The following is a 57,671-nucleotide window of genomic DNA, read 5'->3' on the forward strand; positions in this document are numbered from 1 at the left end:
GCTGAAGTTGGTGTTGAGATGAACCAACTTCCAACAGTTGGTCAATTAAGTTCTTGGGCTGGGTTATGTCCAGGAAATCATGAGAGTGCTGGTAAAAAACGAAGTAACCGAATAAGACATGGTAATGCTTACCTAAAAAAGTGCCTTTGTCAAGCTGTCTTTGTGGCTAGACGACAAAAAGGCAGTCCTATAGCTGAACGGTTTAATCGATTAAAATCTAGAAGAGGCCCACAAAAAGCTAATATAGCTATTGCTCATTAGTTACTTAAACTAGCTTATATTCTTTTGTCTTATCAATTGACTTATTCTGAATTTTGCCAACAAAAAAGATTGTTAGAGACGAGCTAACAATCCAAAACTAAAAATTTTTCGCCTATATTGTAACATAGGGGAGGAAGTTTTGCACTTTTTTTGAAGTTTTCGTATAAAAATATCTCAACCTTTTCTTTTTGAGAGTAATAACAGATTGACGCAGTGGTTGATTGGAGGTCTGCAACTGGACACTTCTTCATTTTCAAGTGTCCACCTCAAATAGTCTACTGGACTATTTGGGTACCACACAATCGTTAGCGGCCATCCTATACAAATGTGATGAACATCGTTCATCTTATTTCCAACCTCCAAAGGTCTCCCAGACCTTAACGATTGAGACGAACTTCGTTCGCCTTATTCCCCACCTCAAAAGGTTCCCCAAACCTTTTGAGCTATACGGAGGTGGTGAAAGTGTTCAGTAGACAGTTTCAGCCTGAGCTTAGAAATCAGAGAGCGAGGGGAAGTCAAGACTTCGACATCATGACTTCTGTCCCACTATCGTTTTACGCCATGACCACTTCTGGTAATGTTTCACCAATCGCTTCTAAACGTGTTGCCCATTCCTCACGAGATAAGTTCTTTTCTGCTACATAGCGGTTGCGTTCATGAGCACGACACTCAGCAGAGCAACCACGAACATACTTGCTTTCCGTTTCTTCTGACATGAAAATTTGCTTGTTGCAGTATGGATTCGCACAGTTGACATAGCGCTCGCACTCCTCACCAGTAATGTAGTCACGTCCGATAACAGTTGGATTCACACGATTAACAGGGACTGAGATACGCTCGTCAAAAACATACATAGCACCATCCCAAAGTTCACCCATCACCTCTGGGTCTTTACCATAAGTGACAATACCACCGTGGAGCTGACCAACATCTTTGAAGCCTTCACGAACCATCCAACCAGAGAATTTCTCACAGCGGACACCACCCGTACAGTAAACTACCACACGTTTTTCCATAAATTTTTCTTTGTTATCACGGACCCATTGTGGTAACTCACGGAAGTTACGGATATCTGGACGAATTGCACCACGGAAGTGACCAAGATCATATTCATAATCGTTACGGGTATCAAGAACGACCGTATTCTCATCCAAAAGAGCTTCTTTGAATTGTTGTGGATTAAGGTATTCACCTGTTGTTTCCAATGGGTTAATATCACTGTCAAAATCGTTGTCTTCTAAACCAAGGTGAACGATTTCTTTTTTGTAACGTACAAACATTTTCTTGAAAGCATCTTGGGGTTCCTCGTCAATTTTAAACCAGAGATCTGCAAAACGCTCATCAGAGTGTACCCAGTCCATGTACTTCTGAGTTGTTTCATAGTCACCAGAAACAGTACCATTTATTCCTTCGTCAGCAATCAGAATGCGACCTTTCAGACCAATTGATTTACAGAAATCAAGGTGCGTTTGAGCGTATGCTTTCGCATTTTCAATTGGAACATATTTATAATAAAGTAATACACGGATGTTGTTCGACATGTTTTTCTCCTTTTTCTCATACGAGTTCATAGTAGGTTTCTATTATATCGTGCTTTGACCTCCTTCCAAAGGGTTTTGCTTGTGGTTTTTTTCACAAAGGTAAAGCAAATTATGCTACGGTATCCAATCGTTAATGCGATAATTTTTGGTTTTTTAGAAACGCAGAGCAGATAGTTTCACATTCCCCACCGCCTGTGGTATAGTGGAAGTAAGAAATTCCAAGGAGACATTCCCATGACCTATGAACTATGCCTAGAATACGGTACCTACCCATTAACCCCAAAGGATGCCTATGCTGACGAACGCAAGGCAATCCCTGATTTTATCCAAAATGACCATGAGCTCCTTGATAAGTTAGAAAGAATGAACGACCTCTTCCACCAACTATTCTTAACAATTGAGTGTCAATTCCACTATATCGGTTCAGACCAACCAGAAAAAATTGCTGAAGTTAAAGCCTTGTACGAAGAAATTGCTGACCACCTCCACAACAACTATTCTGACTACAATATCCATATCGAACATTTTGTCTTACATTAAAAAATCGAGCTATACGGCTCGATTTTTTGATTAGTCTATTCTCACGATTTCAAAAGTCTCACCACCCAATAACACTAGGTATTTGTCAACCTTAGCAATCCCATAAGATTGGCTAAGTGCCTGAGCGTAGAGTGCCATTTGATTTTGGTAGCGTTGGATGATACCATGACTGTTTGTGAATTTATCTGTCTTGTAATCAAAAAGGACAATATGGTCCTCATAAAGAAGATAACCATCAACAATTCCACGGACAACGAATTCTTCACCACTACTCTTATCCTTAGTGAGCATGGCAAAGGGGGCTTCACGATAGAGTTTATCGGTATTGGTCATTATTTCCTTACCTAAATCCGTTTCAAAAAAGGCTAAAATCTTATCTGTTTTCACCTGAGCTTTGACTGTTTTATCTCCTTGAACAGTTTGAAGCGCCTGTTTAATGGCTGATTCTGTTATAGGTTTAGTCATATCTAGGCGTTGCATGAGCTCATGGGTTGCTGAACCAACTGCAGTAGCCGTCTGAGAAGTGCCTGTTTCAAAATTAGGTAGGGCAAAAATTAATTTCTCCTGCTTACTCTCAGCAACTGCTTTTCCCATCACTTCAAGACCATCGGTATCCATAATCGGCTCATAAAACTGCTTGATTTCACTTGGAGTTCTTAGGGTTGGTAGGTTAATGGCAGAGCGGTATTTAGTGTTGATGTCATCCACTGATTTAAGAATAGTCAGTGCCCTTTCAATCTCTGCAGACTGACGATTTTGAGACAAATCATCAGGGTGAATTTCCTCGGTAATCTCTAGTCGCCCAATTTTATCAGAAACGAGCTCCGCTTGATCAATATAAACCACATCAAAAGCCAACTGTTCTGTTTTAAAAGCTGCTTCTACCGATAAGAACCAATCTTGAAAGGTCGTCATCTCTTCTCGTTGCCATGATGGAAGAAAACCGTTTTTGGAATCACCATTATATTTACTTGATAGTTTTTCTTGGCTCCCCTTTCCAATAAGGTACAGTCGTTTCTCTGCACGTGTCATACCGACATAGAGAAGCCTCATCAGTTCAGACAGAGCAGAAATTTTAGTCTCTTTTTGATTCCTTTGAAAGGGAATGGTATCCAATTTGACCTGAAGCTTAGGTAAGCGCGTATCCGAGAAATCTGCTGTCATATCTGCTAAATATCTAATACCAATCCCCTGGTCTCGACTGAGAATGACACCTTGATACTGGTCACTAGTTTGCGCATTGAAAAAGGATTTATCGGCACCTAGGATGAAGACATACTTAAACTCTAATCCTTTTGATTTATGAATCGTCATGAGTTGCACCGCATTTTTAGGGGGCGTCACTTCCACATCCGCTAAATCATGCTCGCTGGCTAAAATCCTATCAATCAAGGTGATAAAACGTGACAAACCTTTAAAACCAGATTTTTCATAGGCATGAGCTCGAAGAGCTAAAGCATAAAGATTAGCTTGTCTCTGCTCTGCGCGTGGTAAGGCTCCGACATAATCGTAGTAAAAACGATCATTATATATCGTCCAAATCAAATCATAAAGCGCCAATCTTTTTGCTAAAGACCGCCAAGAAAGGAAGGTCTCCATAAAAATATCCAACTTTTTCTTAAGGTCATCTGTCACCAAGTCTGCATGAGCACCGCGTCTCTCCTGAGCAAGCTCTAGTTTGTCATAAAAATCACCGTGCTTAGCTTGAACAGCTATCCTAGCGAGGTCATCCTCGTCAAATTGGAACATGGGTGAGCGCAATAGAGCAACCAAGGCGTAATCATCTAAAGGATTATTAATCGCACGCAGGGTATCCAACATAATCATGACTTCAAGAGATTGGAGATAGTTACTTTGACCGCCATCAGCTACCAGTGGAATCCCGTGCTTCTCAAATAAAGACAATAGCAAATCATTTCCTGTACGACTCCGAACAAGGAGGGTCATATCCTTAAATGGAACCTTTTCGTCGTTGTGAAGACGGATGATTTCTTTGAGGACAATAGCGATTTCACCTTGAGAAACCGTACTTTCATCAGTGGCTTCTGTTTCCTGGGAGTCACTACTATCTGTGTTATAGACAAGCAACTGCGTCTTATTTTCAAGTTTTTTTTCTTTTTGCCCATCGGAACCTGCTATCAATACATGTCGGTCATCATAGCGAATATCGCCCACTTTTTCATCCATGAGGTGACTAAAGAGATCGTTAGTAGCATCCAAAACTTCCGAGCTGGAACGGAAATTTTCCTTGAGCAAAATCAATTTACCGGCATCTGGATTTTCTTGAAACAGTCTAAATTTTTGATTGAAAATCTGAGGATCTGCCTGACGGAAACGGTAGATAGACTGTTTGATATCACCCACCATAAAACGATTTTTCCCATTTGACAAAAGTTCTAACATACGCTCTTGGATATGGCTATTATCTTGATACTCATCGACCATCACTTCGTGGAAACGATCTTGATAAGACCTAGCCACCTCTGGAAACTCTTCTAAAATCTCAATAGCAAAGTGCGCAATATCATGGAATTCAAAAGCATTTTCCTGTATTTTCGCTTGCAAATACTGACCAGAAAAATCCGCGACAAAATCCTTCAAAAGTTCTAGTAAAGGTAGGGTTTCTGGTTGATATTTTCTCAAAAATGCAGCCTCCATCAGAGCCCGCTTCGCTTCTAAAAAAGGCGACAAATATGTTGGACGCTCTTGGTTATACCCCTTAGCAAACAATTTGAGTTCTTCATCTTTGACATTTCCTACCCGCATAGTTATTTGGCTTGACAATGCAACTATTTTCTCCAACTGCTCAGCTACGTAGTCCTGACTAGCCAACACATCAAAATCAGTCAACAAAGCCAAGAGGTCTTCAACCGCTGTCAGGTATTTATAAGATTTTTGAAATTCCTTGGTCACCGTTTCATAATGGTGTTGGAAAAACGCTATCGCTTCAGAAATTGCTTGATCCAAAACACTCGGACTCAAAAAATCAGCAAGATAACTAGCCAATTGGTCTTCAATTGGCGTCTCATTAGCAACTAAAAACTGATCAGCTAACCAACTTTTGGGACTGGCTGTCGCCTGGCTAAAGTAGTAAATCTGATAAACCAAGTCACGAAATTTATTACTACTTTTACTATTGCCAGAAAAATTTTTCACTAAGCGTTTGAAAGTCTGAGCATCTTTTCCAGTCATGTAATCTGAAAAAAGATCCACATAGACATCCTGACGCAGTAGAGCTTGTTCAGAAGCGTCAGCCATGATCCTAAAAACAGGAGAAATCCCTAGCAGATAACCGTATTGACTCACCAATTTTTGGGTAAAGGCATCCATGGTTCCGATATCTGCAGTTGGCAATAGGGCTAATTGCTCTGACAAATAAGCCTTTGTCTCCTCGTCTCTTGTTTCTTGAAGAAGCTCCAGCAAACCAGCCTGCAATCGTTCTTTTAATTCCCCAGCAGCCTTAACGGTAAAGGTCGAGATAAAAAGTCTATCAACCGTTACACCGCGACTAATCATGTCCAAAATGCGTCGTACCATGATAAAGGTTTTTCCTGAGCCCGCTGAGGCGGAGACCAAGATATTTGTCCCGTTACTATAAATTGCTTCGATTTGCTCTGGGGTCAGTTTTCTAGGCTTATCAGAAGCCAGTTCCTCTACCACACGCGCAGCAATTTCCTCAGATGTTAAAAAGGGTTTAATTCTCATCATCCTCTCCCTCATCTGGTGCTTGACCTTTATGAGCCTGCCATTGGCAATCTAACAGGGCAAAGTCAGAGAAAACAGCCTCAAAGGACGATTCCTCTGGTGAGCAGGCATAGATTCCAAATTGAATAACTCCCTGCGCCTTTGCCATGTGACAAATTCTCATTTGATGAAATGTCACACCATCCAATGAATTTTCAATGCAAAAATCATCACCACGACGGCTAAAACGGTACCACATCACTCGTTGAGAGGTATCAATTTCAGTAGTCGCCCAATCTGAATACCCCCCATTGGTCACCACACTACCAAGATGCTGAAAAGCCTCATTTTCATACTCAACTGATGCTTTTAACCAATTCTCACTGTCTAAGTACATGACAATACCACACTGATCAAAGCGGTGTTGAGCTCCAGAAAAATCCGTTTTGACGACAAAGCTAAAAAACTGTTCCCCCGTCTCCATCTGAAACACAGGCGCATTATCATTACGGAAATGATAATAAGTCCGTTGCCACAAATCGGTATGTGGCTGTGTTGTTACAGTTATTTCATGTTCTGAAATACAATACATTTCTGGCTCTCTTGTCCAAGCCCAATCCTTAAAAATCATTTTCTTCTTCCTCTATTCCCATTAAAGACAATGCCTGTGTTCGATCAATCCCTCTTCCTTTTCGAGGAAGTTTTTTCAAACGTCGTGCATGAGTCAGCATATGCCTATCGGCTTCAAAATGTGTAATATTTTTCAACTGTTCTCCCTGTACTGACTTAAGATCCGATGTATAAGGGTTAATTGCAAAGCTACCTGAACGAATACCTGTTGTCGCCTCTTGGAAGAGTTGCTGATTATATGCCAACAGAGTTTCTATCTCCGCCTTGTCATACAACTGATTCGTCAGACTATAGGGTCCTTCTGCCAGATGAGCTTTTTCTCCCTTTGCAAATAACCCCTGATAAGTCAGACTAGTCAAATGTTGCGTCAGAATATCCTCAGGAGCTTTCAAGTCAGACATCTTAACCGACGGAGATTTCATATGAAGATACATAGCTCCAAATAACTGTTCTGTCTCAATGCCGTAACGCTCTTTCAAAGCCTGCAAATAGGTTACCAATTGGCTATTCAATCCATTGTAAAACCGTTCCAAATCAAATTTGATCTCACTCGACTTGTAATCTACAACTCCCAAACTACCGTCAGAAAGCCTATCCACACGGTCAATAATCCCATTGACCTTGACCTCACTCCCAATATCAAAACTAAAACGTTCTTCTTGAGATAAAATATCCAGCTGACGCTCATTCTTGAAAAGACTAGCTGTACTTCTAGCGACATCCTCTAGGATGCTTCTAGCCAGTTGGCTTTCTTGATCATCATCACTGTAGGTAAAGGCAAAGCTCGGCTCTTCATTTGTCTCTGCGATAGCTTTTTCCAAAGCCCCATCAAAATCCTCAGAAGCTGGCGCTTCGCTAAGTAGGCGCTCCATGACCCTATGCAAATACTGACCATGAATACTAGCGTCTGGATGAATAGATATCTTCTCCTCCAAGCCTAAAACGTAACGAATAAAATAAAGGTATTGATTATTATAATAAGTGGATAAACCAGAGATTGATAAATGAATGGGCTCTTCAAGAGGAAAACGCACTTCCATAACTTCAGGCGAAACTCGGGTCGTTTTAACCTCCTCTAACACCGTCGGAATAAGAAGGGCTTTCTCTTGTAATTTTTGACGTAAATAACGAACGGCAACTGACCAAAAGGTTTGCTCTTCTTTGGTTAACTTACGATCTAACTCGCCACGATTGATAGCAAGGGCTGTCGCCAAAACATCCTTGTAGTGCCCAATTTTCTCCCCTTTTGCCTCAAAATGTAACCCACGTTCCTCACTTGGTACACCCAATGCTTTTAATTCTTTCAGATAGGGAGACAAATCACTACTGCCATCACCAGACAATTCTGGACTGGATAACACCAAAGCCTTAGTGGCTGAATGATAAAGTGATAAGGCTGTAAAATGATTTTTCTTGAGATTTTCATGTGAAGCAATGTCAAATTTAGCGGAATCTCCAGTTACTTCATTCAAATGGCCTCGCTCCTCATCTGATAAGAGAGATTGATTCACGGTCAATTTTGGAAAATTAGCCTGCGTTAATCCTAAAGCAAACACATAAGGGGCTGAGTGTGGTTCAATCAAATCATAAGATTTCACCGTAACCACATCGACCGTTGCAGGCACTGTACGATACTGGGCTGCCATCATACCAGACGTTAATACTGACAAAAATTCCTCTACAGAGAGACTGTCTTCCCCAAAAATCTGATAGAACTGCTCTAACAGTTTAGAAAAAGTTCCCCAAACCTGCTCATGTTGATCACGTTCTTTAGCATCAACCTCTTCAGTCAAAACTGATAAATTAGACATCAGCTGAATGGTTTCAAAGAAATGGCTGAGCTTAGTCAGAAGATTTTTTCCTTTTTGCTTTTTAGCTGATAAAAGTCCTGTCAAAGCAGTCATCAACTGACGGCGCATGCTATTTATTTGCTCCAAATCATAACGATAAATCTTTGCTGTCGTCCCATCCTCATGTTCCTCTGTTCGAAGCAAGATATTTGCCGTGAAATCACGATTAAACTTGTTAAAACCAGTCACATCTGCATAGCGGACGTACTGTTCAAAACGGTCAATGCTTTTCTGTGAAAATGACCCAAACAGACCCGATTTAATCAGATTAAGTAAATCTTCTGCACGGTAATTATAGCGTTTCAGACGACACAGAGCATCTATGATGTTAACGAGAGGGTGTGTCGACATGCTCTCAGCCTTCCCAATATAAAAAGGAATATCAAACTTATCAAAAATTTTAGCGACCTGTAACTGATAGCTCTCGACATCGCCAAGTAAGACCCAGATATCCTTATAACGGACTCCCTTACTCAAGAGATAACGAATGCGCTTAGCTACCTGAGCGATTTCTTCACGCTGATTAACCACCTCCCAGATGGTAATAGCCGCCTTATCCTCTTCCAAAAAGACCTCGTCCGTCTCAGTAAAATCATGCTGACACTCCACCAGACGACTCAGACGAGAAAAAGCAGTCTCAGAGACATCCTCACTAGGGAGATAAATTGGCTTTGTAGCGTACGCCTTTGCTAAAGAACGGATAAAATCAATCGAAGCCTGATAGCTATTTCCTACCGAAAAATTGGCTGCATAAGCTTTCTGGCTCATGTAGGTACCAATAACTAGCTCTACCCCTTTTTGATGTAAGAGATTAACCAATTGCTCTTCCTCTGCTGAAAAACGAGAAAAGCCATCAATAATGACTACCATCTCAGACAAAGCCCCATCAAGAAGCCCAGACTTAATTTCTTGAGCAAAATGACTGAGATTGGTCTGATTATCAAAATCATGTTGGCGTAGTAAATCCTCAACCGCTATAAAAATCTTCAACAGATCTGACCGCTTAGCTTGATTATCCAACCCTTCCAAATCAATAGGAGACATGTTAGATGATTTCATTTCTTGATAAAGGTCCACTAATTGCTTGATAAACTGAATATCTTTTTTTAATTTGCCATAAATCTGCAAATCCCCTTCATCAAAACGAGACAAGGCTCGGTAAAAAATCATGGTCAAACCCATTTCATCAAGACTTTCCCTGGGTAGTGCCTTATTCAGTAAAAAATAGCGAGCCATTTGCCCAAAACGTGTCACCGTAATCCTAAAAGAAGCGCCTTGTGGTAAATTGGCTAAAACCTTTTTCTCCTTCTCAAACGACAACGAGTTGGGAGCAATATAAAACACACGCTTGCCAGCCTCCGCAAACTTCTGCGCCTCCCTCGTCAAAATAATCGTCAAATCTTGCTTAATATCCGTATATAGAAGTTTCATCTGATCCCCCATTCTGTCTCTCTATTATAACAAAAAACGCTTTGCTTTTCTGTTGTCAAATGTTGCACTTTACTAGGCGAAATCCGAAAATTCAAGTATAATAAAGATGATTAATATGAAGAAAGGAATGTTTTCGTTTCCCGTAAACAAAGCATGTCCTATAAGATTACGGTAGCTATAAAATAATTTAAAGTTTGCTCCCATTAATCCTTATAGGATTACACTCAACGCTATGAAAATTGATGATTTAAGAAAAAGTGATAATATCCGCGACCAACGTGGACAGGGGTCCTCTGGCGGCGGACTTAACATGGGCGGAGCTGGCAGCAACCTTCTTCTGCACCTCCTCTTCTCACGCACAGGATGGAAAACAAAAATTGTTCTTCTTGTCTTGCTCCTCTTTCTGGGTGGTGGCTCAGGTCTTGGCAATATCCTTGGCGGAACCTCAAGTAACTATCAATCTAGCCAAGTTAGGCATTCTGGTACGTCAACGGTTACCGATAAAGATGGCGAATTTATTTCAAAAGTTCTCGCCTCTACGGAAGATTACTGGCATCAAGAATTTAAACGTAACGGCCTTACCTACGAGGCACCAAAATTAGTTCTCTATACAGATAACACTACAACAGGCTGTGGTGCAGGTTCTGCTAAATCTGGTCCATTTTACTGCTCAGCTGATAATACCGTTTACCTCGATTTGAGCTTTTACGGAGATTTAAAAACCAAATACGGAGCCCCTGGCGATTTTGCCATGGCCTATGTCATTGCCCATGAAGTCGGACACCATGTTCAAAATCAACTTGGGACCATGAGTAAATACGCCAGTGCCCGTCGTGGGCTATCAGAAAAAGAAGCCAACAAACTAAATGTCCGCCTTGAACTCCAAGCTGACTATTATGCAGGTGCTTGGGCAAACTATGTTGACGGACAAGGATTGCTTGATATTGGTGATATTGAGGAAGCCATGACAGCCGCGCACTCAGTTGGTGATGACCACTTACAAGAACAAGCCTACGGACGTGCGATGCCAGATAGCTTTACTCACGGAACTTCAGAGCAACGTAAACGATGGTTTGACCGAGGTTATAACTACGGAGATCTCCAACACGGCGACACCTTCTCAGTCAATGAAAATAGTCTGTAACCTATCATTTTCTAAAAATGTTATTAATCCATTATTGCAATCTAAAAAGCCATCGGATACTTCACTGATGGCTTTTTATACTCAACTTATTGATGGGTTCCTACATTAATCCGATTAAGGGCACGCTGTAATGCGACTTTAGCACGACGCACTTGGTCTATATCCTTGGTAGATTGAGCTTCTTCTAGTTCACGTTCCGCACGGATTTTTGCACGCTCCGCACGACTAACATCAATATCTCGCTCACGTTCCGCAGAATTAGCTACAATCGTCACAAAATCATTTTTGACTTCGATGATACCACCATTAATAGCAACCCAGTCCACATGATTATCATCGTCAATACGACGAATCTTCATCTCGTGGACGTCTAGAGAGGCAATAATATTAAGGTGACCAGGCAAAATCCCCATCTCCCCATCTGTGGTTCTCACAGAAATATAGTTAGCATGGTGGTCGTATTTGATACCATCAGGTGTAACGACCTGAACTGTCATACACGTCATCCACAGACCTCCTTAATAACCCATTTTCTTAGCCTTTTCAATCACATCACCAATTGGTCCAACATTACGGAAAGCATCTTCAGGTAACATGTCGTGTTTTCCTTCAAGAATTTCTTTAAAGCCACGAACTGTTTCTACTACAGGTACATAAGAACCTGGCTGACCAGTGAATTGCTCCGCTACGTTAAAGTTTTGTGATAAGAAGAACTGAATACGGCGCGCACGACTAACAAGCACTTTTTCATCATCAGACAATTCATCCATACCAAGAATAGCAATGATATCTTGCAATTCACGGTAACGTTGCAAAATACGTTGAACTTCTGTAGCCACTTGATAGTGTTCCTCACCAACAATTTCTGGTGAAAGGGCACGTGATGAAGAGGCCAATGGATCAACCGCTGGGTAAATCCCCATTTGTGTCAATTTACGCTCCAGATTTGTCGTTGAATCCAAGTGAGCAAAGGCTGTCGCTGGTGCTGGGTCTGTGTAGTCATCGGCAGGGACATAAATCGCCTGAATTGATGTTACAGAACCTTTTTTCGTTGAAGTGATGCGTTCCTGTAATTGCCCCATTTCAGTCGCCAAAGTTGGTTGATAACCAACTGCAGATGGCATACGACCAAGAAGCGCTGAAACTTCTGAACCTGCTTGAGTAAAACGGAAAATGTTATCAATAAAGAGAAGGACATCCTGACCTTCGACATCACGGAAATATTCAGCTATTGTTAAACCAGTAAGAGCGACGCGCATACGTGCTCCAGGTGGTTCATTCATCTGACCAAAGACCATGGCTGTCTTTTCAATAACACCAGATTCTTTCATTTCCCAGTAGAGATCATTACCCTCACGGGTGCGTTCACCAACACCGGTAAATACCGAAATACCACCATGCTCTTGGGCAATGTTATGAATCAATTCTTGGATAAGAACTGTTTTACCAACCCCTGCTCCTCCAAAAAGACCAACCTTACCACCTTTTAGATATGGAGCAAGCAGGTCAATAACCTTAATACCAGTTTCTAAAATTTCAGATGAAGTTGATAATTCATCAAAAGCTGGCGCTTTTTTATGAATCGGTTCACGCTCTGCATTTTCCCCAAAAGGCTCCTCAAGGTCAATGGTATCTCCAAGGACATTGAAAACACGACCTAATGTTTCTTTACCAACTGGCACTGAAATTGGACGACCTGTATCCAAGACTTCAAGTCCTCGAGTTAAACCATCTGTAGATTCCATAGCAATAGTACGAACCATACCATCCCCCAATTCGAGGGCAACTTCAAGAACAATCTTTTGATTCTTATCCCCATTTTTATAAACAACAAGGGCGTTATTTATCTCAGGTAATTTATCACCAACTGCAAACTTAACGTCTACAACTGGGCCAACAACCTGAGCAATTTTTCCTGAACTCATAATTAAGATACAAAAGCCCCAAAGAAAGTGTTTTTAGAATACCTCTTAAATTCAGCTTATCCCACTTAATTTAAAGAGAATTTTCATACACCTTCAGGGCTTGTTCAATTTGTCTTGTCAAAACAGTGGCAAGTACAACTGAACCATCCTTTCTGTTAATTTTGTAAAAATCCATTCAATCGACACGAATTTTTAGATGATTTCTAACAAAAGAGAAATTATTCAAGGGCATTAGCTCCCGCAACAATCTCTGTAATTTCTTGCGTAATAGCTGTTTGGCGAGCTCTATTGTATTGAATCGTCAAATCACCAATCACTTTTTCTGCATTATCAGTCGCTGTCTGCATGGCGGTCATGCCCGCAGCATGCTCTGCTGTCTTTGCATCAACAATGGCACCATAAATCAAACTCTCTGTGTACTGTGGTAACAATTGCTCTAAAATCGCTTCACGGCTTGGCTCTAATTCAAAGCCTGTCACACCTTCATCCGTAGCTTCTTCTGCTACAAGATCTGAAAGAGGCAACATTTTCTGAACACGAACTTGACTGGTCAAACTATTAACATGGTGATTGTAGCAGACATACAACTCATCAAAAAATTCCTCTTTATACATTTCAACTGATTGAGAAATAATGCGACTCACCTGATCAAATGAGGGTTGGTCTTCAAGACCACGCATTTCAAAACAAACTGGCAAGCCTCGTGTTTTGAAAAAATCAGAACCGATTGATCCAATTGAAATAATAGCGTAATCTTCAGCCCCCTCTTCGTGATAATCAGCAATCAGCTCCAAAACGGCTTTAAGCAGTTTGGCATTATAACCACCAACAAGTCCCTTATCAGAGGTTATCACAATATAACCAGTCTTTTTAATAGGGCGTGAGGCTAGCATAGGATTATCAGAACCTGATGTCAATTCTGTTTTTAGAAAATCAGTTGTAATTTGACGAATTTTAGCTGCATAAATCTGATAATCTTTTGCTGCTTGCTCTGCTTTCACCAATTTAGCGGATGATACCATCCGCATAGCACTGGTAATCTTACTGGTCTTCTCTGTTGAAAGAATTCTCGCCTTGATTTCACTAAGAGATCCTGCCATTAGTCAGTCCTCCTTATACATTAAAAAATGAATGATCTTTGAAATCTTGAATAGCAGTATCCAGTACCCCATCTTCAGGCAAATCTTTTGTCATACGAATAGTATCAAAGATATAACTATAATGCATATCGAAATAATGATACAATTCCTCTTCAAACTTTAAGATGTCATTGACTGGAATATCATCGAGGAAACCATGAGTCAAAGCGTAGAGAATAACAACCTGTTTTTCCACTGGAAGTGGTTTGTGAATTGGTTGTTTAAGCACTTCTACCGTACGACGACCACGATTGAGTTTGGCCTGAGTCGCTGCATCAAGGTCAGAACCAAACTGCGTAAAGGCTTCAAGTTCACGATAAGACGCAAGGTCCAAACGAAGGGTACCAGCAACCTTTTTCATTGCTTTGATTTGAGCTGAACCACCAACACGTGAAACTGATGACCCTGCATCAATGGCAGGACGAATACCAGAGTTAAAGAGATTCTCTTGCAAGAAAATTTGACCATCTGTAATCGAAATCACATTGGTTGCAATATAGGCTGAGATATCTCCTGCTTGGGTTTCAATAAAAGGCAGAGCAGTGATTGAACCGCCTCCCAAGTCATCAGATACCTTAGCTGAACGTTCAAGCAAACGTGAGTGGAGATAGAAAACATCTCCCGGATAAGCCTCACGACCTGGTGGACGACGAAGAAGGAGAGAAAGTTCACGATAAGCGACAGCCTGTTTTGACAAGTCATCATAGACAATCAAAACGTGTTTCCCTTGATACATAAACTCCTCTGCCATTGCCACACCCGCATATGGAGCAATGTAAAGCAACGGTGAAGGTTGTGAAGCAGATGCCGTCACAACAATAGTATAATCAAGGGCACCGTACTTACGCAGGGTCTCAACCTGAGTACGAACCGTTGATTCTTTTTGACCAATAGCAACGTAGATACAGATAACATCGTTGTCTTTTTGGTTTAAAATAGCATCAACCGCAATAGAAGTTTTACCTGTCTGACGGTCACCGATAATCAACTCACGTTGACCACGGCCAATTGGAACTAGGGCATCAATTGCCTTTAAGCCTGTTTGCATTGGCTCAGAAACTGATTTCCGTTGCATTACACCCGGTGCTGGAGTCTCAACAGGTCTAAAGCCAGTTGTAACAATCTCACCAAGACCATCTACAGGTTGTCCCAAAGGATTAACGACACGCCCAATAAGCGCTTCTCCAACTGGAACTTCCATAATTTTCCCAGTACGTTTTACAATATCACCTTCACGGATATCTGAGAAATCACCGAGAATAATAATCCCAACATCCGTAGCTTCAAGGTTTTGTGCCATACCATAAGAACCGTTAGCAAATTCTAAAAGTTCCCCACTCATGGCAGCATTTAGACCACTGGCACGAGCAATTCCGTCACCAACGTAAGTTACGATACCGGTTTCTGTGATTTCAAAATTGGGTTGAAAGTTATCAATTTGTGCCTTAATAAGGGCACTGATTTCTTGTGCATTTATAGCCAAGCTTACACCACTTTCTATCTTTACAATTTTTGTTTAATTTCTTGAATTTGTGTCCGCACACTGGCATCAATAATTTGGTTATTGACTTTAATAATAAAGCCACCAATAATTCCATCATCTACTGTTTCAAACAGATGATGGGTTTTAATGGAAAATTTCGATTCCACAATTTGACGAATACGTTCTTTTTGAGCTAAGGTCAATGGCTGAGCAACCACCACTTCCATATCAAAAATCTGAGTCTCCTCACCAATCTTCACAAGAACTTCTTGTAAAACTGGCAAAATCATACCAAATTCTTTTTCTGCAACAGCAGTATCTAAATACGTATTTAAAAGAGGCGATTCGGGCCGACTCAATTTATGAAGAAGACCTGCTTTTTCAGTTGCATCAAACTTATCAGAGCCTAAAACAGAGTCCAATTTGGTCTCAGAAAAAATAGCAATAAGATCTGAAGTATTTTCATAAAGAACCGTCAGCTGATCACGAAATTTAGCGTTCTGAACCAATTCTTGAGCATACTTGTGCACTAAGGCTTCTTTCTTTAAGTCCATTAGTTTTCTCCTAGACGATCTAGATAACGGTCAACTAAAGTTTCTCTCTCAGTTTCATTCAGTTTATGTACCAAGATACGCTCTGCCAAATCAATTGCTAATGCAGCAATCTCCTCTTTTGCAGATTCAACTGCTTCCACTTTAATGGCTTCAGCATCTTCACGCGCCTTATCTTTGATAGACTGTGCTTCTTCTTTAGCTTGGGTTAAGATGGCTTCTTTATCGTGAGCAGCCCTAGCATTAGCTTGACCAATAATCTGACTTGCTTCAAGACGACTATCTTTTAGGACTTGTTCTTGTTCGCTAACATAACCTTCTGCTTTAACACGAGCTTCCTCTGCCTTTGCAAGGTCATCAGAAATCTGCTTAGCACGGTCATCAAAAATACCAGTAATTTTCGACCAAGCAAAAATACGAATCAAAATCATCAACGTTAGGAATGAGCCTGTCACAATGATGAAATTACCTAAAAGCGTTCCTACTGAAACACTATGCATTACTAACATGAAAAACTCCTTACACTTTTTTAATGTCCATGTCCATTAACCTTATTGCTGAGATATAATGATGTCAGCATGGTAAAGACATAAGCTTGTAAACAAGAGACAAATACTGAAAAGGCTATCCAAAGTATCGTTAAAAGAACTGATACCGGCTGCCAAAGAATGTGAGAATGACTTAATTGTACCAAAAGACCAATCAATACTTCCCCTGCAAAGATATTTCCATAAAGACGCAACGCCAAAGAAAGGAAATTTGCAAATTCTTCAATAATGTTCATCGGTGTCATGTATGCTGGAGTAACAAATGCTTTAAGATAGGCTTTAAAACCACGTTGACGAATTCCTTCAGCGTGACAAAACACCGTAACAATCAAAGATAAACCAAAGTCAAACATCATATTTGCCGTTGGTGACATCCAAAGATTCTCACCTGACGCAGATTCTAACTTCGTTACAAGACCAATATTATTTCCTATTAAAAGAAACATAAAGAGACTAAATAAAAAAAGAAGGTATTTCCGAGAGTAACTTTCTCCTAGATTTCCCTTAGCCACACCATAGACAAACTCATAGGCGTACTCTAAAACATTCTGTTTCCCAGAAGGTCTTAACGTCATCTTTCTACTGGCCCAAAATATAAAACCAAAAGTTAAGACTACCGTTAATAGAGACATGCTCAATATGGTGAGGTCAATGACAATTGGTCCTAAGTGGACACTTGGAGTTGAATGATCCATTGTCAATTCTCCTTATCTATTATAAACTGCCTTTGCTTTAACCCATTGCAAAAGCCATAGCAAGCGTGATAAAGAACATCCCTTCAATAAAGGCAATTCCCAAAAACATTGTTGTTTGGAATTTTCCGAACATCTCAGGCTGGCGAGCAGATGATTGCAAAACACTACTTACCAAGAGACCAATACCAACCGATCCCCCAAGAGCAGCTAAACCGAGCGCCAAAATACCAAGATTCATTAGAGTTTCTCCTTAAAAAATTTTTTACCTAGCCATTTTAGTCCTATTTCTTTCAAATGTCAATGAAATATCAGAATTGATGGCGCTTTCGTTTCGATTTAGTCTAGGTTCTTTGACCAACATTGACTAATATTATGCTCATTCAAAATTAAAATGAAACGGTGTTGACTAAAAAACTATTCCTCAGATGGTGAGGGACGAAAGCAACAGTCTTCCAGTCTCTGTAGTGGTTAAAGTCATGGTAGCTTTGTTGTTATGGCAGGGCAACTTGAAAACTCTAGACTTTAAAATTAGCCATGACATCAAAAGTTCGTACTAAATTTAAAATTGTGGACCTTATATTATAACAATTGGAGGGGGTTAGATATCTCTTACTGTAGAAATGCAACCAGATTTATAATTTATATTTGAGACTAACCTCCTGTTCAGAAATAGTATTCACCAGTTAACATTTTTATCGTCAGCTTAAAATGCGACTACAAGGTCGCTCAAAACAGACAGTTGCCACCGTGGTCAAAAGAGAACGGAGATTTTAGGCTTAAAAATAAGCAATGGAACTCCGTTAGAATGTCTTGATGCCAACTTTAGTTCCTACCTCAAAAGGTCTCCATACCTTTGGATCGTCCCTACCACATAAGACTAACTGTCCAGAAAATGGTGAATACAAGTTATCAGATTTTGATTTAAAATGAATATTACTAGCGCGCCAACCACATAAGGAGACTGGAGAAAAATGTTTTTATCTTTGCCTAATTTTGATTTTTATAGAGTATTAAACAAACATACTAAGATTAATAGTGAGGAAATCTCCAACGGTAAAGAGTACTCACTACTTTTTCTTTATGTTAAAGTAGAGGTGTCTTGTTAAATCGTACTCCCTTTAGGCGCTAGACGTCGCATAACAAACAAAAGAGAGGTTGAAATTCTTGTTCCACCTCTCAATCACTATAGTTATTTTTTCAAATCCCAAATATCTTCAGCATACTCAGTAATGGTGTCATCTGAAGTAAACTTGTGCGATTTTGCGATATTCATGAGACTAACACGAGACCAAGCTTTTGGATCACGATATAGCTTATCAATACGTTCTTGAGCCTCAACATAAGCGGTAAAATCTTCAAGCAAGAAGTATTCATCGTTGTGTGTGATGAGAGCCTCATAAATTTCTGTTCCTTCACTCTGAGCGTTTGGAATAGTGCCATTGACAAAACTATCAACGACACGGCGAATAACTGGGGTACTCTCATATAGACCGCGAGAGTAATAATCATGTGCTGCATAGTGACGATAAACGGCATCCTTATCCATACCGAAGATAACGATATTATCGTCTCCAACTTCATCCTTGATTTCAATATTGGCGCCATCAAGTGTGGCAAGTGTTACTGCACCTGTCATCATGAATTTCATATTAGATGTCCCAGAGGCTTCTTTAGAAGCAAGAGAGATTTGTTCTGAGACATCTGCTGCTGGGACAATAAGTTCAGCAAGGCTTACATTATAGTTTTCAAGGAAAACAATTTTGAGTTTATCCTGAAGTGAAACATCATGATTGACAAGATTAGCAATTTCATTGATTAATTTAATCACTGATTTGGCAAAATGGTAGCCTGGTGCAGCTTTAGCCCCAAAAATAAAGACGCGAGGAACCATATCTTTATCTGGATTATCTTTCAAATCATGGTAAAGTTTAAGGATATGAAGAACATTCAGCAACTGGCGCTTATAAGCGTGAAGTCGCTTAACTTGAACATCAAAGATAGCATTAGTAGAGACTTCGATACCCGTTGTCTCTTTAATGTAGGCTGCAAGACGCGCCTTAGCTTCTTTCTTCACTTGATAGAAAGTATTAAGCACTTGTTCGTCGTCAGCATAAGCAGTTAATTTTTCTAGTTCATGGATATCCTTGCGCCATCCTTTACCAATGGTTTGATCAATAGCTTGTGACAATTCTGGGGCCGCAATTTGCGTCCAACGGCGTTGAATAATACCATTGGTCTTATTATTAAATTTCTCTGGATAGAGCACATAGAAATCGTGAAGCGTGTCTTCTTTTAGAAGTTCCGTGTGCAATTTAGCAACACCATTGACGGAATGCCCACCAATAATGGCAAGATTGGCCATGTGAATTTGACCATTTTTCACAATACGAGTACGTTCAATCAAACCAGCATCAGTATGATTTTGTGCCAAATTTGTAACAAAACGATGATCAATTTCAAGAATAATTTGGTAAACGCGTGGTAAAACATGCTTGAAGAGGCCAGCATCCCATTTTTCCAATGCTTCTGACAAAATGGTATGGTTGGTATAACTCATGGTTTGAACAGTCGCATTCCAAGCTGCATCCCATTCTAATCCATAATCATCAAGCAAGAGGCGCATAAACTCTGCTGGTGCTACCGCAGGGTGGGTATCATTAATGTGAACAGACACTTTTTCGTGAATCTTTTCCAATGGCAATCCCATTTTAAGATAAGACTTGATAATTGTCTGAAGACCGGCACTTGTCATGAAGTATTCTTGAATCAGGCGAAGCTCTTTACCTTCATAGCTGGTATCATCAGGATACAAAATTGCTGTGATATCTTGCACACGACGCCTAGCTTCTAAGGTTGGATAATATAGCTCATACTCTTCTGGAATTTCAACATCCCAAAGTCGCAAATTGTTGATCACATTGTTTTCAAAGCCAATTTGTGGGACATCATAAGGAACTGCGCGAAGAACTTGAGCATTGTTATGAACCGGTACAATACGTCCTTCTTCATTAGATTGAAGATAGACATCACCAAACAGTTTGACATCAACAACATCGTGATCTTTGCGAACTTCCCAAACATTTCCAATTGACCCAAACCATGAATCTGGTAATTCGACTTGATAGCCATTAACAATGCGTTGTTTGAAGAGTCCGTATTGATAGCGCAAGCCATTTCCAAAGCCAGGGTAACCAGTTGTCGCCAATGAATCCATAAAGGCTGCTGCTAAACGACCAAGACCACCATTACCAAGCGCCATATCATGCTCTGCTTGTACCACTGCCTCAAAATCAACATCAAGGTCCGCAAAACCTTCTTTAACAAGGTCAAGAATCCCTAAGTTGAGAAGATTAGTTTCAAGCATACGACCTGGTAAAAATTCAATTGAAAAATAGTAGGCTATTTTTTCCTGCCTATCAGATAATTTATGATTACGGGCAATCCAAGTGTCTGTATAATATTTGCGAATCAATTTAGCTAAAGTTATGAAAAGTTCAGAAGGTGTTGCGCGTGGGACCTTAATTAGTTGCTCTTCATGTAATGTATCTTTAAAGTCACGAATAAATTGTTCTTTCGTTAAATGTTTGAGTTCCATAAAAACCTTTCTAGTTGGAAATTATTGACTTTTTATATGATCTATCTAATGATCTTAGAAATTGACTATATTTCCCCATTGTGCTAGTTATTTTCTTTTTAGCACTTATCCTTGTGTGATGCGGGGCGCTTCAAAGGTCTGGGAAGACCTTTGAAGCGCCGTGGTAAATGAAGCTGGCGAAGTCAGCATCAAAACCTCCTATGGAGTTCCATTCCTTTTTGGCAAGCCTAAGTCTTGCCAACCCTATCGAGAGTGAGACAGAATATCCCAACCTCTTAAATTTTAGTGCAGAGATTAATTTGACGCAGTGGTTGATTAGAAGTTTACAACTGGACACCTCTTCATTTTCAAGTGTCCACCTAAAATAGTCCACTGGACTATTTTAGTACCACGCAATCGTTAGCGGCCGTCCTATACGAATGTGATGAACGTCGTTCATCTTATTTCCAACCTCTAAAGGTGTCCCAGACCTTTGGAACTGTGCGGAGGTGGGAGTGAAACTGTCCAGTGGACAGTTTCAGCCTGAGCTTATAAACCAGAGAGCAAGGAAAATCGAAATCGTCATTTTGTGGCGATTTAACGATTTTTGTCTCACACACTCTCACCACTGCAGAAAGTGCTGGATGTGGCGACTTCGTCGCCCTTGATTACTGTATCTGCATATAGTTATACTGTTTAAGTGATATCTATGTAACTATGTAAAAAAGAAACTCAAACAATAGTGTTCGGTAGCTTCAGATACCTCTATTATTTGTAATGCAAGTCTGTTGAAATAAATTTAACTGGCACAATAGGTTATACTTATAAAAAATAGAAAGTCTCTTTCTCACTCATTATATCTAAAGAAACACCCCTTGTCTTTTGGAAAGGGATGTCCTTCTATCAACGTTCGTCATTAAAGCGTTTTATATAATTCCAGATAAGCTTCACATGCTGTGTCCCAAGAAAAATCTTTAGTCATCGCATTAAGTTGAAGTTGTTTCCAATCTTCTGGATTATCATAATAGATGTCTAAAGCTAATTCAATTGTCTTACACATCCAGTAACTTGAAAATTCTCCAAAGCTAAAACCTGTTCCTGTCTTATCATAAGCATTATAAGGTTGAACAGTATCACGAAGACCACCTACCTCTGATACAATTGGTAGTGTTCCATAACGCATCGACATCATTTGTGATAAACCACATGGTTCAAACGCTGAAGGCATGAGGAAGATATCTGAACTAGCATAAATTTGTTGCGCCAATTCTAAGTCAAAGGTGATATTAGCAGATACTTTATCTGGATAGGCATTACCAAACCATGAAAAGGCATTTTCATATTCCGCATAGCCTGTTCCTAAAAGAATGATTTGGACATCATTTTGCAAAATATTATGCAATTCATTGACGACTAAATCAAATCCTTTTTGATCTGTAAGACGAGAAACCATACCAATAACAGGGACATGTTCACGAATAGGTAATCCTAAGCGTTCCTGCAATGCTAGTTTATTCTTTGTTTTACCAGATAAGTCGTTGATTGAAAAATGATGTGGAATAAGTTTGTCCGTTTCTGGATCGAAGAGTTCCGTATCAATACCATTGACAATACCCGTTAATTTGCCTGATTCCATGCGCATGATTTGGTCAAGACCTTTACCGAAAGCTGAGGTTTTAATTTCCTCCGCATAACTTGGTGAAACCGTCGTGACACGATCACTATAAAGCACCGCAGCCTTCATCCAGTTGAGACAATTATTCCAACGCAATGTACCATCAACATAGCGTTCATCTCCAACACCAAAGAGATCTCCGAGCATACCAGAATCAAATTGACCTTGAAACTCGATGTTATGAATGGTAAAAACTGTTTTAATGTCCTTATAGGCATTAATCCAATGGTACTTCTCTTTTAAAAGATAGGGAATCATCGCTGTATGATAATCGTGGATGTGAAGAATATCTGGAATAAAGTCAACTTTTTCCATCATTTCTAGCGCAGCTAATTGGAAGAAAGCAAAGCGTTCACCATCATCCCATTCTCCGTAAACTTTTCCACGGTGGAAATACTGCTCATTGTCAATGAAATAAAAGGTGACCCCGTCCTGAATAATACGTTTAACACCAACATATTGACGGCGCCAACTAAGAGTGGTGTAAAAATAGAGAATATCCTCTACTTGATCCCCAAATTTATGAGCGACAAGATCGTAATAAGGTAAAACAACTGCGACTTCATGCCCTTTTTTAATAAGGGATTTTGGGAGTGCTCCAATAACATCTCCCAACCCACCTGTTTTGGCAAAAGGCGCTCCTTCTGCCGCTACAAACATGATTTTCATTGAATAATATCTCCTGTGATTTCAAGATTTTTTGCAATAACAAGCGGTTTTTCAGCTGAACCACGAAGCGTCACACCCGCTGGTACGGTAACATTCTTATCAATAATGGCATATTCAACTGTGGCTCCATCTCCAATTTTTACTTTAGGAAAAACTACAGAATGAGCTACTGTTGCTCCCTCTTCAACTCGACAAGAACGAGAAATAATGGAATGCTCAACCGTTCCTTTTATAATCGAACCAGATGCAAATTGCGAGTTCGTTACCGTTGACATGTCATCAAAGTAAGTAGATTCTTCATTTTTTACTTTTGTGTAAACTTTTTGATTGCCGTAGAAAAGGGTATAAAATTTCTGTGAATCAAGCATGTCCATATTGGCATCATAGTAAGATTTAACAGACGTAATGTTAGCGAGATAACCAGTGTGTTCAAATGCCAATGCACCAGCTTCTACAATTAAATCGCGGAGTACAAAACGAATTTTACGTGGATTCTCTTTTTGAGCTTCCTCTTCTAATTTTTTAATCAGATAAGGTGTGTTTACCACGTACATATCTGCCGACATTGGAACCGGCTCATCACTTTTCTCAACAGCAATTTTCCCAACAACAGTATCTTTTTCATCAATGGCAAGAAGCTCATTATCAGATGAGAGACTTGATTTTGCTACTTTTTTATAAATAACAGTCATTTCACGCTTATTCGCTGAATGCACATGAAGAACCTGTTTTAAATTGATATTGGCTAAGATATCACAAGACATGTAAACCGTTTGATCTGAACCAGAACGTTTCAAATAATTTAGAATTTGGTCATAGTAATCAGCATCTGCAGTCTTGCTCTCATCATCGGTATTATAAAAACCTAAGAAATAATGACTAAGAAGGGTATTGAGACCCCATTCACGTCCTGAGCGAATATGGTCAAAGATAGATCTAATATTTTGACCACGGAAAATACCGTAGACACTTCTGATACCAGCATTTGCAATACTAGACAACTGGAAGTCAATCAAACGATATTTCCCATCAAATGGCAAGTTAGCCAATGGTCGATTCGCTGTCAAGCTTTCCATATCTGGATAACCGATCGTATTTCCTAAAATAGCTGTGTATTTATCAATCTTCATTTGGCACCCCCACTACTTCATCGTAGCCTACTACTTGAACATCTTCTGTTCCATCAATTTCAACATTTTCACTAATAACTGCACCTTCGCCAATAATAGCACGTGTAATCTTGGCACCAGCTTTTATCGTTACACCACTCATGATGAAACTATCTTTAACCACTGCACCTTCTTCAACTTTAACATTCGTTGACAAGATAGAATGATCAACATCACCAGCGACAAAACAACCATCGACAACTAGACTGTCTTTGACATTTGCAGTATCAGTAATAAAGTTTGGTGGCGCAATATGGTTTTTAGAATAGATTTTCCAAGAACGGTCTCGACTATTGAGTTGATTGTCTTCACCGATGTATTCCATATTGGCTTCCCAAAGTGATTCAATGGTACCAACATCTTTCCAATAACCCGCAAAGTTGTAAGTATACACGGCCTCACCTTGATCAAGATAAGCCGGGATAACATTTTGACCAAAGTCTGACATGTCCACACCATTTTTTTCAGCATCTACCAACATTTTACGGAGTTTATCCCAATTGAAAATATAAATCCCCATAGAAGCTTTGGTTGATTTTGGATTAGCAGGTTTTTCTTCAAATTCAACGATACGGTCATTAGTATCTGTATTCATAATACCAAAACGACTAGCTTCCTTTAAAGGAACATCAATAACCGCAACAGTCAAGCTAGCTTGATGGTCTTTGTGGGTTTGGAGCATATCATCATAGTCCATTTTATAAATGTGGTCACCAGATAGGATTAAAACGTATTCTGGATTAATGCTATCAATATAGTCAATATTTTGATAAATGGCATGACTGGTGCCTAAAAACCAACGGTTACCTTCTGTAGCTGAGTAAGGTTGTAAGATTGTTGCTCCACTATCAATACCATCTAACCCCCATGAAGAACCATTTCCGATATGGCTATTGAGCGCAAGGGGTTGGTATTGGGTGATAACACCGACATTATTAATCCCTGAATTGGCACAATTTGACAAAGCAAAATCAATAATACGGTAGCGTCCACCAAATTGCACAGCTGGCTTAGCAATGCTTTGAGTCAACTTACCAAGACGAGTTCCTTGCCCACCGGCAAGGATTAGGGCTAACATTTCATTTTTCATATTGTTTCCTTCCTTCGATGAAAGTACATTGTGAGACTATTCTTAAGCTAGAGATTATCTTCTCTTTCCTAAAAAGTGTCTGCAAGCATGCTTTTGGATAAACATTAAAACTCATTTTTCTGTTTTCTCTTTAAGCGAAACGACAAAAGGGATATCTGAAATTAAGTAATCACTAAAAACAGATATAAGCTAAGAAAAACTATTTTTTCAACTTCCGTTTGATTTTCCAAACACTGGCTCCAAGGGCTGGTAAAGTAAAGCTCAGCGTGTGCTGGTAATCCTTCCATTGATTTTGCTGTGTGCGGGTCAGTGGGTTATGTTCCTTCCAAACACCTCCAAAATTTTCCATTTCCGTATTTAATACTTCCTCATAAATGCCTGAAATAGGGACACCTATGGTAAAATCCTTACGTTCTACTGGGGTCATATTAAAGACACAAACTAACAGGTCTCCCTTATCATCTTTACGAATAAAGCTGAGCACTGTTTCTGACTTATTATCTGCATCAATGATTTCAAGACCATCATAATTGTCATCATTTTGCCAAAGAGCTCTATGGTCCTTGTAAAAACGATTTAAATGACTGGTGAAATCTTGCATTTTTTGATTTAATTGGTCCTCTTCAGAAAGATTGTCCCATTCTACTTGATAGTCATACTTCCACTCTAAAAATTGACCAAATTCAGAACCCATGAAAAGTAATTTTTTCCCCGGATGACAGATTTGATAAGCGAGAAGATTTCGCAAGCCTGCCAATTGATTGTAACGATTACCCCACATTTTATGCATTAGAGATTTTTTACCATGCACCACTTCATCATGTGAAAATGGTAGAACAAATTGTTCATTAAAACAGTACATAAAGCTAAAGGTAACCAAGTTAAAATCATACTTCCGATAGATGGGATCACTTTCATAGAAACGTAGAATGTCATTCATCCATCCCATGTTCCACTTATAATCAAATCCAAGACCATCTTCTTCTAAACATTTTGTAATTGGCGTTGAAGCAGTTGATTCCTCAGCAATCATCATTACATCAGGATGCCTATCTTTCACGATACCATTCAGACGACGTAGGAAGTTATATCCCTCAAGGTTACGATTTCCTCCATAAATATTTGGTGTCCAAGGTCCCTCATCATAGTCTCTGTAAAGCATATTGGAAACAGCATCTACCCGTATTCCATCAATGTGATAATGTTCAATCCAAAATAGAGCAGATGATATTAAGAAAGACTGAACTTGATTTTTTCCTAAATCAAAATTTAAAGCTCCCCAACGTAAATTTTTTGCCCGATCAGGATCCTGATATTCAAAAGTAGGTGTTCCATCAAAATAGGCTAAGGCATCATCATTTTGAGTGAAATGCCCTGGCACCCAATCGACAATGACCCCGATATTATGTTGATGACAAGTATCAACAAATTCTTGAAAATCCTCTGGTGTACCGTAGGTATGCTCAAAAGCAAAGTACCCCATCAATTGATAACCCCATGAAGCTCCTAGTGGGTGAGCCATCAGCGGCATAAATTCCACATGAGTATAATTCATCTTAGTAAGATAAGGAATCAGTTCTTTTGTTAACTCTTTGAAGGTCATCCCTTTCTTCCAAGATGAAGCATGGACTTCATAGATATTGACGGGACGTTTTTTAAATCCAAACCGTTTGCGGCGTCCCATCCAAAGCCCATCTTTCCACTTGTATTCTGAAAATGGGCGTAATATTGCAGCAGTACTTGGACGTTCTTCTAGATAGTAGGCAAAAGGATCTAGTTTTTCAACCTGTTGACCATTATGTCGTGTCACCAGATATTTGTAAAGCTGACCTGTTTTTGCCTCTGCAACATGTCCCTCCCAAACCCCAGCTTCATTTTTTTCTAATGGAAAAGGCTGAGCCGTCCAGTTTGTAAAATCACCAATAACGGCTACTTCTTTGGCATTTGGAGCCCATACTCGAAACTGATATCCTTGTTCTTTAGGATGTGCTCCTAAATAGTTCTGAGCGTGAAAATTTTCTCCCATGCCAAACTGATAAATCCGATCTTTATCGTCCATACATCCCTCCTACTCTTTAAAACTAATCTCTTTAATAACAAATTCACTAGATAAAAAATGGGGATAATCTTATCATTCTAAGATTATCCCCAATTCAATGTTCCTGTTTTCTTTTTAGGAAAACGCTTTAAATTAAGTTTAACATATTTTTGTTTATTTGTCATGAAAATTCCAAAGTTTTTTCAATATTGTTCAGTTTTAAAGAATATTTCTGCCGTCCAGCATAGCGAACAACCAGTTCACCACTACCTGGTACCGCACACTCAACAAATACCATTTCACGAATCTTCGGAAATTCACTAATTGAAAAAATAGGATTTTCTTTCTTTTCTAGTATAAATTGACGAATTTCAGAGATTAAATCCGCATGTTCTGTTACTAGTTTCCAATCCACTTGATTCACTTCATCTGGAGAATTGTAAGAATTCATCGCTCTTTCCTTATCCTCTTGAGTCAATTCTCCATTTTCTCCTGTTGGATAAAGTTTCGTTCGCATAAATTCTTGACCTAACTGCATAAAACAAATACCTTGTAGTGTTAAATTCATCTTACTAGCAAGTGCAATACGCCTTTTATGGGCCTCCATGTCATCATTTGGGTGAAGGTGCCACATGAGGTCATTAAGATTATAATTATCGTGCGCTTCAACGTAATTGACCACCTGGCTAGGCGTGACATAGTGATTTAACTCATCACTACCTAAAAAAGCTTTCGCAAGGACATCCTCTGTCGCTTCGCCTGAAACAAAACCTTTTTCAAAGTAACCATAAACTTCTGCACCCTTAATGGCGTCACGTGAATCATCATTGAAAAAACCAATTCCAGGCATTTGTGCTGCATTGCCTTTTTTAGCCTTGTCCTCTGGCATCAATCCAACTCCCATATCCCAACCTTCTCCATAAAGAAGAATATTAGGGTCAATCTGGTCCATTGCAGAGCGGATAAGCTGCATCGTTGTCACATCATGCAAACCCATCAAGTCAAAACGAAAGCCATCAACGCCGTACTCTCGGACCCAAAATATTAATGAATCAATCATGTACTTACGGAACATTTCCTTTTCAGAAGCCGTTTCATTCCCACAACCAGAACCGTTTTGGAAAGATCCGTCTGCATTCATCCGATAATAATAGTCTGGAACCGTTAATTGAAAAGCAGAATCTTCTGTTGAGTAGGTATGATTGTAGACCACGTCTAAAATCACCCCAATACCCGCTTTATGGTATGCCTGAATCAGTTCTTTTAATTCTAAAATACGTGTTGCGGGCTCATCAGGATTTGACGTCAAACTAGCATCTGGAACATTGTAATTTTCAGGATCATAACCCCAGTTGTAAACATAAGTTCCATCCTCTAAAATCATTTGATGATGGTCAAATATTGGTTGTAGTTGGACATAGCTATAGCCCATTTGTTTGATATAATCAAATCCTGTGGCATCACCAAATACATTGGTTGTGCCTTTTTGAATTGCACCAAGAAACTTACCGCGTTTGTCATCATCAACGCCAGAAGTCTCAGACTTGGTAAAGTCACGGATATGCATTTCACAAATAACAGCTTGATTGGGATTAGATACTCTCCAAGGTGCTTGTTTACCATGCGTCACCGTGAAATCATGTGGTGTACGATCACGTTCAGAAACAATAATTGATCTCTTACTATCCGCTGTTGTCGCAATACTGTATGGATCGCGACTATCCTTAAAAGTCCGCTTACGGTAATGGATGCGGTAGCTGTAAGCCGTGAAATTGTAATCTCCCGAGAGGCTAATAGACCAGACACCGTGAGTATTTTCTTTATGGTTATCCGGGTTTCGATGCTTTCCTCTGAACATAGAATGAACTTCTGCCACACTCGCATCTTTATTGGTCGAAGAATATAGCACTAATTCAACCGCTTCTGCAGTAGGAGCCCAAAGCCTAAAATCAGTAGCATCCTGATGGTATTGAAACCCCAACCAACCGTCAAATCCCCACTCTCTATCAAAAGCTTTGCTATTGATTCCCATATCAAAGGCATGAGATTGGCGTCTCCCATAATAAGGGCTAGCTATTGCTGCTTGCCTTGAATAATAAACCGTTTCATCACCATCAACCAACCACACCTCTGTTTTATCAAGACCAACATGCCGATGAATATGATAATCTTTTGTTTTAGAAGACCAGTCTTTTTTTTTAATAAGTACCCCTACCTCATTAAGAAAATGCGGAGCAGGATAAGTCAATGTTGCCTTAACCCCAAAACTATCAAAAAGGCTAAAAAATGTCTCGTGTCCAAGGTCTCCTATTTGCCACTGCCATAAACTTAAATCAAAATAGTTTTCCCATTTACTATGGAAGTGAACAACTGTTGTATTAGATATCATTTAGTGACTGTTCTCCTTTTCCAAATCCTCCACTTCATGAGTAAATCGGTAAGCAAATTCTTCAAATTCTCGTTCATCATCTGAGACAAGAGCATCGTCTGAAATATCATCTGTATTGGCAAAAAAAGTGATGTGATTTTTAAGATTTTCTAAAACAATTGGGGCGTCTCCACCATACTCACCATCCAAATTAATCATCATGCGCTTATCGCTTTGAGGTTCAATTTTAATATAACTTGTTTTAAGATATTCGATACGTTTATCTGTTATGTGTTTTCCGCCATCTAAAACCAATCGAATCAAATGCAGGATTTCCATCAAATTAGCCGTTTTTACAAGAATGAGTGTAAAATTACCGTCATCTAATTTTGCATCTGGGGCAATCTGCTCAAAGCCACCTACAGAATTAGTGATAGCAGCAAAAATCATAGAAACCTCTCCTTTAAACACACCGTCATCATGCGTGATTTTGACAGGGACATTGCTAATTTGTGGCAACAATTCCACACCTTTAGCTAAGTAAGCTAAATAACCAAACATGGTTTTTAACTGACTAGGAACGCTATAAGTCAACTCACTAAGACTTCCCGCAGCTGCAATGTTAATAAAATAACGTTCACCGTAGGCACGACCGACGTCCATAGCAATAGTTTGATTCTTACCAATCATTTTGGCTGCCTCAACAGGATTACCACGTGGAATTTTTAAAGCACGGGCAAAATCATTAGTTGTTCCTGTTGGAATAATAGCCATAGCTGGACGTTTTTCGAGAGGGGCAATGCCATTAACCACTTCATTGATTGTTCCATCTCCACCTGCAGCAATCACAAGATCAAAACCCAAGAGCCCGGCGCGAGTAGCCTCATCCATGGCAGAATTTTTTTCTGCGGTTGTCTGAAAAGCAGACGTTTCATAGCCAAAACTTTCTAAAATATCAAGGACCTCAGCAACATTTTTTTTCATGATTTCTTGCCCTGATGTTGGGTTATAGATTAAACGGGCACGTTTGCGTTGTTTTTCCATATTATCACTTTTTCTATCTCTATAAGTCTAGCAACCAAGTCTCATTTTCTACTCTAATTCCTAACTCCTGAGCTTTGATTAGCTTACTTCCTGCATCGCTACCAGCAACTACTAAGTCTGTTTTTTTAGAAACAGAGCCCGTTACCTTAGCACCTAAATTTTCCAATTTTTCCTTAGCTTCTTTGCGTCCCATTTGTTCTAACTTACCTGTCAAAACAATTGTCATCCCCGAAAGGGCCGCATCTTGCGCTACCTTCTTACCTAAATAAGATAAATTAACACCATAGTCTGCGAGTTCTTTGAGGAGCAGTTGGCTTTCATTTTTTGCAAAATAGCTGCGCAGGCTCTTTGCAATCACACCACCAACTCCTTCTATTGAGGCAATGGCTTCTTCCTCTGCTTCTGCTAGCGCGGGCACATTTTCAAAGACTTCCAAAAGAAGTTTGGAAACTTTGCCACCTACATGACGAATACCAAGGCCAAAGAGCAACTTCTCAGCTGAATTGGTTTTAGAGGTTTGAATGGCCACATAAAGTTTTTCAGCTGATTTGTCTTTAAATCCTTCCAAAGTCAGCAAATCCTCTACCGTCAAGCGGTAAATATCTGCCACATCATGAATGAGATTAGCCTTAAACAATTTTTCAACGATAGAACTTCCCAAGCCAGCAATATTCATGGCATCACGGCTCGCAAAATGCTCTAAACGTCGTTGCACTTGACTCGGACACAACGGATTGATACAACGAAGTGCAACCTCATCCTCATAATGCACTAATTCTGATTGACAAGAGGGACAGGCGCTTGGAATCTCCATCGTTTCTTGACTCTTGCGCTTGCTATCTACTACTCGCAATACCGCTGGAATAATATCGCCAGCTTTATAAACAATAACTGTATCACCGATGCGAATATCTTTTTCAGCAATGTAGTCAACATTATGTAGGGTCGCTCGAGAAACTGTTGTCCCTGCTAATTGGACAGGACTGAGATTTGCTGTTGGCGTAATCACACCCGTACGCCCCACTTGCCAATCCACTGAAAGCAGCTCTGCCTCTTTTTCCTCAGCTGGAAACTTGTAAGCAACTGCCCAACGAGGCGCTTTCACGGTAAAACCAAGCTCCTCTTGCATTGCTAGACTATTGACTTTAATGACAATCCCATCAATATCGTAGGCAAGATAATCACGTTCTGATTGAACATCTTGAATAAAACTCCAAATGTCATCCATTGATGAAGTGACAAGACGACGAGGATTTACCACAAAACCAAGCGCTTCAAACCCTTCAAGAACCGCTTCTTGCGTCTCAAAAGCCGTTTCTCCTGCTTCTTGATAAATAAAGGTTGCTAAATTACGCTTTGCAACCACAGCCGTATCTAGCTGGCGTAAGGTTCCAGCAGCAGCATTTCGAGGATTAGCAAATTCAGGCTCTCCGTTTTCTTGACGCTCTTGATTGATTTTAGCAAAAGCTGCGCGAGGCAGATAAGCCTCACCACGAACTGTTATCGTTTCTCTACCAGCTAAACTGAGTGGAACATCCTTAATCCGTTTAACATTATCAGTGATATTTTCACCAATGCTACCATCACCACGAGTCGCAGCCACCTGCAACACACCCTCAACATAAGTTAAAGATAAGGAAAGTCCGTCAATTTTGAGTTCTGCCAAATAAGTTGCCTGAGGAAATTCAGCCTTAATACGTCTATCGAACTCATCTAATTCTTCACGTGAAAAGGCATCTTGAAGAGAGAAAAGCGGGTACTCATGTTCAAATTTCTCAAATCCTTCCAAGATACGTCCACCGATGCGATGAGTCGGACTATTCGGCAATATCAACTCAGGATATTCTTCTTCAAGTTGAACAAGCTCACGATAGAGTTTGTCATACTCGCTGTCTGAGATACTTGGAGCATCGTTTGTATAGTATTCTTTAGCATAACGATTGAGGTCATCAACCAACTGTTTCATTCGATTTATCATAGTTTTATTTTACCATAATTTCACGTAAGAAAACAAAAGAGAGTGAGACAGAAGTCATGATTTCGAAGAAATTGACTTCCCCTCGCTCTCTGGTCTCTAAGCTCAGGCTGAAACTGTCCACTGGACACTTTCACTCCCACCTCCGCACAGCTCCAAAGGTCTGAGAGACCTTTGGAGGTTGGAAATAAGATGAACGATGTTCATCACATTCGTATAGGATGACCGCTAACGATTGCATAGTACTAAAATAGTCCAGTGGACTATTTTAGGTGGACACTTGAAAATGAAAGAAGTGTCCAGCTACAGACCTCCAATCAACCACTACGTCAATCTGTTATTACCATCAAAAAGAGAAGGTTGAGATATTTTTGTCCCAACCTCATCATGATAATTATTCTCCGAAAGTAGTATCTTCTACTGGAGATTGACTACTCTCTACCAGATGAGAGTCATCACTTTGAAGAGGTTCTGTTGACCAATAACTTGTTTCTTCATCAGCGCTTTCATGCACCGCTTTACTTGGTTGTACCAAAAGAACTAAGCGGGCAATATGAAATCCAAGTGACACCAACCAACCAATAACAGGTACAAAAGCAAGAAGCGCACCTAAATTAAGAAAGATAAAGGCCCAGCTTAAGCCCGCATCACGATAACGGCGAACCTCTAATGCCAAGTTTGGAATCAATGTAGCCAACCACCAAATAATAAAAATGATCAAAATTGGGACAATAGAAGAAAACATTTCAAAAGCAAAAACCACAGACTCCTCATTAGACATATACTCAAAAGCCATAGGATCTGACGCTACTATACTAGCGATATTAAAAAAGAATAGAAAGAAACCAACTAAAGCAAACGGTAAACTAATTAAAAAATTACACAATACCACCCACCAAAAATCAGCACGTTTTGATTTCCCTTCAAAATTAGCATAATTCAGCCAATAATTTTTATAAGCTCTAAACATTAAAAATCCCCTTTTATATATAATAATTGATATTATACCACATTTATAAAAATCCTGCTTACTCTATAAAATGATGATTATTAGAAAACCTAATGTTACAATTCGCTACTAATTGTCATTATTTAAAGGTAGCCATTCAATAATGGCTTGTGCGTTAACTTGCCCTTCAGAGGTAATGTTGTGGTAGGTGTTCAAGCCGTCCTTAACCACATTAGATGAAATGTCACCACCCGGTGAGACTTCTCGACTATACTTGAGTTGCAATTTCGCGGGACGATGCTTACTCAAAAACTCATAACCCAGCACATCATACATCCAATCCAGATAGATGCTATTATTCACATGACCATTCATATCAATGTCAAAATAACGGACATGATAAGTCGTCTGCTCTGCATTTTCCAAAGGTAACATCTTAGGCGCTCTTTGGATTTTTTTGACAACGGCTGAGCCGTAAACGTCAACAATCTCAGGTAAAACAGGAGAAACCTTTCGTGTGTGGGCATCCATTAAAGCAAAGTAAGTCAGAATATCAAGCAGTAGCTCACCAGAAGCATCATAAACTCTGAACACGCGGTAACAGAAAAATTTATTGTAGCTGATGGCTTCTGTCTCAATCGTAATTGTCTCGGTAAATCGTGGGAGACGGTGAATGGTAACTTCGTAGTCTGTGATAATCCATACCAAGCCAAAATGTTCAAGCACATACTCATCGCTTCTCCCTAGTAAATGGGACTGTTTTCCCGATACAAAAAGGCAGTAAGACAAGAGTTTTGGCAACTTGATATTGTGATTAACATCGACCATGTCAAATGGAATAAAAAAATCTTCTTTATAAATGTGTCCCATTGTATCTCCTCATCTTTTCATCAGTTACTAGTTTGGCAGCGCTCCTATCAATAGCTCGCAGTTAAACAAGGTCTGAAATTTCTTTTAAAATAGCTTGATAATTAGCATCAGGTACCAGTTTTGCGATCCTACTTTCTGATGCTGGTAATCCATTAAAAAGCTCCGTCACAGTTGCTTTATCTAGTTCAAATTCATAGTAAGCTTCTGCCCATTCTAACCACAATTCAGCAGTATGGATCAAGTTGGATAACAACCAATTCTTCCCACCATCATTAGTTGGATGTTCATTTTGATACCAGCAATTAGTGGTTTTATCATACCAGATACAAAATGTTGTTTCTAACAGCTCTTCTTGGGTGAAACTAGACAACAAATGTTCTGGAACATCATGATACATAGATTTAACAAAAGTACTATTCTGATCTTCCAAAGTAAAAACACTGAGTTCATTTTTATGGTCAAAACCTTTAATGATAACACCTTCTTCAAAAAAGCGAATTGACAAATAATCACCCGAACCAGTATCATACAAATAATAAGGTAAGCTTGGTATTTTTGTATAAGAACGAAGCCATTCCTCTTCCTTAGGAACAAGAATCATATCTAGCAAAACAAATGTTTTTAATTGTTGCTCAAGAATCTTAGGCTCAATAATGTCAACAATCACTTTTTTAAATGTCGCCATTTATACCTCCAAAATAAATTTCTCAGCCACCGTATCGCCTAAGAAGAGGCCTTTTTTTGTCATTCTGAGGCGTCCGTCTGTAATTTGGACAAGACCATCTGCTAATAATTCTTTAACTGCTTCGCCGTATAATCCATCAAAGTTTTCTTGGAATTTTTTTTCAAAGCGTGCGATGGAGACGCCTGATTTTTTGCGGAGACCTAAGAAGAACTCTTCTTCCATCATCTCACGTTTGGTCAAAAATTCCTCAGATAATCTCGCATGCCCCTCTTCCGTGATAGCTTTAAGGTAGTGCTGAATCGGCCCTCGATTACGATAGCGCACGCCATCAACGTAGCCAGAAGCACCTGCACCAAAACCATAATATTCATCATTATCCCAATACATGAGGTTGTGGCGACTTTCCATAGTTGGTTTGGTGAAGTTAGAAATCTCATAATGCTCAAAGCCATTTTTTTCTAGCTCTGCGATGATATAATCAAACATTTCAGCTTCTAAATCTTCTGTTGGCAGATTGAGTTTACCGCGCCGCATTTTATTCATAAAGACCGTATGATGCTCTAAGATGAGACTGTAAAGGCTGAGGTGAGGAATGTCTAAGGCGAGTGCTTTCGCAACATTTTCACGAACATCTTCCATGGTCTGACCAGGTAGGGCATAAATCAGATCAATGGAAATATTATCAAAACCAGCTTGTTTTAGAGCTGCAATATTGTCATAAATCTGTGCTTCATTGTGGCTACGTCCAATGCGTTTCAAGTGTTTATCGTTGAAAGTCTGAACCCCTAATGACACACGATTGACCCGTGATTTTTGAAGCACTGCTATTTTTTCAGGAGACAAATCTCCAGGGTTAGCTTCAATGGTGTACTCTTCTACTTGCGACAAGTCCAAAATCTTTTCCAAATGCGTCAGCAAATAGTCTAACTGTTCAGCGGTGATTGCTGTTGGGGTTCCCCCACCGATGTAAAGCGTCCGCAGTTTGCCTGTATCAGCTAACTCAATTTCACGAATAAGAGCCTGTAGATAGGCATCCACAGGCTGATTTTTGATAAATACTTTTGAAAAATCACAATAGTAACAAATCTGTGTACAAAAGGGAATGTGCACATATGCGGATGTTGGTTTTTTTAACATGGCACTATTATAACAAATTGTAACTCATTTTTCTAAAAGATAATTTACGGACACGTAAAACTTATCTCAAATCATCACAAAAAAACGGTTAAGGTGCTTTCAAGAGATTGTGCAATACCCTTTCACGGTCTTCGAGAAAGAGTTTGGTGATTTGATAAGCTGAACACTCTTCATAGGCCACTTCCTGAACCTGTCCATCATCAAATGATAGAATCCTCGCCTCTGGAAACCCAAGTAAAATGGGCGAATGGGTCGCAATAATAAACTGGCTCCCTCGCTTCACTTGCTCATGGAGATGGTATAAAAGTGTTAGCTGGCGTTGCGGTGATAGGGCTGCTTCTGGCTCATCAAGAATATAGAAACCATTTTCAAAGGATTGGGACTGCAAGAGATTTAGAAAACTTTCTCCATGTGACTGCTTGTGGTACCCCTTAGAAGGACTTTTCTTTGTCGCATACCGTTCTTCTTGCGTTGCCACATTATAAAAGCTCTCAGCCCGCAAAAAGTAACCCCAAGATGATTTTTTGATGCCACGTTTCAACCGTACAGCCTCATGGAGTTCTGAGTGACTATCATAGGTTGAAAAGCGGTAATTGCGACTGCCACCTTCCGCATTGAACCCATCTGCTACTGCAATCGCTTCAAGTAAAGTTGATTTTCCAGAGCCATTTTCACCGACGAAAAAGGTTACCGGAGTTGAGAACGATAGTTCAGAAACACTAGCTAAGGCAGGGATTTTCGGTAGATAAGACTCTGCTTCTACCTGGTCCCAATTTATCACTAAACCATGTAGGTAATGTGGAATCATGTTTTGTCACTCCTTTACTAAGGGTTTTGTCATCAAATGATAGCCATCTTGATTACTAACGTTTTGAAAACCTAGTGATTCTAAAAAACTTATATTATCAGCTTCTTCTGGTGATAGATTTAGACTGATTCGATTGGCTGTAAGGGACGTCTTGAGGTAGTCTTCAATAGCTTGGTAACAGGCTCTGCCGTGTCCATTGTCTCTATACTGTGGCGCTATAGCAAATGCCAAAACTAGCGTGCCATTTTGCTCTTCAACGCAACAATAGGCGAAAAAGAGACCATTTTTAATCACTTGAAAAGAATGTTGATTGGGTTTGGGGTTAAGCAGACTATCTTGTTTTTCTGGAGATAATCGCCAGCTTGTGGCTACTTGTAAGGCATCCTCTGCCGACAAAGGTTGAAGGTAGTGATACGGTTTTGTCGCATAGCCACGAAAAGTTTTCGTCAGTTGTTTAATCCGACGATTTTGCGTAGCTTCCTGATCCGTTTGAAAGACATAGTCGGCATACCCTTTCTGATAGGCTGGAATCATTTGCTGGTAATGTTCTGACACATCTTTTGGGAAACGCGCACTCAGCTGTTGAACACGCTCATCTGTCATTATTCTTATCCTTCTTCCCATAAATACGGTACAAGAGCATTCCAAGATTGATTAAAAATAAGACTGCCCAGAGGCTTGCCATTAGTAAATTACTGCTCTTAACATTTACCACAACTCCACCACCGTATAACACTAAGAAAAAGAAAGTAATCCAGTTATCTGATTTTAATACGTTTTTCATGTTACCCTCACATCGTTGATTTATCATTATTATATCAAAAAACACGACCTGATGCCGTGCTTTTGATGTTTGTTAGAGTGTGTTTTCTGTTTTTAGCCAGTCGTAAATTTCCTGCGGAGTTCCAAGTGCCATGAGTTCTTGGTATTTCACTGTTGCTTTTAATTCTTGGTAAATCTGACTGTCAGCAATCTCTCGTTTTTGCGCGTCTTTATTGACTGTCATAACACCGTCTGTAATTGTGACAAAGCCTAACTCATCAAAGATTTGAATCATTTTGACCAGTAAAATACTTTCGATTTTTAGGAAATGGCTGAGCTCCTTGAGCTTGTAACGCACATCAAACTCTGGAAATTGGTAAATCGTTTTGTAGAGCTTTGCGTATTGCTCACGCGTACCAAATCCTGTCAAGTAATATGGGTCTTTAATGGTATTCTTAAAATAAATAGCCTCAAAGTCCCTATGCTCAAAAAGATTTCTCAATTCTTCTGCAGCTGGTAAATCAGTCACCACAACGGCTCTGCTATTTTCAGCTGAAAAAATATCAGGAACATCAGCTGGCAACTGGGCTGACTTAGCACGAATATCAAAGAGCTGAACGCCATTAACACGCGCATCAACTAACATCAGTTGCAGTGTCGTTGCACCGTTCCAAACGTTTACCGAGAGTGTCACCGCAAGTTCTAAATCCTGCGCCTGCTGAAACTCTTGAACAAGACTACCTTGGTGAAAAGCGACCACATCATAATCCGCCCCATTTTGACTGACCTTCAATTTGAGGTGAGCATTATTTTGTCCCATGGTACGAGCCTGAGTAACCTTGAAATCTTTAAGCCAAAAAACAGGTTTTTTATTGTCCATTCCAAATGGGGCTAGTTTATCCATTGATTTAAGGGTTTCTAAACTTAAATCAGACAAATCAAGCTCTTCATCAACCGTTAAACTATTTTTGACAGAAATGTCTATCTGATTGTCAACCACATAGTTGCAAAGAATTTCGGACAACCTCTCAAGGTTTTCCTCAGGAAGAGTCATTCCAGCAGCTCCGCTATGACCACCAAAAGCTGTAAAGATATCACGATGGTCATCAAGCGCTGCAAAAATATCCAGACTTTCAAGGCTACGGGCTGAACCTTTAGCAGAGCCATTTTCAATATTGAGAACTACAACAGTCTGACTGATTTGCTCTAAAATCCGACCTGCTACAATTCCTAATACACCTGGATGCCAGCCTTCCTTAGCCAACACTTGAACAGGCTTTTCAGGGTCAATCATGGTAACAGCCTCATCAAAAATTTGTTGAACCAGTTCCTTACGCTCTTCATTTTTGTCCTTTATCATAAGGGCAATGGCCTGGGCTTCTTCATCATCAAATCCTGTCAACAAGTTAATCGCTGGATTTGGATCATCCAGACGCCCCAAGGCATTTAGCTGCGGTACAATGGTAAAACCAACCGTATCTTCATTTATCGTCTCAAGGTCAACATCTGAAACTTTTAGTAATTCTATAAGGCCAATACGTTCCGTTTGTTTCATCATGGCAAGTCCCACCTTCACCATGATACGATTTTCATCGGTCAGACTGACCATATCAGCAATCGTCCCAATGGCAACTAAATCTAATAATTCTGTAGGAATACTCTCAAGAAGCGCCGTAGCTAATTTGAAAGCCACACCACAACCAGCAAGGTATTTAAAGGGGTAATCTGCTTCTGGATGCTCAGGATGAACAGTCGCAAATGCTTCTGGTAGCTCTGCTGGCATGCTGTGGTGATCGGTAACGATAACGTCAACTCCCTGACCTTGTGCATAAGCAATTGCCTCGTGTCCCGCTACGCCATTATCCACCGTCACAATTAGAGAAATCCCTTGTTGCTCGATAAAATACTTGTAAACACTAAGATTTGGACCGTAACCATCAGTAAAACGGTTAGGAAGATAAACTTGAACCTCTGCTCCCATCATCTCTAGGGTTTCTTTGACAATGCTTGCGCTGGTCATACCATCAGCATCATAGTCACCATAGATGAGAATTTGTTCACCAGTTTCAATCGCAGACCTAATTCGTGCTACCGCCTTATCCATATCGTTTAGCAGGTAGGGATCGTGTAAATGTGACAAATCAGCTCCTAAAAAATCAGCTAACTTTTCTTCATTATCAATACCTCGCTCAAAAGCAATACCAGCAGCTGTCTTGGTCAGACCTGCTTTTTTAGCAACTTTTAAAAAGCCCTCATCGGGCATTTTATCCATGATTTTCCAATCAAATTTTGAAGTAATCATACTTAACATACACCGCCTTAGGCATCTCCTGCTGGTTTATCTGTGACAAACATGGTGAAACTCGCTTTAGTGATAACATCTCCCTTATCATTAGCAACCACCGTATCAACTATTTTTGTAGTACGTCCATTGTGAATGCAACGCCCTTCAACAGTTAAAACATCTCCCAGATGAGCAGCACGCAGGTAATTGATATTTGATTGTAGAGTCACTGCATTAGCACCCAATGATCGTGAAACCAAACCAGAAATCTGGTCGCATAGGGTAAATAAATAACCACCGTGGGCGTTGCCATAGTAGTTTAAGGAACCGTCTACCACCTTGGTATCAACAATAATATGCCCTGCCTCTGCTTTTTTTACCTCATAATTTTCAAAAACTCTAATTTCGTGTAATAAAATATCCATTTTATTCTTCTTTCTTTGTTAAATGCCAATAATGTTTGTATAGGCTTGCAAATACATTTCGATGTCCTTTTTTCCAAGGCTTGTCTCGCCCACAAAAATGTAAAAAGACAGTATGTTCTATCACCCAGTCCAATCCGTGATCAGCTTTGCTTTTGGCCCTATAAATCAAAAAATAACGAGCATCATAATTATAAATATCATCTGGAATAAGCTCAATGTCATGTCCATATAAGGCAGTAAGAACATCTTGGTCGGGAAGAAAAAGAAGTTTTCCTTTCTCAGCAATATAGGACATCATATCTGAACGGTTAACTCTCTGACGAATAGTCGTTAAATTCATTAGAAGCACGCCTGAATTAAAGTAGGAGGCCGACTCATAGTTCCCTAATCGCAGGCGATTGATCGCATCAGTAATATCGGAATCTTCCGTATGGCTAGCAGCAGCATACAACTTTTGGCCTAAATCCATGTCGTAAAGTGGAACCAAGTCATTGATACAAAGAATATCAGCATCCAAATAGAGCATTCTCTCTAAGTTTTCTGGTAAATACTCATGCGCCAATAGACGGTAATAAATCGTTTCAGGATAGCGATCTGTTGTTGGAGCATTTTCAAAAGCTTGCTCATCTATCACAACAGGCGTGTAGGTCACGCCCAATTTATCACAGTAGGCCTTCACTTCTTCATGTCGTTCCAACAAAGGTTTTTGCAAAATGTAAACATGAAAATCCTTACGACTTGCATTTTTCACTACAGAATATAGAGTAACCTTGAACTGATTCACATAGCCATCATTGATTGAAAAAAGCAAATTGATTGGTTGAGTCACTTGGCCGTCACTTCCTTTTCAGTCAACGTATCCTTAACCTTGACTTGTTCCTCTTTAAGTTTTTTGATTTCTTGGCGTAAGCTCATGTTTTTGAAAAAGCCGAGCAGAAATTGAATGAACATTCCTAAACCAACTGAAAGCAAAATCAGTAAAATCAAAGGCAACTTAAATGTTCCAAATAAATAATTGACTGTCACAGATTGGATATTGGCAATAGACAACAAGGCTGTTAAGCCAACAGACGCTACTAAGAGTCCCACCGTTACATTTTTACGCATCTTATTACTTTCCTTTCAAATTAAACACGGTCCCTGCTAAAAAATCAGCAATAGTTGGAAACAGCGTGTAGGCTTTATGAGCTGCATTTAGGGCAAGCGGCATGTTCAACTGACGTTTTTTCTTTCCAAGAATGTTTACAATTTTAGCCGCAACCACATCAGGTTGCAAGGTAAAAGCTTTGACACTATCGAGATAAGAACCACTTGGGTCTGCTTGGTCAAAGAATTTTGTCGCAACAGGACCTGGATTAACAGTCGTGACAAATACACCATGGGGGACTAATTCCAAACGAAGGGTATCTGAATAGCCAATCATGGCAAATTTGCTCGCTGAATAAATGGACGATTGTCCTGTAGCCATATAACCTGACATGGAGACAATATTGATGATATGACCTGATTTTGCTTCCTTCATCTTACCACCAACGAGACGGCAAAAATTCATGCTAGCAAAGGTATTCACATCAAACATGTCACGAATTTCAGTCATGGAAAATGCTTCAAAATTTTTATATACGGCATAGCCAGCATTATTGATAAGAACATCAATTCGACCAAATTCTTGATAAACCTGATTGATAAAATTTTCAACAGCAGTATCATCAGTAATGTCAAGACCGATACAACGTTTATTTTGACGTTCCTTGTAAAGCTCTGCTAGGCACTCCTCACTCCGCCCGAGAAGAAGAAGCATATCTTCTTCTGGCAATTGCTTAATGAGTTGCTCTGCAATTCCACCAGAAGCTCCTGTGATAGCAACAATTCTCAAATCTCAATCTCCTCAAAATCTTTCACCACATGGACATTTTTGAAAATGGCTGACGCATCGCGCTCCATCTGCCTGCAATCACGGCCAAGAAAACGTGCCGAAACATGGTTGAGTAAAAGACGTTTGGCTGACGCTGCTTTTGCCACCTCTGCTGCTTGCATGTTAGTTGAATGCCCATGACTTCGAGCAATTTTCTCATCCCCTTTTCCATAAGTGGATTCATGTACCAAGACATCTGCTCCAAGAGCAAGACGGACACTAGCATCAGTTTGTCTTGTATCTCCTAAAATAGTGATGATTTTTCCTTTTTTAGGCTCTGAAATATAATCCTTTGCAATGATTTTTGTTCCGTCTTCTAAGGTAATGTCTTCACCATTTTTAACTTTACCAAAAAGAGGACCAAAAGGAACACCTGCTACTTTTAGAGCTTCCGCATCAAGGGTTCCTTCCAAATCTTTCTGCATGACACGATAACCCATACAAAAAATGCTATGATCTAATTGTTCAGCGTAAACAATAAACTTGTCTGTTTCCAATATTTTACCCAAATTCTGTCGATCAAATTCATAAAAATTAATACGGTAGGGCAGACGTGACCCTGTTACTTTGAGACTGGTCAAGACAAATTGACGAATACCTAGCGGACCATAAATATCCAAATCTGTCTGCTCTTCACTAGCTTGAAAAGCACGACTGGCAAGGAATCCTGGCAACCCCAAAACATGGTCTCCATGCAAATGTGTGATAAAAATTTTCTTAACCTTACGAGGCTTAATCGTTGTTTCCAAAATCTGACGTTGAGTCCCTTCACCACAGTCAAACATCCAAATTTCGTTAATCTCATCCAATAATTTCAACACTAAACTTGAGACATTACGTTGTTTTGCAGGCTGCCCTGCCCCTGTTCCTAAGAACTGTAATTCCATCTTATCATACTAATCGTAGGGCAAACCTACGACATCCTTTCTATAAACATTACGATACCTTGGTATCAATTTCTCATACATTCTAATCTTATTATTACGATTCCTAGAGTCACTATCATGGCGTTCTATCATTATTCGGTTGAACAATATAGACAACAAATTCTCTTTGATGATAATGAAAGTATTTTTTCCCCTGAAAAGTCGCTACAAGCTCCAGACACTCCTCTTGGTTGAAGGAACTAACCTTAATCACATCTTCTGAAATTTTTGTGACATGGCTGAGCAAGGCACTTTCAGGTGTCAAATTTTCCAGTTCTTCAGTTGAAAATGCCATTTTAGCCATCTTAATCAAGCCATCTTGTAGGTAAATCTTATAATGTGGAAAAATCTGTGCTAATTCAAACAAAATAGCAGAGCTCACAGGCTCATCTTGTTCTGAAAAAACAAGAGCGATTTCCTCATCACTTTCATAGGCAAACCCATAAGATTTGCCTGATAAATTTAATCTGACAAAGGGTTTTTCTTCTAAAAAAGAGGGATTTTCTTGATACAGTTTAAGTTCCTGACTCATCTTGAAAAAATAATTTGTTGCAGCTTCTGGGCTTTCTTTTTGATAAAGCTCTGCAAAATAAGCATTGATGACACTAGGTGGCGGTGTAATAAAAGTCAATTTATCATCATCTGATAGTTGCGCCAGCTTATTTTCCAAATAAACCTTATCCAACACGGTAAAGCCCCCATAAGTGAGGGCAAGTGACATATAATCAATCATAAAATTCTTCTAATTTCCAACGATTATGGCTCGCAATATGACCTGTGATTTCCTCAATCGGCTCATCAAAATCATAACGGTCTAGTAGTGCCAATTTATTTAGTTCATAAAGTTTATAGAGCTTATCTTGACTAACTTTGATACTAAAGGGTTCAAAAACATCACGAATCTCGTCAATAATGAGATATCGCAAACTTTCTCTTGCCCCTTCCTCACGCGCTGATAGACGAACATTTGGAAAAGCTGTTGCTGTTAAATTTTTAGCCTTGTCCATTTTATTGTAAATAGCTAAGCGCGGAATATCGAGCATGTCTAAATCCTTAAGAAGATCCAAAACAACCTTTTCATGCTCTTCATGATCTGGATCTGACGCATCAATCACATGAAGGAGTAAATCCACATGGCGACTTTCTTCCAAAGTTGACTTAAAAGCTGCTACCAATTCCGTCGGCAAGTCTTGAATAAACCCAACGGTATCCGTCAAGGTTGCCTGAAATTGATTTTGAAGATAAATCTGCTTGGTTGTCGCATCCAAAGTCGCAAACAATTCATCGGCTTCGTACTGACGATTATCTGTTAAGACATTCATAATCGTTGATTTACCTGCATTGGTATAGCCGATAAGACCAATTTTAAAAACCTCAGACTGGCTTCGTTTATCACGAATAGTCTGGCGATTTTTCTCAACAATTTTTAATTGGCGCTCAATATCCGAAATCTGATTTCTAATGGAACGACGGTTCAATTCTAGTTGACTCTCACCTGGCCCACGTGACCCAATACCACCCGCCTGACGACTAAGCATAATTCCTTGACCTACCAAACGTGGCAGCATGTATTTCAACTGGGCAAGATGAACTTGTAACTTGCCCTCATGACTTCTTGCACGCATGGCAAAAATATCTAAAATCAACTGCATACGGTCAATGACTTTGACACCGAGTTCTGTTTCCAAATTAGCATTTTGCCGAGGTGTTAAGCGATTGTTGACAATCACGGTATCAATGTCATCAGCTTCAACAATGTCTTTTATCTCAGCCAATTTTCCTGAACCGACAAAGGATTTGCTGTCATAGCGCTCTCTTTTCTGGGTGTAAGTGGATACCACTTCTGCACCAGCCGTCTTAGCAAGGCTAGCTAGCTCTGCCATTGACATTTCAAAATGTGGCGTGTCCTGCAATTCAACACCGACTAAAATGACACGCTCCTGCTCTTTTTTCGTCTCAATCATGGCAGACCTCCTTACATTCTCATCTTACTCAGACTTTTTCGTCATCTTAACATCAAAATGACCATTATTAATATTTTACCATAAAAAGAGAAAAGGCGGTCAATGTGACCACCCTTATTTCATAAAATTAAAGCTTCTATTTCAAGCTATTGATAAAATTTTTGATTAAGTCAGTATAGGCTTCTTCTCCCAAAATTTCTCGTGAACTGGCATGCTCTGCCTTTGGAACAATGACCAATTGATCCTTGGAAGCATTCGCCTCAAAAAGTTTTTGACTATTTTCTGGTTTGATGAAGTTGTCTTTTTCACCATGGATAAATAAGATGGGTACCTGATTCGTTTTTATCGATTCAATCGGACTAGTCTCTGTCATGTCAATCCCGAATCCCCATTTTGTGATAGCATTAACCCCGTAAATGAGAAAACCAAGATGATTATCCCGATAAGCTCCTTCTGTCAGGTCATATAAATTGGTAAACCCACAGTCCGCTACTACAAAATCTAACTTAGGATGTTTATCAAGAACAGATAAGGAAATCGCACTTCCCATAGATTCACCATGCAACCCCAGACTAATCGTCTCACCAAAGGTTTGATAGGTGTAGCTTATCAAGGCAAGCAAATCTTCTTATTCTAATCTACCAAGACTAACTGGCGTTGGTTGTTTTTCACCATGTCCACGCACATCATAAGTAATCACATGGTAGCCTAACTTGTGGTAACTATCCATATACTTGATAGCTCCATTTCGATTGGAACGAAAGCCGTGTGTGATAATCACATATTTGCTAGAAGTTGAATTATCTGATTTGATGAGTTGAGCGTGAAACTTGTAGCCTTCAAAGCCTGTAACAGTAAATTCTTCCTTATTGTAAGCTTCAAAATCACCGACTAAATTATGTTCCTCAATCCATTGACGTTCTTCGGCCAAAGTCAATACCTTCGGAGTGACAATCAAACTTTCCAGATAATATGAAAAGCCAGCATACCCCAAAATGCTCAGTACAAACAACATCAGCAAAACTTTTTTCATTAGCCTCATTTTTTCCCTTTTAAAAATTCAGAAATCTGCTGCTTAACCTTTGCCTCAAAATCACTAGATCCAACTTCACAAAAGGTCATCTCCATACGGTTTCTGAACCAGGTCAACTGACGTTTCGCAAAGCGACGTGTGTTTTGCTTGAGCTTGTCAACCGCTTCGTCCAGTGATTGCTCACCTGCAAAATAGGGAAAAAGTTCCTTATACCCAATGCCACGCGCAGCTTGAGCATGCGGATAATTATCATAGAGCCACCTTGCCTCATCCAAAAGCCCTTGGTCTACCATCTTATCCACACGCCCATTGATACGGTCATAAAGGACTTGTCTGTCATCTGTTAGGCATAAAAGGAGGGCATCGTAGTCTGTTTCTTGGTTTTCGAGGTGATCTGTAAAACGTGCTAATTCAAGCGCACGAATGGCGCGCCTGCGGTTTAGCTGAGGAATCTCAAGACCCAGCTCTGCTATTTTCCCAAATAAAACCTCATCAGAAAAAGCTTCAAGCTCCGCACGATAAGCCAGAACAGCCTCTTGGTCAACCTCTCCGCCCAAATGATAGCCCTCAAGAAGGCTTTGGAGATAAAGACCTGTACCGCCAACAATGATAGGGAGTTTGCCACGGCTAGAAATATCCTCAATCGCAGCCCTAGCCTCCGCCACAAAATCAAAGGCCGAGTAAGTCTCCGTCACATCACGAACATCAATCAAATGGTGAACAGCAGCAGCTTGCTCCTCCAAACTAGCCTTAGCCGTACCAATATTAAGGTCACGATAAACCTGCTGGCTATCGCCTGAAATAATCTCACCATTAAAGTTTTGCGCCATTTTAATCCCAAGAGCAGTCTTCCCAACCGCCGTCGGCCCAGCAATTACAATTAGTTTAGTCATAGGAGTATTATATCAAAAATCACTTATTGATAACAATAGAAGCTAACCAATGTTAAATGTTTTCCTTATAACTCCTAAGTCAAATTATTTTAAAAAGGTTTAAATCATGGTACAATATCTAAACATCATTTAAAGGAACAATCTATGAAAAAGAAAAAAAGGTAATCATGTCATTAATAAAACTATTCAAACAACTAGTTATCTTTACAATCATATGGATGCTATCATCATTTTGGATTTACAATCGTTTAGAGACACATACTGTTTATTACTTTAAAAACTCTCATCTTACCCCTAAAAAAGGGATTCCATTTATATTAACCGATCAACTATTTTATCATATCGATAATACCTATATGGAAAGCAAGGTAGACGGTGGAATATTCGAATACAATATTGATGGAAGTAATTACATTACGTACCTCCATTTAAAAGGTAATGAGAATTATAGCTATTCATTGACACAAGTTAATTATTTTAATTACAAATATAAACTAGAAATGCCAGATCCATTAAAAACTGATGGAGAAAATGCGTATTACTTCTTTGATAGTCATTTTAATCCTTTGGAAAAAACATATTATCCAAGTAATGGAGTCAAAGAAACCACCTTTTCTGACGAGGAAAAACGTGCCGTTTATCAAGCCACTAATCAAACTGCTAGCCAATTACTGGACAATCTCCCCACCCCTATCATCAATTTACAGTGGTTCTTTGATTGGACCTATAAAGGACATAAAGTAGCCAAAATTTTTCTACTCTCCTTTCTAATGACTACTGGATTGACTGGCATTAAAGTGTGGAGAAAACGATACTTAAAAAGTAATAGCATCAACTCAAATCAATAGGTATAGATAAAATGAAAAAGAAATAGTTAATTATTCCCAAAGTATTATTAGTTCTATGGAGATATCGTGAAATTTGGTTTAATCTCCTTATCTCATCAAGTTACTACGCTCAGCACCTTCCACATAAAAAAGGAAATAATCCTGAATTGATTTTTACTCTCAAAAATCTCCATTATTTAGAAAAACTTGAAAACTCTGATTTAAAGTATGGTTACGATGGTGTAAATACAATAATTGTCAACGAAAAATATTCTGTAACCAATACCGAGGGAGCTGAACTTCATATATGGATATCCCTATTCTACTCCAAATTATTTTTTTGATAAAAGAGGACACTTCCTAAAAATACAAATTTTTGATGAGAAAATAGATAATTTTAAGTATGTTATTTCATCAAAAAGTAAAAAAAGCTGAAAATTATATTGTACGTGCTATTAGGCCTATTCTAGATATCCAACTCGACCCCAAACTTAATCTCCAATGGCTTTTTAATCTGATTTATCAAGGAAAGTTTGATTAAAGTTGAAACAACATCCTACTTCAATTTCATCTAAGTGAAGCAGGATTTTTAATTTTGTGATAAAATAATAGCAAGAAAAACACAAGGAGAATCTTATGCCATTTGTAAAAATTGATTTATTTGAAGGTCGTACAGAAGAGCAAAAAATTGAGCTTGCCCGCGAAGTGACTGAGGTCGTTTCTCGTATCGCTAAAGCTCCTAAGGAAGCTATTCATGTCTTTATCAATGACATGCCAGAAGGCACTTACTACCCACACGGCGAAATGAAAAAGAAAAACTAAGCACCTCCGCTTAGTTTTTCAGGTTTTACTATGCAAAACACTCGTCAACTCAAACTCATGGGGACAACCATCGACCTTCTGGTTGTCGCCCCAAATAGCAGCCATCTCCTCGACGAAGCAGAGAACTTGCTTCATCTCTACAACCACCGTTTTTCCGCCAATGATGTCACTTCCGAGCTTTCTCTGGTCAATAGCAAAGCTGGGATTGAGCCGGTCTCAGTTCACCCAGAACTGTTTGAACTAATTGCTATTGGTAAAAAACATAGCTGCGCAGACCAAAGCAATCTCAACATCGCCATCGGACCACTCGTTCAAACTTGGCGGATTGGTTTTTTAGACGCCAAACTGCCTTCGGAATCTGATATTGCTGGAAAAATTCCCTTAACAGACCCCCAGCAGATTATTCTGGACCCTAACAAACAAACCGTATTTCTAGCTCAAAAAGGTATGAAAATTGACCTCGGTGCCCTAGCTAAAGGTTATATTGCAGATAAAGTCATGGCTTATCTGGTAAAAGCTGGTGCCAGCTCTGCTATGGTCAACCTAGGAGGCAATCTTTTAGTCCACGGCCCAAATCCGAATCGTGACAATTACTTATGGTATATCGGCATCCAGCACCCTGATAAGCCAAGAGGAAATCATGCCACTATCCTTCCGATTCAAAACGCTTCAGTCGTGACGTCTGGTATCTATGAGCGTGTTCTGACAATTGGCGACAAAAATTATCACCACATCTTTGACCGAAAAACAGGTTACCCTATCAAGACTGACATGACGAGCCTTACCATCGTTGCCAAATCATCTTTAGATTGTGAAATTTGGACAACTAGACTGTTTGGACTCCCAACAAGCACTGCACTACAAATCATCAATCACACTCAGGGTATTGAAGGACTGATTATTACAAAATCACTTGATATCCTAACCAGCAATAATATTTGGTAATAAAGAAGTGAGGTTTTAATACCCTCACTATCACTCTATTAAACATTGTGACACAATAAAAAGCTTAAAATCAACAGGCTTACAAAGCAGTGATTTTAAGCTTTTTATTTGAAGATTGCATTAACGTTAAAAAACATTAATACCCTAATCTATTCTTTCTCTTTCTTAGTCAAGTAAACAAACCCTAACATTAGGTTTAAGCTTGCAAAGAGAAGGTAGATGTTTGAATCATTTTCACCAGTAGCAGGGAGTAATTTCTCTGCCACTGCTACGACAATTGGTTTTTGAGAGGTATCCTTTCGTGTCACAGTCACTGAAATAACTTCTGGTACAACAGGTTCTTCACTTTCTATTACTAGAGAGGTCGGTGGTGCTAATGGTTTAACATCTGAAATATCTGCTGTTACTGTACCTAAAGCTACAACAGTCATCGGTGCTGTTTCTACACCATCAAGGGATACTTCAGAAGCTATTAATGCTTCAAGAGCTGCATTAACTTCTGCTTGTGTCGCACTCTCATCTGTCAATATAAGCTCTGCTGTTGCTAAAGCTTTGTCATAATCTGCTTTAACCTTATCACTTGCATTTTGATATTTCGCTGATGTTTTTTGTAAGATAGTAGCTTTTGAAATACGATTTCTAAGCGCAACTTTATCAGTCTCTTTGCCATTCAATTCATTTTTCGCTGACACTAGAGTTGCTAGAGCTTCGTCTACTTCTTTTTGACTAGCTTGTGGATTAGCCAAGACTAATTGTGCTGCTCGAACTGCTGTATCGTAGGCAGATTGAGCTTCTACACTACCATTACTGTAGGCTACTGTTGCTTCCACTGCCGCTTGCTGACCTACTTCTGATTGAAGTGCTACAAAATTTGTTTCTTTACCATCAAGTGCTGCTCTAGCCTTCACAAGCTGCTCTTGAATCGCATCAATATCTGATTGAGGAAGTTTTCCTTCTAGAGCTTCTTGTGCCTTAGCCAGTGCTGCCTCATAAGATTGAACCGTTTCTAAACTTGCATTGTAGTAAACTGGCAATTTTGAAACATCACCTTGTGAGTTGACCGTTTCTTTTAACGGATTTTTATTAATCAGAGTTAACTTTTTAACAGTTCTCACATCATCCGTAACTGTTACTTTCAATTCTTCCAAGAACTCATAACCATCAGGAAGCGCAATCTCGATATCATACTCACCTGTCGTCACAAGACGTCCGTAGTCTGTAGGTGAATATTTAGCATTTGGCAATACTGTTCGTCCACCCGCTCCATTGACTAAGGTTACAGTTGTTCCATCTGGCAATGCTTTATCAATATCAATCAAAACTTGAGCTTTAGATAGGCTATTGACATAGAAATTCACATCAGCCAAGCTTTTCTCTTCTGAGATATTAACAGTAACTGTTGTTTCGCCTGCCAAGGTAGACCAATCTGTATCATAAAGGAACAACTCAAATATGTAAGTACCGAATGGTAAGATAAGTTTATTAGTATTATCGCCATAGCGAGCAATATCAACAACTGTTTTTCCATTAGCATCCTTGACTGAATATGAAAAGTTTACATAGGCATCAGAGTCAGTCTCCTTGTCAAGAATATTCACAGTGACAATACCATTATCATTCCCAACTTTAATTAAATCTTGAACTTTAGCCCAGCTCACATTTCCAGCGTAATCTTCAACTGTATAATAGAAATCTGCAATATCAGCTTGATCAAGTGGTAGCATAAAGGAACCATCTGCATTTTTAGCGACATAAACCTTATTGTCACCTATTGTAACTTTCCCATTTGTTGCAATATCAATCCAATTTTTCAATCCATGCTCATCTGTTTTAAGGTAGAATACTCTATCACGGAAAATACCCGACTCTCCGACTTCTACTGCCGCACGCGGCGTAAAAATCTTATTAGTTTCATCATATCTAGCAGTTGTAATAACAGGATTTTGACGGTCAATGATAACATCGAAACTCATTTTTTGAGGATTAGCACCTAATACCGCTGAGTTATACGTTAAAACGTAAACATAATGTCCATCCGGTAAATCTGCTCCTTCATTATCTGTACCATCCCATTCAGAAGAGTAAATAATACTTGATTTAGGGCGTTTAGGATTACCACTAAAGAAATTTTTACTACCAGATACGGCATCACTTGTCCATAATGGGGTTGATTGCTCTGTATCATCTGCCGAATAAACGCTAGCCACTAAATCATTATAATTACGAAGAAATACTCCCTTAAAGGCAAGTGATTCCTGATTGCCATCTTTATTTGGTGAAATAGCTAAGTGAGGTTTTCCATTTGTATCTAAAGCAAGAACAAATTTACCATTTTCATCTTTAAAAGTCCCTAAAGATTTGATCACCATGTCACTCGTTTCAGATGTAGCATAAATATGTTCTCTTTCTCCAGTAACAAGTGAAGTGTAATTTTCATCCGTTGGAACAACTTTGTCGCTGTCTGCAACGAAGTAAAAACCACCTTTTCCATCAGCAACTAAATCATAAATAGGTGTTTCTATGACATCAAGATTTTGGAACTCCCCTCTGAAACCAACATATGGAATACTGACCACTTCTCCATTATCAGCAACATCAAGGAAACGAACAAAACCTTCTAAATAATAACCATTTGGCATTTCTGTTAACAGTTTCTCACGATAAGCGGTAGCATCAATTGCAATAGTTACCGTTGTTGACGAATTCGCTTTAACCGTTACCGTCTCACCTACAATGGTTTCAAGTTCTCTAGGAAGTAAGGTGATATGTCCTTCTTCAACAGTATCTGTATTTAAGTTAGTGACATAGCGGAGCGTTTTATCCTCGTTAGTAATATTATGAAGTGTTACTTTGAAGTTAAACACATCTCCAACATTTCCTAATGAAATACTTCCATAGTTGTCACTTCCAGTCAAGTACAAGCCTGTAGAAATAGCTGCAGCAGTATCTAGAATCCCTGCTCCTTGTTGACGTGGTGAGGTGTAAGCATTTGTTTTTTCATTCAAATGTGCTTTAGCCGTACTCATCATAAGGTGTTTGATAAGGGCTTCAATTTCAGACGGTGTTTTATCTGGATAAGCTTTGAGCAAATATTGTTTGACAAGAGTTACTGCACCAGCCACATGAGGCGCCGCCATACTGGTACCACTCATCATGTCATAATCTCCATCATTAACAGAAGAATAAATAGAACCTCCTGGAGCTGATAAGTCCGGTTTTAAATCACCATCAGCTGACACCCCCCAACTTGTAAAATCTGACATCAATTGAGCCTGTGGATTGGCTAATTTATCTTTAGTATCGTTAAATTGGATTTTATACTGATTAGTACGAAGAGCTTCACCAAATTCAAACGGAATAAATATTGATGGGATGCCTTTTCCTTCTGCCTCTAAAGACATGTTTAGGTTATTTTCACCAGCTGTATGATTAAATACAACAACACCAATCGCTCCATGTGCTTGAGCGTTAGCAATTTTTTCTGTAAACGTAATGGAACCACGTTTGATAAGAGCCAATTTTCCATTCAAATCTACATTGGCAAATTCACCTGCTAACTCTTCTTTTGTTCCCAATCCAACATAAGCATACTCATAGGCTTTGCCTTTTTCAAAATCAACAGCTCCAAGATCAGGTTTTGTATAAGAGGATAGCCCATGGTTTAACTTCTCATCATTTTCAAGGCCAATGATAGTGACTACCTTACTCATAAGAGTAGTGTTATTATAAGAAGCTACTGATATTGCATTTTTAGCTGTCGAAGGATTACCAACTAAACCATAATCTGGATTGGTTGCCAATGGGTTGGCATGTCCTGAACCAAACGCTCCTTCATTCCCACCTGCAATAACAACTGAAATCCCTGCTTTTCGAGCACGTTCGATGGCTGCTATAACGCTTTCTTCAGTATCAACCACAGATCCATTCGGTGCTCCAAGACTAAGATTAATACTATCTGCACCTAGAGCTACTGCATCATCAATAGCTTTCACATAGAGAGCAGGTCCCGTCTTTGATTGTAAATCAGAAAATACACGCATAAACATAACTTGTGCTTCAGGAGCGACACCATAAATGAATTCGCCATTATCTTTTTGCTTTGGATTACCCGCTGCAATACCTGTCACATGCATTCCATGTGAATCCTTATCTTTTTCTTTCAAAACAGTATTAACATCAACATAGTTATAACCAAAGATAACCTTATCATTATACCATTGACCATAATCAATACCTGCTGCTTTTTTGGCTGCTTCTAATTGCTCTTTTGTTTGGTATTTAGCCTTAGTTGGATCAGTAATTTGGAGTACATCATGATTGACATCAAGCCCTGAGTCAATGATAGCAACAACCATCCCTTCACCTTTATAGCCTGTATCCCAGACTTTTGGCACTGTAATAATGGTATTACTGTCATTATTTTGTGGCGTCTCCTCACCAATTTTAAGCACACTTTCTGAAACCGCTTTTGCATCCAATTCTGATGCATCTATCTCCTTTGGCGCTTCTGGTTGAGTTGAAACTGGTTTAGACACACTTTCTGTCCCTGGGTTTACCACCGAATAATCAGTCGGTTCTGTTGCACTAGCCTCTGCCTCATCAATTCCAGAAACTTTTGAAACATCACCAACAGTTTCCTCCGTAATGCTATCTGTCACAGCATCATTATTAGACACTTCTGTCATTCGAATTGAAAGATCTTCAGATACCTCAGCAACAACTGCTGGTACACTGGTTGTTTCAGCAGATGCTCCTTGCATATCTGCGGCTACATTAGCACCAGAAAACAAAAAAACTGCACCTAAAAGAACAGATACCGCACCAATTTTATATTTCCGTAGTGAAAAACGTTGTCTTTTTTCCATAAATCTACTACCCCTAAATGATTTTTATTGACAAATCTGTCATACTCATTATTAAAACAAATATTTTTCAAAAAATCAATATTTTTCTGTAAATTCACAAAAGTTTATTTATTGTATATTTTTAGCGATTAAAGAATAAAACAAGAGTCTTCATCTCATTTTTTGCCATTTTTATGCTATCTAAAATTGAATAGTAAACGTAAAAGAGTTTTAAAAGAACCTTTTCTTTATTCAAATTTTAAATAATCACAGTAACCTTATACTACTTTTCGTAACGGAAAAATAATTGTTCAAAAATAGCTAAATTAACAAAAATATGCGTCTAAAATCATTTTTAGAGTTTGAAATATTACCATTATTGTTCTTATTTTGTATTGACACTCTCTATTTATTTCTATCTTATTTAGAAATTACCCTGTTAACTTTAATAAAAAATATTAGGTAACAAAAAAACGAGCTGACTTATCAACTCGAGTTTTCTTATCTTATAATGCAGCCAGATAACTTTCCAAATCTGTCAAAGCCCTATCAGCAATAGCTTCATAGCGTTCTTTTTTATCACGAATACGCGGCCCTTCAAGTTCTTTGATGATACCAAAGTTAACGTTCATCGGTTGGAAATGTTTGCTCTCTGTGTGCGTCACATAATATGGCAAACTTCCGATAGCAGTTGTGCGTGGGAAAACGACTTCTTCTTCACCTTTGAACAAACGCGCAGCATTGATTCCAGCGACTAAACCAGAAGCCGCTGATTCCACATAACCTTCAACACCTGTCATTTGGCCCGCAAAGAAAAGATTCGGATTGGTACGTGATTGGAAGGTTTGTGTCAAAAGATTGGGCGAATCCATATAAGAATTGCGGTGCATAACACCGTAACGAACAAATTCAGCATTTTCAAGACCTGGAATCATTTTGAAAACACGTTTTTGCTCTCCCCACTTCAGATGTGTTTGGAAGCCAACGATATTATAGAGACTACCAGCCGCATTATCTTGACGAAGCTGAACGACTGCGTACGGCGTTTTAAAGTCACCGTCACGAGGGCCTTCATAATCTTCTGGGTATTCCAAGCCAACTGGTTTCATTGGACCGTAAAGCATGGTTTTAATCCCACGTTTAGCCATCACTTCAATCGGCATACAACCTTCAAAGTATTTTTCTTTTTCAAAGGAATTAAGCGGAGCTTCTTCTGCATTAACCAAAGCCTCATGAAAGGCCATAAATTCTTCCTTGGTCATCGGACAGTTAAGGTAAGCTGCTTCGCCTTTATCATAACGTGATTTAAGATAGACCTTTGTCATGTCAATGGTTGACTTGTCAATAATCGGAGCTGCGGCATCGTAAAAATAGAAACCGTCACCACCATTTAGGGCATGAATTTTCTCAGCGAGCGCATCTGATGTCAAAGGCCCTGTCGCAATAACGGTGATAGCATCATCAGGAATTTCTGTGATTTCACCACGGATGATTTCGATAAGTGGATGATTTTCAATCTCTGCAGTAACTGCTTCGGCATAGCCTTCACGGTCAACTGCCATCGCCCCACCAGCCGGAACACGGTGTTCTTCACCATTACGCATGATGATTGAATCTAAGCGACGCATTTCTTCTTTTAGAAGCCCTACCGCATTGGTTAAACTATCCCCACGGAAAGAGTTTGAGCAGACCAATTCTGCAAAGTTTGTTGTTTTATGTTGTGGCGTTGGTTTGACCCCACGCATTTCATAAAGTTTGACAGGAATGCCACGCTTGGCAATTTGGTAAGCTGCTTCTGAGCCAGCAAGACCTGCTCCAATAACGTTAATATATGTTGCTTGAGACAATCACTAATACCTCAATCTTTCTAATTTGATACTGATTTATTATAACAGAAAAATCCCAATCTTACGATTCGGACACTTCATTAGATAGGGTTCTCGTCAAATTTTTGATGATTTTTCACAATAGCATAAGTCCCATGCCTCAACATAGTAATACGCTACAAATTCGTTATCTCAAATACTTCTGTATGAATCCATTTGTTATTAATTTGCAAATCATTTTCTATAATTTTACTAAATATAAACCCATTCTTCTCAAGCACTCTCTTAGAGGCAATATTATCTATTGCTGTTCCAGCAATAATTTTATTTAAACCATAACTATTGAATGCTCTATCTAAAACAATTTTAACTGCTTCACTTGCATAACCTAAATTAGTATAATGTTCTCCAATTCTATATCCAAGTTCAGCTGTTTTTTTATCATTACCATCAACAATTAAATTGATTCTTCCAACAATAACACCTTGAAAATCTCTTATAAGGTGCATATAAACTTCGTGATTATCTTGTTCCACCAACCATTCATTTGTCATTTCTTTAAAACTCAATAAATCAAAATAATTAATCGCTCTAGGAAGCAAATTCTGCTCAAAATACTTTTGATTCTCTTTTTCAAAAAAATAGATATCAATACTATTTTCTTTGGACATCAATTCTAAACTTATCATCTTAAATCATCTCTCATATTTAGCTAAATTCTAATTTATTTCA

At 39.2% G+C, this 57,671-nt stretch carries 45 protein-coding genes and 2 pseudogenes; 6 read left to right on the forward strand and 41 right to left on the reverse strand.

Going from position 1 to position 57,671, the window contains the following annotated elements; genetic code table 11:
* A pseudogene (locus tag ACFPQ3_RS02155) lies at positions 1–348 on the forward strand (transposase); the annotation flags it as partial.
* Between the two features lie 467 nt (positions 349–815).
* Here the strand turns inward: ACFPQ3_RS02155 and trhO are convergent.
* Positions 816–1,802: an oxygen-dependent tRNA uridine(34) hydroxylase TrhO gene (gene trhO, locus ACFPQ3_RS02160; protein WP_156807107.1), complete on the reverse strand. Its 987-nt coding sequence runs from the start codon at positions 1,800–1,802 to the stop codon at positions 816–818.
* A gap of 234 nt (positions 1,803–2,036) precedes the next feature.
* Between trhO and ACFPQ3_RS02165 the strand changes: the two genes are divergently transcribed.
* On the forward strand, positions 2,037–2,342 hold the full coding sequence (locus ACFPQ3_RS02165) for a hypothetical protein (protein WP_156807106.1): 306 nt from the start codon (positions 2,037–2,039) through the stop codon (positions 2,340–2,342).
* 30 nt (positions 2,343–2,372) lie between these two features.
* Here ACFPQ3_RS02165 and addA read toward each other — a convergent pair whose 3' ends face one another.
* Genes addA through rexB form a run of 3 tightly spaced genes read right to left on the reverse strand, consistent with a single transcriptional unit; the run spans position 2,373 to position 9,937 of the window.
* The gene (addA, locus tag ACFPQ3_RS02170; RefSeq protein WP_156807105.1) at positions 2,373–6,047 is read right to left on the reverse strand and encodes a helicase-exonuclease AddAB subunit AddA; all 3,675 of its coding nucleotides are present in this window, start codon (positions 6,045–6,047) and stop codon (positions 2,373–2,375) included.
* A complete protein-coding gene (locus tag ACFPQ3_RS02175; RefSeq protein ID WP_156807104.1) occupies positions 6,037–6,657 on the reverse strand; it encodes a DUF1349 domain-containing protein in 621 nt (206 codons plus the stop codon). Before ACFPQ3_RS02175 ends, addA begins: the two co-directional genes overlap by 11 nt.
* Complete coding sequence (rexB, locus tag ACFPQ3_RS02180; RefSeq protein ID WP_156807103.1) at positions 6,647–9,937, reverse strand: ATP-dependent nuclease subunit B; 3,291 nt, start codon at positions 9,935–9,937, stop codon at positions 6,647–6,649. Before rexB ends, ACFPQ3_RS02175 begins: the two co-directional genes overlap by 11 nt.
* A gap of 232 nt (positions 9,938–10,169) precedes the next feature.
* Between rexB and ypfJ the strand changes: the two genes are divergently transcribed.
* Positions 10,170–11,081 carry a KPN_02809 family neutral zinc metallopeptidase gene (gene ypfJ, locus ACFPQ3_RS02185; protein ID WP_156807102.1) on the forward strand — a complete coding sequence of 304 codons (912 nt, stop codon included), beginning with the start codon at positions 10,170–10,172 and terminating at the stop codon, positions 11,079–11,081.
* An 86-nt stretch (positions 11,082–11,167) separates the two neighbouring features.
* Here ypfJ and ACFPQ3_RS02190 read toward each other — a convergent pair whose 3' ends face one another.
* The 34 genes and pseudogenes from ACFPQ3_RS02190 to miaA form a co-directional block, all read right to left on the reverse strand.
* A complete protein-coding gene (locus ACFPQ3_RS02190; protein WP_121834303.1) occupies positions 11,168–11,587 on the reverse strand; it encodes a F0F1 ATP synthase subunit epsilon in 420 nt (139 codons plus the stop codon).
* Positions 11,588–11,599: 12 nt separating this feature from the next.
* Positions 11,600–13,006: a F0F1 ATP synthase subunit beta gene (gene atpD, locus ACFPQ3_RS02195; protein WP_156807101.1), complete on the reverse strand. Its 1,407-nt coding sequence runs from the start codon at positions 13,004–13,006 to the stop codon at positions 11,600–11,602.
* A 218-nt stretch (positions 13,007–13,224) separates the two neighbouring features.
* Positions 13,225–14,106 (reverse strand): F0F1 ATP synthase subunit gamma, encoded by an 882-nt coding sequence (locus ACFPQ3_RS02200; protein WP_156807100.1) that lies wholly within the window; start codon positions 14,104–14,106, stop codon positions 13,225–13,227.
* Between the two features lie 13 nt (positions 14,107–14,119).
* Complete coding sequence (gene atpA / locus ACFPQ3_RS02205; protein ID WP_156807099.1) at positions 14,120–15,628, reverse strand: F0F1 ATP synthase subunit alpha; 1,509 nt, start codon at positions 15,626–15,628, stop codon at positions 14,120–14,122.
* Between the two features lie 20 nt (positions 15,629–15,648).
* Positions 15,649–16,182, reverse strand: a complete 534-nt coding sequence (locus ACFPQ3_RS02210) for a F0F1 ATP synthase subunit delta (RefSeq protein WP_156807098.1) — start codon at positions 16,180–16,182, stop codon at positions 15,649–15,651.
* A complete protein-coding gene (atpF, locus tag ACFPQ3_RS02215; protein WP_156807097.1) occupies positions 16,182–16,688 on the reverse strand; it encodes a F0F1 ATP synthase subunit B in 507 nt (168 codons plus the stop codon). Before atpF ends, ACFPQ3_RS02210 begins: the two co-directional genes overlap by 1 nt.
* Before the next feature lie 20 nt (positions 16,689–16,708).
* Positions 16,709–17,422, reverse strand: coding sequence for a F0F1 ATP synthase subunit A (atpB, locus tag ACFPQ3_RS02220; protein WP_156807096.1), 714 nt, complete (start codon positions 17,420–17,422; stop codon positions 16,709–16,711).
* 37 nt (positions 17,423–17,459) lie between these two features.
* Positions 17,460–17,660, reverse strand: a complete 201-nt coding sequence (atpE, locus tag ACFPQ3_RS02225) for an ATP synthase F0 subunit C (RefSeq protein WP_027974710.1) — start codon at positions 17,658–17,660, stop codon at positions 17,460–17,462.
* A gap of 951 nt (positions 17,661–18,611) precedes the next feature.
* Positions 18,612–21,017, reverse strand: a complete 2,406-nt coding sequence (locus tag ACFPQ3_RS02230) for a glycogen/starch/alpha-glucan phosphorylase (RefSeq protein ID WP_156807095.1) — start codon at positions 21,015–21,017, stop codon at positions 18,612–18,614.
* Between the two features lie 895 nt (positions 21,018–21,912).
* Positions 21,913–23,340, reverse strand: a complete 1,428-nt coding sequence (gene glgA, locus ACFPQ3_RS02235; protein ID WP_156807033.1) for a glycogen synthase GlgA — start codon at positions 23,338–23,340, stop codon at positions 21,913–21,915.
* Entirely contained in the window at positions 23,337–24,470 is a 1,134-nt protein-coding gene (gene glgD / locus ACFPQ3_RS02240; protein ID WP_156807032.1) for a glucose-1-phosphate adenylyltransferase subunit GlgD, read from the reverse strand. Before glgD ends, glgA begins: the two co-directional genes overlap by 4 nt.
* A complete protein-coding gene (locus ACFPQ3_RS02245; RefSeq protein ID WP_156807031.1) occupies positions 24,460–25,599 on the reverse strand; it encodes a glucose-1-phosphate adenylyltransferase in 1,140 nt (379 codons plus the stop codon). The genes glgD and ACFPQ3_RS02245 overlap by 11 nt, the downstream gene beginning before the upstream one ends.
* 199 nt (positions 25,600–25,798) lie before the next feature.
* On the reverse strand, positions 25,799–27,658 hold the full coding sequence (gene glgB, locus ACFPQ3_RS02250) for a 1,4-alpha-glucan branching protein GlgB (protein WP_156807030.1): 1,860 nt from the start codon (positions 27,656–27,658) through the stop codon (positions 25,799–25,801).
* A 169-nt stretch (positions 27,659–27,827) separates the two neighbouring features.
* Positions 27,828–30,023, reverse strand: a pseudogene (gene pulA, locus ACFPQ3_RS02255) (type I pullulanase); the annotation flags it as partial.
* A 3-nt stretch (positions 30,024–30,026) separates the two neighbouring features.
* On the reverse strand, positions 30,027–31,049 hold the full coding sequence (locus tag ACFPQ3_RS02260; protein ID WP_156807028.1) for a diacylglycerol kinase family lipid kinase: 1,023 nt from the start codon (positions 31,047–31,049) through the stop codon (positions 30,027–30,029).
* 19 nt (positions 31,050–31,068) lie between these two features.
* Complete coding sequence (ligA, locus tag ACFPQ3_RS02265; RefSeq protein WP_156807027.1) at positions 31,069–33,027, reverse strand: NAD-dependent DNA ligase LigA; 1,959 nt, start codon at positions 33,025–33,027, stop codon at positions 31,069–31,071.
* A gap of 391 nt (positions 33,028–33,418) precedes the next feature.
* Positions 33,419–33,994, reverse strand: coding sequence for a DUF805 domain-containing protein (locus ACFPQ3_RS02270; RefSeq protein ID WP_156807026.1), 576 nt, complete (start codon positions 33,992–33,994; stop codon positions 33,419–33,421).
* 108 nt (positions 33,995–34,102) lie between these two features.
* Complete coding sequence (locus ACFPQ3_RS02275; RefSeq protein WP_156807025.1) at positions 34,103–34,843, reverse strand: acyl-ACP thioesterase domain-containing protein; 741 nt, start codon at positions 34,841–34,843, stop codon at positions 34,103–34,105.
* A gap of 61 nt (positions 34,844–34,904) precedes the next feature.
* Positions 34,905–35,528, reverse strand: coding sequence for a hypothetical protein (locus tag ACFPQ3_RS02280; protein WP_156807024.1), 624 nt, complete (start codon positions 35,526–35,528; stop codon positions 34,905–34,907).
* The gene (gene hemW / locus ACFPQ3_RS02285) at positions 35,529–36,665 is read right to left on the reverse strand and encodes a radical SAM family heme chaperone HemW (protein WP_156807023.1); all 1,137 of its coding nucleotides are present in this window, start codon (positions 36,663–36,665) and stop codon (positions 35,529–35,531) included. It lies immediately after the preceding gene.
* An 88-nt stretch (positions 36,666–36,753) separates the two neighbouring features.
* Complete coding sequence (locus ACFPQ3_RS02290) at positions 36,754–37,473, reverse strand: AAA family ATPase (RefSeq protein WP_156807022.1); 720 nt, start codon at positions 37,471–37,473, stop codon at positions 36,754–36,756.
* 6 nt (positions 37,474–37,479) lie between these two features.
* Positions 37,480–38,076: a GNAT family N-acetyltransferase gene (locus tag ACFPQ3_RS02295; RefSeq protein WP_161979185.1), complete on the reverse strand. Its 597-nt coding sequence runs from the start codon at positions 38,074–38,076 to the stop codon at positions 37,480–37,482.
* Positions 38,066–38,257: a hypothetical protein gene (locus ACFPQ3_RS02300; RefSeq protein ID WP_156807020.1), complete on the reverse strand. Its 192-nt coding sequence runs from the start codon at positions 38,255–38,257 to the stop codon at positions 38,066–38,068. The genes ACFPQ3_RS02295 and ACFPQ3_RS02300 overlap by 11 nt, the downstream gene beginning before the upstream one ends.
* A gap of 72 nt (positions 38,258–38,329) precedes the next feature.
* A complete protein-coding gene (gene recJ / locus ACFPQ3_RS02305; RefSeq protein ID WP_156807019.1) occupies positions 38,330–40,537 on the reverse strand; it encodes a single-stranded-DNA-specific exonuclease RecJ in 2,208 nt (735 codons plus the stop codon).
* Between the two features lie 17 nt (positions 40,538–40,554).
* Positions 40,555–40,944 carry a PaaI family thioesterase gene (locus ACFPQ3_RS02310; protein ID WP_156807018.1) on the reverse strand — a complete coding sequence of 130 codons (390 nt, stop codon included), beginning with the start codon at positions 40,942–40,944 and terminating at the stop codon, positions 40,555–40,557.
* Between the two features lies 1 nt (position 40,945).
* Positions 40,946–41,773 (reverse strand): glycosyltransferase family 8 protein, encoded by an 828-nt coding sequence (locus ACFPQ3_RS02315; protein WP_156807017.1) that lies wholly within the window; start codon positions 41,771–41,773, stop codon positions 40,946–40,948.
* Positions 41,770–42,051 carry a lipopolysaccharide assembly protein LapA domain-containing protein gene (locus ACFPQ3_RS02320; RefSeq protein WP_156807016.1) on the reverse strand — a complete coding sequence of 94 codons (282 nt, stop codon included), beginning with the start codon at positions 42,049–42,051 and terminating at the stop codon, positions 41,770–41,772. Before ACFPQ3_RS02320 ends, ACFPQ3_RS02315 begins: the two co-directional genes overlap by 4 nt.
* Positions 42,052–42,055: 4 nt before the next feature.
* Entirely contained in the window at positions 42,056–42,820 is a 765-nt protein-coding gene (locus ACFPQ3_RS02325; RefSeq protein WP_156807015.1) for an SDR family NAD(P)-dependent oxidoreductase, read from the reverse strand.
* Complete coding sequence (rnz, locus tag ACFPQ3_RS02330) at positions 42,817–43,746, reverse strand: ribonuclease Z (protein ID WP_156807014.1); 930 nt, start codon at positions 43,744–43,746, stop codon at positions 42,817–42,819. Before rnz ends, ACFPQ3_RS02325 begins: the two co-directional genes overlap by 4 nt.
* A gap of 115 nt (positions 43,747–43,861) precedes the next feature.
* Entirely contained in the window at positions 43,862–44,518 is a 657-nt protein-coding gene (locus tag ACFPQ3_RS02335; RefSeq protein ID WP_156807013.1) for an HIT family protein, read from the reverse strand.
* Entirely contained in the window at positions 44,511–45,749 is a 1,239-nt protein-coding gene (gene hflX, locus ACFPQ3_RS02340; protein ID WP_156807012.1) for a GTPase HflX, read from the reverse strand. Before hflX ends, ACFPQ3_RS02335 begins: the two co-directional genes overlap by 8 nt.
* Positions 45,750–45,885: 136 nt before the next feature.
* A complete protein-coding gene (locus ACFPQ3_RS02345) occupies positions 45,886–46,371 on the reverse strand; it encodes an alpha/beta hydrolase (protein ID WP_198039932.1) in 486 nt (161 codons plus the stop codon).
* A gap of 6 nt (positions 46,372–46,377) precedes the next feature.
* Positions 46,378–46,782 carry an alpha/beta hydrolase family protein gene (locus ACFPQ3_RS02350; RefSeq protein ID WP_198039931.1) on the reverse strand — a complete coding sequence of 135 codons (405 nt, stop codon included), beginning with the start codon at positions 46,780–46,782 and terminating at the stop codon, positions 46,378–46,380.
* Between the two features lie 5 nt (positions 46,783–46,787).
* Complete coding sequence (miaA, locus tag ACFPQ3_RS02355; RefSeq protein ID WP_156807011.1) at positions 46,788–47,675, reverse strand: tRNA (adenosine(37)-N6)-dimethylallyltransferase MiaA; 888 nt, start codon at positions 47,673–47,675, stop codon at positions 46,788–46,790.
* Positions 47,676–47,842: 167 nt separating this feature from the next.
* Between miaA and ACFPQ3_RS02360 the strand changes: the two genes are divergently transcribed.
* The 3 genes from ACFPQ3_RS02360 (at position 47,843) to ACFPQ3_RS02370 (ending at position 50,269) form a co-directional block, all read left to right on the forward strand.
* Complete coding sequence (locus ACFPQ3_RS02360; protein ID WP_156807010.1) at positions 47,843–48,523, forward strand: hypothetical protein; 681 nt, start codon at positions 47,843–47,845, stop codon at positions 48,521–48,523.
* A 615-nt stretch (positions 48,524–49,138) separates the two neighbouring features.
* A complete protein-coding gene (locus ACFPQ3_RS02365; RefSeq protein ID WP_018364737.1) occupies positions 49,139–49,324 on the forward strand; it encodes a 4-oxalocrotonate tautomerase in 186 nt (61 codons plus the stop codon).
* 30 nt (positions 49,325–49,354) lie between these two features.
* Positions 49,355–50,269 (forward strand): FAD:protein FMN transferase, encoded by a 915-nt coding sequence (locus ACFPQ3_RS02370; protein ID WP_156806983.1) that lies wholly within the window; start codon positions 49,355–49,357, stop codon positions 50,267–50,269.
* Between the two features lie 149 nt (positions 50,270–50,418).
* On the opposite strand, the gene ACFPQ3_RS02375 is transcribed toward ACFPQ3_RS02370, so the two are convergent.
* The 3 genes from ACFPQ3_RS02375 to ACFPQ3_RS02385 all read right to left on the reverse strand — a co-directional run bounded on the left by ACFPQ3_RS02375 (position 50,419) and on the right by ACFPQ3_RS02385 (position 57,628).
* Positions 50,419–55,134, reverse strand: coding sequence for a S8 family serine peptidase (locus ACFPQ3_RS02375; RefSeq protein WP_156806982.1), 4,716 nt, complete (start codon positions 55,132–55,134; stop codon positions 50,419–50,421).
* A gap of 485 nt (positions 55,135–55,619) precedes the next feature.
* Positions 55,620–56,960 carry a methylenetetrahydrofolate--tRNA-(uracil(54)-C(5))-methyltransferase (FADH(2)-oxidizing) TrmFO gene (gene trmFO / locus ACFPQ3_RS02380; RefSeq protein ID WP_156806981.1) on the reverse strand — a complete coding sequence of 447 codons (1,341 nt, stop codon included), beginning with the start codon at positions 56,958–56,960 and terminating at the stop codon, positions 55,620–55,622.
* A 155-nt stretch (positions 56,961–57,115) separates the two neighbouring features.
* The gene (locus ACFPQ3_RS02385; protein ID WP_156806980.1) at positions 57,116–57,628 is read right to left on the reverse strand and encodes a GNAT family N-acetyltransferase; all 513 of its coding nucleotides are present in this window, start codon (positions 57,626–57,628) and stop codon (positions 57,116–57,118) included.
* Positions 57,629–57,671 lie beyond the last annotated feature (43 nt).

This window comes from Streptococcus caledonicus (genome assembly GCF_042656225.1).
Taxonomy (GTDB): Bacteria; Bacillota; Bacilli; order Lactobacillales; family Streptococcaceae; genus Streptococcus; species Streptococcus caledonicus.

What these genes read in the sequence shown, in the direction of transcription:
- ACFPQ3_RS02200 (WP_156807100.1), bottom strand. Translation starts at nt 14,106, where the DNA reads ATGGCAGGATCTCTTAGTGAAATCAAGGCGAGAATTCTTTCAACAGAG.
- atpF (WP_156807097.1), bottom strand. Translation starts at nt 16,688, where the DNA reads ATGTTAGTAATGCATAGTGTTTCAGTAGGAACGCTTTTAGGTAATTTC.
- ACFPQ3_RS02370 (WP_156806983.1), top strand. Translation starts at nt 49,355, where the DNA reads ATGCAAAACACTCGTCAACTCAAACTCATGGGGACAACCATCGACCTT.
- ACFPQ3_RS02230 (WP_156807095.1), bottom strand. Translation starts at nt 21,017, where the DNA reads ATGGAACTCAAACATTTAACGAAAGAACAATTTATTCGTGACTTTAAA.
- ACFPQ3_RS02375 (WP_156806982.1), bottom strand. Translation starts at nt 55,134, where the DNA reads ATGGAAAAAAGACAACGTTTTTCACTACGGAAATATAAAATTGGTGCG.
- ACFPQ3_RS02245 (WP_156807031.1), bottom strand. Translation starts at nt 25,599, where the DNA reads ATGAAAAATGAAATGTTAGCCCTAATCCTTGCCGGTGGGCAAGGAACT.
- glgB (WP_156807030.1), bottom strand. Translation starts at nt 27,658, where the DNA reads ATGGACGATAAAGATCGGATTTATCAGTTTGGCATGGGAGAAAATTTT.
- ACFPQ3_RS02385 (WP_156806980.1), bottom strand. Translation starts at nt 57,628, where the DNA reads ATGATAAGTTTAGAATTGATGTCCAAAGAAAATAGTATTGATATCTAT.
- glgA (WP_156807033.1), bottom strand. Translation starts at nt 23,340, where the DNA reads ATGAAAATCATGTTTGTAGCGGCAGAAGGAGCGCCTTTTGCCAAAACA.
- atpB (WP_156807096.1), bottom strand. Translation starts at nt 17,422, where the DNA reads ATGGATCATTCAACTCCAAGTGTCCACTTAGGACCAATTGTCATTGAC.
- ACFPQ3_RS02300 (WP_156807020.1), bottom strand. Translation starts at nt 38,257, where the DNA reads ATGAAAAACGTATTAAAATCAGATAACTGGATTACTTTCTTTTTCTTA.
- ACFPQ3_RS02310 (WP_156807018.1), bottom strand. Translation starts at nt 40,944, where the DNA reads ATGGATATTTTATTACACGAAATTAGAGTTTTTGAAAATTATGAGGTA.
- atpE (WP_027974710.1), bottom strand. Translation starts at nt 17,660, where the DNA reads ATGAATCTTGGTATTTTGGCGCTCGGTTTAGCTGCTCTTGGGGGATCG.
- ACFPQ3_RS02295 (WP_161979185.1), bottom strand. Translation starts at nt 38,076, where the DNA reads ATGACAGATGAGCGTGTTCAACAGCTGAGTGCGCGTTTCCCAAAAGAT.
- ypfJ (WP_156807102.1), top strand. Translation starts at nt 10,170, where the DNA reads ATGAAAATTGATGATTTAAGAAAAAGTGATAATATCCGCGACCAACGT.
- rexB (WP_156807103.1), bottom strand. Translation starts at nt 9,937, where the DNA reads ATGAAACTTCTATATACGGATATTAAGCAAGATTTGACGATTATTTTG.
- ACFPQ3_RS02165 (WP_156807106.1), top strand. Translation starts at nt 2,037, where the DNA reads ATGACCTATGAACTATGCCTAGAATACGGTACCTACCCATTAACCCCA.
- trhO (WP_156807107.1), bottom strand. Translation starts at nt 1,802, where the DNA reads ATGTCGAACAACATCCGTGTATTACTTTATTATAAATATGTTCCAATT.
- ACFPQ3_RS02290 (WP_156807022.1), bottom strand. Translation starts at nt 37,473, where the DNA reads ATGATTCCACATTACCTACATGGTTTAGTGATAAATTGGGACCAGGTA.
- ACFPQ3_RS02350 (WP_198039931.1), bottom strand. Translation starts at nt 46,782, where the DNA reads ATGAAAAAAGTTTTGCTGATGTTGTTTGTACTGAGCATTTTGGGGTAT.
- ACFPQ3_RS02320 (WP_156807016.1), bottom strand. Translation starts at nt 42,051, where the DNA reads ATGCGTAAAAATGTAACGGTGGGACTCTTAGTAGCGTCTGTTGGCTTA.
- ACFPQ3_RS02335 (WP_156807013.1), bottom strand. Translation starts at nt 44,518, where the DNA reads ATGATTGATTATATGTCACTTGCCCTCACTTATGGGGGCTTTACCGTG.
- addA (WP_156807105.1), bottom strand. Translation starts at nt 6,047, where the DNA reads ATGAGAATTAAACCCTTTTTAACATCTGAGGAAATTGCTGCGCGTGTG.
- ACFPQ3_RS02260 (WP_156807028.1), bottom strand. Translation starts at nt 31,049, where the DNA reads ATGGAAAAACAACGCAAACGTGCCCGTTTAATCTATAACCCAACATCA.
- hemW (WP_156807023.1), bottom strand. Translation starts at nt 36,665, where the DNA reads ATGTTAAAAAAACCAACATCCGCATATGTGCACATTCCCTTTTGTACA.
- ACFPQ3_RS02275 (WP_156807025.1), bottom strand. Translation starts at nt 34,843, where the DNA reads ATGGGACACATTTATAAAGAAGATTTTTTTATTCCATTTGACATGGTC.
- hflX (WP_156807012.1), bottom strand. Translation starts at nt 45,749, where the DNA reads ATGATTGAGACGAAAAAAGAGCAGGAGCGTGTCATTTTAGTCGGTGTT.
- ACFPQ3_RS02280 (WP_156807024.1), bottom strand. Translation starts at nt 35,528, where the DNA reads ATGGCGACATTTAAAAAAGTGATTGTTGACATTATTGAGCCTAAGATT.
- ACFPQ3_RS02365 (WP_018364737.1), top strand. Translation starts at nt 49,139, where the DNA reads ATGCCATTTGTAAAAATTGATTTATTTGAAGGTCGTACAGAAGAGCAA.
- ACFPQ3_RS02270 (WP_156807026.1), bottom strand. Translation starts at nt 33,994, where the DNA reads ATGTTTAGAGCTTATAAAAATTATTGGCTGAATTATGCTAATTTTGAA.
- ACFPQ3_RS02210 (WP_156807098.1), bottom strand. Translation starts at nt 16,182, where the DNA reads ATGGACTTAAAGAAAGAAGCCTTAGTGCACAAGTATGCTCAAGAATTG.
- ACFPQ3_RS02190 (WP_121834303.1), bottom strand. Translation starts at nt 11,587, where the DNA reads ATGACGTGTATGACAGTTCAGGTCGTTACACCTGATGGTATCAAATAC.
- miaA (WP_156807011.1), bottom strand. Translation starts at nt 47,675, where the DNA reads ATGACTAAACTAATTGTAATTGCTGGGCCGACGGCGGTTGGGAAGACT.
- rnz (WP_156807014.1), bottom strand. Translation starts at nt 43,746, where the DNA reads ATGGAATTACAGTTCTTAGGAACAGGGGCAGGGCAGCCTGCAAAACAA.
- recJ (WP_156807019.1), bottom strand. Translation starts at nt 40,537, where the DNA reads ATGATTACTTCAAAATTTGATTGGAAAATCATGGATAAAATGCCCGAT.
- atpD (WP_156807101.1), bottom strand. Translation starts at nt 13,006, where the DNA reads ATGAGTTCAGGAAAAATTGCTCAGGTTGTTGGCCCAGTTGTAGACGTT.
- ligA (WP_156807027.1), bottom strand. Translation starts at nt 33,027, where the DNA reads ATGATAAATCGAATGAAACAGTTGGTTGATGACCTCAATCGTTATGCT.
- ACFPQ3_RS02360 (WP_156807010.1), top strand. Translation starts at nt 47,843, where the DNA reads ATGTCATTAATAAAACTATTCAAACAACTAGTTATCTTTACAATCATA.
- ACFPQ3_RS02175 (WP_156807104.1), bottom strand. Translation starts at nt 6,657, where the DNA reads ATGATTTTTAAGGATTGGGCTTGGACAAGAGAGCCAGAAATGTATTGT.
- glgD (WP_156807032.1), bottom strand. Translation starts at nt 24,470, where the DNA reads ATGAAGATTGATAAATACACAGCTATTTTAGGAAATACGATCGGTTAT.